We start from the raw sequence: 56,191 nt of genomic DNA, 5'->3' as shown, positions 1-56,191 counted from the left end.
CGGACGGCAAGCGCTGTACTTTCAAAGGATCCGGCGGCGGTCGAGGCGTTGCGGGACGAGCTGGTACGACGACGTGACCGGGCGGCGGGCGAACTGCGGTACGAGTTCGCGGCGAAGGTGCAGGGGGAACTCGAGGCGCTCGAGTGGATCTGTTCCGAGCAGAAGGTGGCGTGGCTGGAGCCGCGGGACGCGGACGTTTACGGGTGGGCGGACGGCGTACTCGTGCGATTCGAGTTGCGGGGCGGGCGGATGTGCACGTGGACGCAGCGCGCGGTGGGCGAGGCGACGGCGCGGGAGCGCGTGGCGGCGACGCCGGCGTTGTGGCGGACCTTCGCCCGGCGCAACGCCGAACTCGCCGCACGCCTGCTCAAGGTGACTTCCTGATTACCTAGCATGTTCTTCCATGACACAGCCCCCTGGTCCGCAAGGTCAGCCATATCCGCCAGGACCACCGCCGTACGCTCCGGTGCCGCCGAAGCGGTCGCGGGGGCCGCTGTTCATCGTCGTCGGCCTCGTCCTGCTGCTCGTCGTACTGATCGTCACCGGGGTTGTTCTGTTCGTGAACCGCGACAACGGCAAACCGACCGCGCGCGATTCCACTCCGCCGGCCAGGACCAAACCGTCCGATCCCAAGGCGGTCGAGTTCCGTCGCGTGCTCACCTCGAAGCCCGGCCACTGCGCGACACCGTCGCCGAGCGGTACGGCGTGTGACGACCAGGGCAATGTCTACACGCTGGGCAAGGTCGAGCTCGACGGCAGCAACGTGTCCGAGGTGAAGGCCGGATACGACCCGGCCAGGGGTACGTCGTGGTACGTGAACCTCAACCTCGACCCGGAGGGCACCAAGCTGTTCGGCCAGCTGACCGCCAGCCTCGCCAAGCAGCAGCCGCCCGCGAACATGCTGGCGATCGTCGTCCACGGCCAGGTGGCTGCGGCGCCGACCGTAAACTCCGCGATCCCCGGCGGCCAGATCGAGATCTCCGGCTCCTACACCCGCGACACCGCCGAGGCCCTCGCCAAGAAGATCACCGGCTAGCGCTTCAGCGGTTGGTGACCTCGAACGCGACGACTGCCGCGGCGACGGCGACGTTCAGCGACTCGACGCCGGAGTGCAGTGGGATCTGCAGGTCGGAGTCGGTCGCCACCGTGATCCCGTTGGTCTCGCCCCCGAGCACGTACACCGCGCGCGGGGCGAGCTCGGTCTTGAACAGCGAGTCCTGCGAACGCGCCGACAATCCGTACACGTGATACCCGGCGTTCCGCAGTACGTCGACCGCGGCCTTCGCCGTCGACGTGTTCACGATCGGTGCCTGGAACGCGACGCCGGCCGATGCCTTGATGACGAGCGGCCCGACGTGCGGCGTACCGGCCCGGGGCAGGATCACTCCGTCGAACCCGGCGCCGGTCGCGGTCCGCAGAATCATTCCGACGTTTCCGGGATTGGTCACGCCGTCGAGCAGGAAAACGTTGGTCGGCCGCTTTCCGCGGGCCCGCACGAACTCCTCCAGCGGCGTCATCCGGGGCGCGTCCACGTCCGCGACCACGCCCTGGTCGTGCTTGCCGTTTCCGGCCAGCCACTTCACCCGGCTGGCGGTCGCCCGCTCGACCGGCGTTCCGTACCGTTCCGCGGCCCGCAGGATCTCCTGCATCGAGCTGCCGGTCGCGTTGTCGGCGAGCACGACCTTCGCCACCGACAGGCTCGGATCGTGCAGCGCCTCCAGCACGGGCTTGCGCCCGTAGACCGTGATCCACTTGTCGCGGGGCGATTTCTTCGAATCCACCCGCCTACCGTAGCGCCGGGTTCGTCGCCTTACCGTCCAGCCAGAGTATGTTGCTCGGGTCCGAGTGCGGGCCGGTGGTGCCGACGTGCTTGTCGCTGATCTGCGCGCCGTTCTTGATCACCTGCACCAGCGCCATCCCGTGGCCGCGGCCGAGGTCGTAGTCCGCCTTCAGCCAGTCGAGGATCGTGCCGGCCTTCACCTGCGCGGCGTCGTACCCCCGGCTCTTCGCCTCGTCGACCAGCTCCCGCGGGGTCTTTCCGGTCTTTTCCTCGATCTTGTCCAAGTACGCCTGGAACGACATCGTTTTCCTCCTGTGGTCGCCTTACACAGCTGCGTCGAACGACCACGGAGGAAATCGACATGCTTGTTTCCGCTACTTCGTGATGGTCAGGTAGCAGGACTTGCTGGCGACGCCGGCGACGACGACGCGGAACTGCTGCTTTCCGAGCCGCCCGCTGGCGACGTACACGGAGTAGCTGCCCGACGACGTCACCTTCGTGGTCGCCGGGAAGTTGACCCACTTCTTGCCGTCGAGACGCTGCACCTGGACCAAGGTCGTCTTGGCGATCCCGGTGGTCTTGCCGAAGTACCGGACCTTGGCGTAGCGCGGGACGATCCAGTCGCTGGCGTCGATGCTGACCGACTTCTTGACCGTGGCAGATACGGCGACCGTGGTCGCAGCGGTGTGCTGGGTGGCGGCGTCTGCCTGCAGTGCGCCGAGGCCGACGACCGCGCCGGCGGCCAGTCCGAGACCCGTGCCCACGGCAACAATCCGGCGAACGAAAGACTTGTGCATGATGGTGATTCCCCTCCCGTGTGGCGGCTCCTGGTGAGCCCGCCGCATCAAGAGACGCGGCTATGCACGAGTTAGTTCGTCACGAATTTTCAGGACGGCCGCGGCCGAGCGATCGATGTCGTCGGGGCCGGTGGTCCAGTTGCTGACCGAGATGCGCATCGCGGCCCGGCCCTGCCAGGTGGTTCCCGACATCCAGCAGGTGCCCTCGTTCTGGACCTCGGCGACCACGCGCCGAGTGATCGCGTCGTCGTCCCCGAAGCGGACCAGGACCTGGTTGAGGACCACGTCGTTCAGCACCCGTACGTCGTTGGCGCCGAGGATGCCCGCGAACCGCTGCGCCATCGCGTGGCAGCGGTCGACGATCTCGGCGATACCGGTGCGGCCCAGCGCCCGAATCGCGGCGTACACCGGGATGCCGCGGGCTCGCCGCGAGAACTCCGGGTTGAAGTCGAGCGAGTCGCGTTCGCCGTTCTCGTCCTGGATCAGGTACGCGGCGCGGATCGACATCGCGGCGCGGTGGGCCTCGGGGTGCGCGCAGAGGACCAGGCCGGAGTCGTACGGCACGTTGAGCCACTTGTGCGCATCGGTCGCCCACGAATCGGCCCGCTCGATCCCTTTGACCAGCGCACTCAACTGTGAGCTGACCGCCGCCCAGAGGCCGAAGGCGCCGTCGACGTGCACCCAGGCCTGATGCGCGTGCGCGAGGTCGCAGATCTCGGTGAACGGGTCAGATGCCCCCGTGTTCACGTTCCCGGCCTGCGCACAGACGATCTGCGGTACGTCGTCCTCGATGGCCTCCGCCAGCGCATCGGCGCGCATCCGGCCCTGGTCGTCGACCGCGATCTGCACGATGCAACTCGTCCCCAGCCCCAGGAAGCGCAGCGCGCGGTCGATCGTGTCGTGGCGCTCCGCCCCGGCCAGCACGCGGATCGTGGGCGCACCGATCAGGCCGTCCCGTTCGACATCCCACCCAGCTCGGCGCAGTACCTCGTGCCGCGCGGCCGCCAACCCGGTGAAGTTCGCCATCTGGGCACCGGTCACGAAACCCACCGACGTACCGCGTGACAGCCCGAAGAGCTCGACCAGCCAGCCCGCGGTGATGTCCTCGACCACGGCAGCCGCCGGCGAGGCGGCGTACAGACCCGCATTCTGGTCCCACGTCGTCGTGAGCCAGTCCGCGGCCAGCGACGCCGGCGTGGCGCCGCCGAATACGAACCCGAAGAACCGGCCGCTCCCGCTCGGCAGCAGCCCGCCCTCGACCCCCTCCGCGAGCCGCGCGACAACCTCCCGCGGATCCGTCGGCCCGGTCGGCAGCGGTCCGCCGAGCACCTTGTGAAGCTCCGCGGCACTCGCCCGCGGCCCGACCCGCCGCTGCGGAAGCCCGTCCAAGTACGCCGTCGCCCGCCCGTACGCCTCCGTGAGCGGCCCCACCCAATCAACCATGCCTCTTTTCTACGCCTAGGCCGTAAAGTGCGCCCATGCAAATCCGGAGCCGGTGGTCGGCGATCGTCGGGTACTCCCTGGTCGGCGCGGCGACCCAGCTGGTCTGGCTGAACTTCGCGGGCGTCACCACCGTGGCCGCCACCCGGTACGGCGTGTCCGAGAGCGCGATCGGGTGGCTCGCGCAGGTCTTCCCGCTGCTGTACGTCGTACTCGCGATCCCGTGCGGCCTCGCGCTGGACCGCTGGTTCCGGGGCGGGCTGATCGCGGGCGCCGTACTGACTGCTCTGGGTGCCGTGGTGCGGCTGATCGGCGACGACTTCGGCTGGCTGCTCGCGGGACAGATCCTCGCGTCGATCGCGCAGCCGCTGGTCCTGAACGCCGTCACCGGCATCACCGGCCGCTACCTGGAGGAGAAGGACCGCCCGACCGGCATCGCGATCGGCACCGCCAGCATCTTCGCCGGCATGGTGATCGCGTTCCTACTCTCCGCCATCTTCACGACGTCCTCGTCGATCCCCGCCATGCTCACCGTCAGCGCCATCTTCTGCGTCCTGGCAGCGATCGTCCTGGCCGCCGCCATCCGCACCAACGGCCCCTTCGAATCCCACACACACGCCCCAGCCTCGGATCCCGTCGCCGGTTCGGCCGTGCCGGATCCCGCCGCTCCGGATCCCGCCGCTTCGCATCCAGCCGCTCCGGCCCTCGTCGGTTCGGCTCCGCGCCCCGACCGTGGTGCGTTGGCGGCCGCCTGGGGCGACCCGCTGATCCGTCGCCTGTGCGTGCTCGCGATCTTCCCGTTCGGCGTGTTCGTTGCCATGAGCACCTTCGCCCAAGCGCTCCTCGAACCCGCCGGCGTCAGCGGCGGCACCGCCAGCACAATCCTTCTGCTACAGGTGATCGCCGGCGTCGTCGGCAGCGCAACCATCCCGATCCTCGTCGTACGCCGCCGCGCCGAATCCCGCCTCCTCGTCGCCAGCCTGACCGTCACCGCCGCAGCCTGCGTCCTGCTCGCGCTCGCTCCGGGTACCCTGACCGGGTTCCTTTCGATCACCGTGATCGGCCTGCTCCTCCTACCAGCCCTCCCGATCGTGCTCGAGCTCGTCGAGCGCCGTACCGGAGAAGCCGAAGGCACCGCGGCCGGCCTGATCTGGATGGCCGGCAACCTCGGCGGCCTGGTCGTCGCGGTCGTCGTCGGTCTGCTCGTCGACCACCCGTTGGCGGCGTTCCTCGTGATGGCCGTGATCGCGCTCATCGCCGTACCGGGGGCTCGCGCTCTTCGTCGCCCGATCGCCGAACTCCGATCGCAGTCGCAACCGTAGCGATCAACCCACCGGCGCCGGCGACGACGAACGTCGTACGGGCGTCTGTGTGCTGGAGGAGCAGCCCGCCGCACACGTACGAGATCCCGGCCGCGAGCCCGATCGCGCCGTACAGATTGCCGAAGACGCGGCTGCGCAGGTGAACCGGTACGACGCGTTGCAGGTGAGTGTTGACGCCGACGTCGATGCCCGCGATCCCGAGCCCGCGGATCACCTGCAGTGCGAGGGCCGCCCAGATCGCCCACGCCAGCCCGGTGACCAGGTTGCCGACGCTGCTCACGGCGAACCCGAGGAGGATGAGGACCGGCATCTTCAGGCGGCCCGCGTACCGCGCGAGGATCGCGAAGCCGACGATCAGCCCGATGCCGACCCCGGCGTACAACGTCGCCGACGCGGAGTCGCTCCCGTGCAACTCGTCCTTCGCGAGGAACACCACCGCGACATCGTCCACCCCGTGGGTCGACCGCGTTCGCCCGAGCAGCAGTCCGTTCGAGTGCGGCGGGCAGTTGGTCGTCGTACAGCAGGAAGAGCCGGTGAGGGGACTCGAACCCCTAACCCCCGCTTTACAAGAGCGGTGCGCTGCCAGTTGCGCCACACCGGCCGGTGTGCGGGTCCATAGTAGAGGATTGTGTAGGGGGTGCTGCGGGGGTCGGGGGCGTTTCGGGCGCTTTGGGGGGCTCGGGCGGTTTCGTTCTTGGGGGACTCGCTGGGGTTGGTGGCGTTGCTGCTTTATGTGCAGGCATCGACCGGGGCCGCGTTCGCGGTGGCCCTCCTCTTGTTGGCGGGGGACTTCGTGCCGGGGTTGTTCGGGGCGTTCGCGGGGGTGGTGGGCGATCGGTTCGATCTCCGGCGGGTGATGGTGGCGTGCGATCTCGTCCAGGGCGTGCTGACGGTCGTCATGGCCCTCATCCTTCCGCCGCTGACGGTGCTGCTGGTCATGGTGGCGGTCAGGAGCGTGACGGCTCAGGTGTTTCAGGCGGCTTCGCGGAGCGCGATGCCGGCCTTGGTGCGCGACGACCAGCTCGAGGCGGCGAACTCGGCACTCGGGGCGGGAACGAATGGGCTGGAGGCGATCGGCCCGATCATCGCGGCGGGGTTGTTCCTGGTCACCGGCGTACGCGGGATCCTGCTGATCGACGCGGCGACGTTCTTCGTTTCCGCGGGCCTGCTCACCAGGCTCCCGAAGATCCCACCGTCCGAACCGACCCAGAACAATGTGCTCAAGGACGCGCGTGACGGGCTGGGATACATCATGAAAACAGCTCAGATCCGCGTCATCAGGATCGGGTTCTTCGCGATCGTCGTGTGCAACCCTCCGGCTGCCGCCGGAACTTCTGCCGGCTACCGCGGCGAGCGGCGAGCTGGCGCTCGCGGCGACTGCTTGGTCAACGCCCGCGCGCTGGCAGACCGTTGCGACGGGACACCATGCCGTCTCCGCCACCGCCCGACCAGCTGGATCAGGCCAGATTCTCAATCCGCTCGAAGATGTCTGCGCCTGTCTCTTGCTGCCAGCTAGGCAGATCGTGTGGGTGAGCTACGAATTACTGCCGACGTACGCATGCCGTCACGCATAGGAGGAATGGGGAAGAGTCAGCGGTCGCGCCAGGCGAGCGGTGATGTTTGGAGTGCTGCTTCGGCGAGCCGCTTGCCGAACGGGGTCTGGATTCGGGCGCGCGACGACTCGATCCAGCCGCCGACGCGCTTGTAGCCCGCCTCGCCGTACTCAACGGCCTGCATGAGGCATTCGAGACGATCGGCGTCCTTCGCACAGCGAGCCTCGATCGTCTCGGCGGCCTCGTACTCGGTGACAGCCTCGCGGATGCTCTTCGCGGCCGCTTCGGGCAGTACCGCGACCTGGTCTTCAGTGATGCGTTCGTTGCTCGCGACATCCATGTACGACTTCGCGCTGTGTGGGATGTCACCGATCCGAGTCTCCTGCGAGTCGTGCCACATCCCCAGGTACGCCGCCCGCGCCGGATCGCCACCCTCCTCGCTGGCGATCAGCGCCGCAAGCTGCGCAACCCTAAGGCTGTGTTCCGCGACCGACTCCGGATCGCGTACGCCGACATGCCACCACCCGGCCCGACGAAGCCGCTTGAGCACGCCCATCTCGTACGCAAAAGCGACGACTCCTACTGCGTCCCGGTCGGTAGTGTCATCCGTCACGATTGCTCCGCTTCTGTCATCGGTTGGCCAACTGCACAGCGCACCGCAGATTGTTCAACTCTACGGTGCCGCCCTCGGCTGGGAGGTTGTCCAGCGCTTCCTCGACTCGCTCGCCGGTGCGCCGCCGCAGCTCCCGGTCGTACTCGAGGAGCTCCGGACGTGCGAGCACCAGCTGCCACAGACTGTGGATGTTCAGCGGACCATTCACGTGATCGGTCAGGTGTTCTAGCACGTGGTTCGCGAGTCGCACTCCTGACCAGCTGCGGGTCGAGTTCGCGGTGAGCAGGAACGAGTCATCAGCGTGGGGTTCGTTGATCTCGCCGAGCCAGTAGGCCCAGTAGGTGAGGTTGGCGGCTGCATGTCTTTCATCGCTCAGCGTGTTGTCGATGAAGTAGCGCAGCGGATCCCCGTCGCCGTGCCTGGCCAAGGCGACTGCCGCCGAACGTGCCGCGATCCCACCGGTGACATCAACAGTCAACCCGCCGGCGAATACACGCTTGTGTTGCGCCGTGAGCCAGTCAGCAGACTGCCGGCGCTTGTCGAATCCGAGCAGGTACGTCGCCTGCCGCCGCAGGACGGGCATATCTTCTGGCGACGCCTGTTCCGCAACGCTCAGCAGTTGATCGAAGAAGTCGTGCTGTGCTGCGGCGTTGAGGACCGGGTGCGATGCGACAGGTCCGCGTCCTGGCTTCGTCGGCAACTCGCGCAGCTGTGGTGGCGTGATGCCGGTGAACGGCCAGGTCACGAGGTTCACCAGTCGCCGCCGGTGGACGGTCGAGGCCAGCGGATGCTGGTGAATGTCGGCATGGCGATGTTCGCCGGTCAGTATTTGGTTGAGCAGTTCGTCTGCCTCGACCGCATCGTGCAGGGAGACCACGCCAGAAGCCGGCGCGCCGAGTGCCGCTAGGCGTGTCTGCAGTCGGCGGAAGTCAGAGACCCGCAGCGAGGTGAGAGGTCGACGGCCGGTCTCCCAGCCCTGGATCGTGCTGACATCGACCCCGAGGCGTTCGGCGAGTGACTGCTGGGTCAGGCCGACCGAGCCGCGGAGCATTTTGAGGATGTAGCCCGAAATCACACCGTGGTGATCCCCGGCCATGGAGAAACCCGGCATGGCTGTCGGTGTTTCAGGACCGCGCACCGTGCGCCGTCCCCTCAAGCCAGGCTCGATCACCCAAGCCACCCGTACTCACTGTGAGTTCAGGATAGGTCAACGCCGCGTCATCGTTGTCGACATGCCGATGGATCTGGATCTACGGATGGTGACCGCGGAGATGCGATCAAGAGTTCCCAGAGTCTTCTTGTTGGTGCGACATGTTGATGTCTCCGGAGTGAGCGGTACGGGCGTCGTTGCCGAGGGGACCGAGTGGACAGACGGATCTGTCTCCCTCCGATGGCGAAGCGAGCACGCGTCGACGACCTTCTACGAGGCGGGTATGCGCGCCCTGCTTGCGGTGCACGGCCATCTTGGCGCGACCGAAGTCGTCTTTCTGACGCGACCGGACGGCGCACAACTGGACGTTGCCCTTCCTGCGATTGCCTCCTCAAGCCAGCGGGTGGACGTACCGGTCCCTGCACCTGCGTCCGCCCGCTGTTCCACCTGGCTTCAACAGCGCTCAAGAACCGATGCCGGCGAGCCAGGACGTGAGTGACGGATGACTGCTGGCCGAGCGACTCTTCCGTCAGATCGCCGGGTCTGTGTCTGGTTCGGTTCGCACCTCATCGCAGACCTCGTCGGCGATCCAGAGGCTGCGGTTGCTTATGAGTCGGGCATGCGTGGGCGGTTCCTCACCCTTCGCATTACTAACGAGCCGGCGATACCGCCGGCGATCGCCTCTGACCGCGACCTGTCGAACGACGGGACCTGATCTGGCGGGATCGGCAACGGTCCTCCGCAGCCGTCAGCTCGCGGAGTGACCGCCGTGAGTGCCGGTCCCGGCGCATCACGGTCCCTGTCCGAGTCCGTCCTGCGCCAGCCGCTCCACCCCACCCACTCGGCACTTCTTGGAAGTGAGGCTGACACATGTCCCAAGTCGAACAGATGAAGATGCAGTTGCGCGGCCTGGCTGACCAGCCGCGACAAGGCGCAGCCAGCCTGGCCGGATTCAAGCAGCGCTTCGAACAGTCGAACCACCAAGTCCAGGCCCTGATGCTTCATGCTCGAAACCATCGCCCGAATGTGAGCCGATCAAGAACGTGCGCCCGCAAGCCAACCGATCAAACGCTCTTCGGCCGCCGAGTGGTCCGCGATGTGGCCGCCTGGCGACCAGACCGGCTCGGCGTCTGGAATCCCCGCGACCAGCCATTCGGTGTGCTGGCGGGGAATGCCTTCGTCTTCCGTTCCAGCCATCACCCTGGTCGGAACTTTCACCTCGTCGAGTGTGAAGCCCCACGGGGCCGACAGCGAGATGAGGTCGTCGACGTAGCCACCCGGCCCGTTGACGATGCCCTCTCGAAACGCCTGCAGAAGCATGTCGTGCAGTTCCCCGGACACCTCGGGCACCGGATCAGGCTCGTCGAGCCAGGCAACCAGATCGCGAAAGTCGTGTTCGGCAAGCCATGCCGCATCGTGGGCTGCGGGCCGCTCCCATTCGCCCACGTCGGCCTCGGACATACCGGCGAAGAACTCCAGATCGGCGGCGGCGTACTCGGCGGGGCTGAGTTCGGTGACACATCGCGTGACTCGCTCAGGCAGCCGGGCAGCCACGGCGAGCGCCCGCGGGCCGCCCGCCGAGATTCCGAGTACGGCGAACTCGTCGATTCCGAGCTGGTCCGTGATCAGCGCGACGTCCTCGGCGGCGTCTACGACCCGATGGCCCGGACGACGCGTTGACAGCCCGTAGCCGGGCAGGTCATAGGCGATCGCGCGGACGTGATGTCGCTCGTAGAGACCGCCGACGTGCCGCACGTACCGACTACCGGGGCAGCCGTGCAGCAGGACCAACGGCCACCCATGGCGCACACCCCACTCGGCGTACGCAATCGTTCGTCCATCCGGTGCCGTCACCAAGGCCGTGTCCACCATCTGCCCTACCCCCAAATCTCACAATACGACGAGATCGCCGGTCATCTAAGAGGTCGTTCCTTCGATCTGAGGGGGTCCGCAGGATCCGGTGACGGGCGTTCTGGACGACTGTGGAGGTGAAGCGGCAACCCTGTGCTGGACCGGGAGCTTCGGATGCATCGTGCAGCGGACGCCTGGTTCATCCGAACCTCCCGAATGCTCGACCTCGTCATGGAGGGCCTGGCCCCGTCGGCTGGGCGGTTCAGCCGTTCGTGCAGGCTCTAGTCCAGGACTTTCCGTACGTCGCCCGAGTCGTCGCCCGAGCCGGGAAGACCCGTGGCGCGGGCGCGGAGCCGCCTGGATTCCTTGACCAGGAGGTGGATGAGTAGCGCACTTGCGAGGAGGTGACCGCTCGCGGTGTAGAGACCGGGGAAGTACCCGCCCTTGATGATCGGGAAGACGAAGTGCGAGATCGCGTTGATCAGGCCGGCGCCGAGTGCGTAGAACCACAGCAGGTAGTTGGCGATGCGGATCTGGTAGAGGGCTCCGGCCGCGGCCAGCACCCAGATCGCCCCGAAGCCGAACACGAAGGTGAGCAGGAACGACTTCTCGGTCCAGTCCCGGGAGGAGCTGAACAGCTCGACGATCTCGTGCGGGAAGCCGCCGGTGTACTCCTCGGACATGTGGACGAACTGGAAGGCGATCGCACACAGGTAGACGGCGATCACCTTGCGGGTCCTGACCGGGTAGGCGTAGGTGGTGCGTATCCAGGCGATCCAGGCGACCGCGGACGCGACGGTGAGGATGAGCGCGGCCTGGATCGGCAGGGTTGTCAGGACCCACACGGAGAAGCCGGCCGCTAGCAGGCCGATGACCACGGCGGAGACGCGTTCGGGTTTGGCCGCGGGCGCCGGAGGCGAGTCGTGGTGGGTGGTGGGCTGGACATCGGTCATGGTCTCCTCCTGGGCGGTGCGGTCGGGTGTGCTGCCGCCAGGTCCTGGCGGCTGGATGGGTGCCTGGTTCTGCGGACGAGGAGCGCCAGCAGCGGGATGGTGAGGCTGACGCCCGCCAGGGCGAGCGAGAAGGTCAGCCGGGCGTCGTCGGGGATGGTCACGAGCTTGAAGCTGTCGATCGCGGCGTGGACCACGGCAGGTGCCCACACGGTGCTCCGACCCAGCTCGTACAGGTGGGCCAGGGGGAGCGAGGTGACGGCGGCGACGAGCATCGCCGCGATGCCGACCGCGATCCCGGACGAGGCGATCACGGGGATATGGGTCGCGGCCACGAGTGGCATGGTCGCGATCACTGCTGTCCGGAAGGACCGTCCCCTGCGCAGCCGGCGGAAGGCGTAGCCGCGCCACACCAATTCCTCGGCGAGGCCGTGGAAGGCGAAGATGCCGGCCAGCAGCCACGGCCACTCGGACTTGAGGGTGAACGCGGCGCCAGTGGCTGCGCTGACTATCGGATAGACCGCCTGGACCAGCACCGCGAGACCGACGGCCAGCACCACGGTCCTGGCGTCGGGCCGGCCGAGTCCGACTCTTTGGAGTACCCCGCCAGGCCATGCACCCCCGAGCAGCCTCTCGACGACGACGGCGACGAACAGTACGACGGCGAGGAACGCGCCGCCGTACCGGCCGCTCGAATCGAACTCGGCGAGCGCGGCCAGGACGGCGTACAAAACGCTGAACCCGATGAGGAACCGGATACCTGACAGAAGAGCTTTCATGAGGCTGAAGGTCCGGCCGGACCGGGTAGCAGCGCAGCACCCATGGGCCAAGAGCACCCCGGGTGCCAGACTGCCATTGGGCGCATGGACCGGGAGGGGATGCCATGGTCGCGGATCCGCTGGACAGGCCGCTGCTGAGCGTGAAGCAGACCGTCCCGCCGGCGCGTGCCGGAGCGGTCGCGCGAAGCAGGCTGGAGAAGAGTCTCGACTCGCCGACGAAGCTGACGCTGGTCGTGGCGCCTGCGGGGTGGGGCAAGACCAGCCTGCTGAGCCGCTGGGCATCGGGTGAGGCTCATGACACGCGGATCGCGTGGGTGTCGCTCGACGAGAGCGACGACGAGCCGGTCCGGTTCTGGAGCTACGCGCTGACGGCTCTGCACGGAGTCAGCGACCAGATCACCTCGGCGTCGCTGGACGCGTTGCCGGTGTCGGGCGACGGGCCGATGGCTCACGCGTTGCCCGTGCTCCTCAACGAGTTGGCGGCGGCATCGGCACGGCACGTGCTGGTGCTGGACGATTACCACGTCATCTCGCACCAGGATGTCCACGAGAGCCTGGAATTCCTCCTGGCGTACCTGCCGCCGACGCTGCGGATCGTCATCTCGAGCCGGATGGATCCGCCGCTGCCATTGGCTCGGATGCGCGTTCGCGGGGAGCTCAACGAACTGCGCGCAGACGATCTCCGGTTCTCCCTCGACGAGTCGGCGACGCTGGTGTCCACTGTCGCGGAGGTGGAGCTGGACCCCGGCACGGCGGCCGTGCTCTGGGAGCGGACGGAGGGATGGCCGGCCGGCCTCCAGTTGGCGGCCCTGACGCTTCGTGGAAGCGGGCCGGAGGTCCTTGCGCCCGACCGCGTACTGGACGCCGATCGGCATCTGTTCGACTACTTCACCGACGAGGTGTTCCCGACCCTGGCCCCGCCGCAACGCGAGCTCATGGTCCGTTCCGCGCCGCTGGAGTTGCTGTCCGGATCGTTGTGCGACGCCGCCCTGGACGTCCAGGGATCGGCCGCGGTGCTGGCCGAACTGGAGGCGGCGGACCTGTTCATGGTCGCCCTGGACCGCAAGCGCGAGTGGTACCGCTGTCACCGATTGCTGCGGGACGCATTGCTCCGGACTCCCGACGCGCTCTCGGGTTCGGGCGATAGTGAGGTTCTGCGCCGGGCCGCGCGGTGGTTCGAGGAGCACGGACGCATCGACGACGCCGCACGCCACCTGCTCCGAGCGGGAGACTTCGCGGATGCCGATCGGCTGCTGGCCGCGCACCTCACGTGGTTTCTCGATCGTGGCTGGCACACGACCTACGTGGCACTCGGCGACCAACTGCCGGAGGCTGCGGTCCGGTACCGGCTCGCGGTGTTCCTCGGCTATGCATCCGATCTCGGTGGACGCCGGGACCGGGTGGTGCACTGGCTGGACCTTGCCGAGCGCAGAATCGAGGAGGACACCGTCCTTCCGCCCTGGCGTGATCCGCGCGCCGGGGTCCTGGCCTTAAGGGGGGTGCTGGGCACGCCCGAGTCCCAGTCCGCGCTGGTGGTGGAGTTGTGCGAGGAGGCGCTTGCGCTGGAGACGGCTGCCGGCAATGCCGGGAACCCTGGAGCGCTGGCGGCGTTGGGTCGTGCGTACGGGCTCGACGCCCGGTTCGACGACGGAGCCAGGCTCTTGGCCGATTGCTGGCGCCGACGGGACCAGTTTTCCTGGCCGACCGAGCGTGTCCTGCAGGTTGCAGGCCAGCTAAGCCTCTGCCTGCTGGCCCTGGGCCGCTGGGACGAGCTCGACCGCCTCCTGGTCGAGGCCGGAGCCATCGCTGAGGCTGCCGAACGCGAGTGGGGGAAGGCGGCGGCGGCCCACGTGGTGACGTTGATGCTCATCGTCCAGGGCCGGCGCAGCTACCTGTGTGGCGACCTCGCGAGTGCCCGGGAGCAGCTGGACCGAGGCCAGGCGCTGGCCGAGATCAGCGCCCGGCCGATGCTGGTGGTGCTGGGGCTCGTCTTCCTTGCCGACGTGGAGGTCGGTACCGGCCACCGGGCCGCGGCGAACGCTGCGCTGGTGCGCGCCCGGGAGGTCGTCGACAACGACGCTGTGGCTCCTTTCGTCCGGACTTGGCTCGCGGAGGCCGAGACCAGGATCGGCCGTCAGGCAGTGACGGAGGCCGGGGCTCGCGGAGGTCTGTTCGAGGAGCTGACCGACCGTGAGCTGTCGATCCTGCGCATGCTGCCCGGAACGGCAACGCAACGCGAGATCGGCACGGCTCTGTTCCTCTCGATCAACACTGTCAAGGCCTACAACAAGAGCCTCTACCGAAAGCTCGACGTTGCGAGCCGCGCGGACGCCGTCCGGGCGGCCAGGCGGCTGGGCATCATCTGACCCGGTCCGCCCACCGATCCCGACACCCAGGTGGATCAGTGATCCCGGTAGTCGCCACGACGGGCGACGCGGCGGCGGTCAGTCGTCCCGTCCGGTGCCGGTCGCCTCGGTCGCCTCGGTCGCGGAGCGTCATCGCGATCGCCGCCGGACCGAGCGCACCTGGTGGCCGGTGTCCCACAGAAGGTTGAGCACGGCCCGCTCGCCGGCTTGGTCGATGTCAGCGATGGTGAGGACGGTGTCGGCGCTGGGGGCGCTAACGGCGCTCACCTCAACGTAGCGTTGGTCGAGCAGGCTGAGTACTGACGCCGCAAGAGGCCCGAACAGCGTGACCTCGACCCCGGTGAGCGTAGGTTCTGGGAATTCTTGATTCATGGAGTCAAGGTCGCCTCTCGACGGGTACGCGGACACCACCCGGCGCAAAGGTCCACCCGGGGTGCCCGCCGCCCGGCCCGGCCACCCCGGGTGGTTTGCGTCGCGGGGTGGTGCGGGGTCACCCGAGCCGGGACGAGCCTGCGGGGTATGACAACCACTCACGACCAGGAACCGGTCCCTGTTGCGACCGTACGTCGAGACGGGCCGCCGCGGTGGTCGCGCCGCAGGCTGCTCCGCACGATGGGCTTGGGCGGGGCCACTGTCATGGTGGCCGGCACCGGGGCCTTCAGTTACCGCGTGTACGACACCGCGGCCCTCAACCCGGGGAGCGGGCCGGCATTCGACCCGTGGTCCCAGTGGCGCCAGCTGCCAGGTCCGCTCGGTGCGGTGGCGTGCGCCGTACTCGCCGCCAGCCCGCACAACACCCAGCCATGGTCCTTCGCACTTGGCCCCGGCAGCATCGATGTCTTCGTCGACGAGGCACGCGGGACCGGGGCGGTCGACCCGCTGCGCCGCGAGCAGTACGTCGGCCTCGGCTGTGCGGTGGAGAACTTGGTGCTCGGTGGAACGGCCCGGGGCCTGGCGCCCCAGGTCACTTGGCTGCCCGACGGCGTCGGAGCAGCTCGCGTGGCACACGTCGAGCTCGGCTCCGGACAGGCGCAGGTGGGCCCGCTGTACGACGTGATCGGCCGGCGGCATACGAACCGGGGTCCGTACACCTCGCAGGCTGTTCCCGCCCAGACTCTGGGTGAGCTGGTGGACTCCTCCGAACTTGATGGACCGACCGTGCAATGGGTCGTCGACCCCGCGCCAAAGGCGGCACTGTCCGCCCTGCTGGTCGACGCAGCCGAGGCGCTCACCCGCGACCAGCAGCAGTCCCGCGACGGGTTCGTCTGGTTCCGCAACAGCCAGGACGAGATCCAACGGCACCGCGACGGTCTGGTACTCGACGGCCAGGGACTCAGCCCGCTACTCCTCGGCCTCGCGAAACTGCTGCCCGCCTCCTCACGCAGCGATGGCGACCAGTTCTGGGTGACCCAGACGCGCACCGTGCACACCGCCACCGCCGCGGCGTACGGCGTCATCACCTCGACGTCTCCCGACGACCGGCGTACCCAACTGGAGGCCGGGCGACTGCTGCAGCGCATCCATCTCGCCGCCACCAGCCGTGGGATCGCGCTGCAGCACATGAACCAGATCACAGAGCGGATCGACCGCGAGGCGACGACCGGCGCGGTAGCCACGTTCGCCCCGCGATTCGCCGAGCTTCTGCCGGACGGGGAACGGCCACTGCTCACCTTCCGGGTCGGGTACCCGGTCCGCGAGGCGCGGCCGACGCCGCGACGTTCAGCCAGGTCGGTGACCCGATGAAGCGCCGGCGGCTCGCGACCCGGCTCGGCCTGTCAGGCGCGGCCCTCGGTATTGCCGCCGGGCTGATCCAGACGGTGGCCGGCCACGGCATCCCGGAATGGACCGGCAACAAACTCGCCACCGGCGCGCTCGGTCTGCTCACCGTGGGGCTTTCGGCGCTGGCCGGACTGGCCGCCCTGCGCCAGCGCGACCCTGGCCTGTCTGTGCTGTCCCGGGCCCTGTGCGCGGTGAGTTTGATCGGACCGGGATTGCTCTGCCTCACAACGGTGGGCCGGCTCTGGTACGGGCCGGCGCTCCTCCTGACCACTGCCGGGCTGCTGACCGTCGAACATTGGCGAGCAACGGTGGTTGCACTGTGGGACGACTGGGCTCAGGTCCTGCTGACCGCGCTGGCGGTGTGTGAGCTCCTCATGGTGGCCAGTGGCCCTGGACTGCTCATGGTGGCCGGGGCACTCGGTGGAGTCGCGCTGGCGGTCGCCGCGTGGTGGCGGTCGGTCTCACGACGTGCTGCCTTCAGCCTCGTCGCGCTGGGCACGGTTCCCTTCGCCGCATTGGGCTGGACCGCGGTGGTGCCCGTGCTGCTCGCAGTCTTTGCCGGACTGCTGGCCCTGCCGGTGCTCGCTTCTCGGCCGCACCGAGGGGTTCGCTGAGTATCAGGCGTCGGAGCCGATGCCGTCCCGTCGGCTGCTAGCGGGAAGTGGTGGTCGGGGATTCCAGCCAGCGGGCGTGGCAGATGGCCGCTTGCCGGGAGGAAATGCGGCCGCCCGAAGGGCACTGTTGGAGAGGACCGACAAGCGCGGGAGGCAATGAGGATGACGGCCGCAACTGAGGTCGACCATGGACGCAACGAGCGATCGTTCCTGCTCCAACGGGTGCAACCAGCGATGGCAGGCCTGATGGACGGCTCGCTGTCGACGCTGGCGCCGATCTTCGCCGTCGCGCTCGCCACCCATCAGCCGCACTACGCGTTCTTCGCCGGGCTGGCGTCCGCCATCGGTGCGGGCGTGAGCATGGCCTTCTCCGAAGGCCTCTCGGACACGGGCGACCTGACCGGGCGCGGCAATCCGTACCTTCGCGGCTCGATCACCGGCGCCGGAACCTTCCTTGGCGGTGTACTGCACACTCTCCCCTTCCTGATCCCGCAGCTCCGCGCCGCGCTCATCGTCGCGATCGTCGTGGTCGGGTTCGAGCTGCTCGTGCTGTCCTGGATTCGCTGGCGTTTCTTCAAGACCGGCTTCGTACGTTCGTTCGCCTCCATCACTCTCGGCGGCGCGATCATCGTCGCCATCAGCGCAGCGATCGGCGCTGCCGGTTGATGCTGCCCACACCCATGCCGCAAGCACACCGTCCCAGGTGCAGGTGGTTGAGCTGGTCTGGAGGCGTGGACGTGCGGGATTGCGATCGTCTACGTCGCTGGCATGGATCCGCTCATGCCGTCGACGTCGACCAGCTGGGTGGCCGCGATGAGCACGACCGTGCTCGAGCTCGCGGGTGTGGGTCTACAACCCGTTCAGCAGTTCGTCGTCTCGACGGATGGCGTCCGGGTTGCGCGAGGCTTGCCGGAGGACGATCGCCAGCAGGCCGCGGAGGCGGCGGGCCACGTCCTCGGCGTACGGGTCTTTACGGGCCGGCTGGTGCCGGCAGCGCCGTTGCATCTTGGATCACCTCCTCTGGGAGAGGTATCGGGATGCTGCCAGCGACCGTTACAGACGCCTCGCCAAGGGCCTCGGCCGATCCAACGCACCACTGGCGCCGGTTACCCGGGAAGTGATCGTGGTAGGCCGAAGGCTGGGAGGACGCTGTTGTCGAAGCGGGTCAGGGCCTGGATCCGGTCGTCTGTGAGGGTGAGGACGAGCAGGCCGGCACCGCGCCGGATGCCGCCGGCTGGGGATCGGAGGTAGGTCCCGAACGCCGGCTGGCCGTTCGCTCGGGTCGGAACGACGTCGTACGTGCGGTGGTGGAGGATGCTGGCGTAGAAGCGAGCAGCCGACTCGATTCCGTGGTACTCGAGGGGAATGGGCGGCATGGAGACGCGGACGTCCTCGGTGAGCAGGGCGACCAGCGCGTCGACATCGCCGGACTGGTACGCCCGGACGAACTTCGCCACCAGCGCCTGCTCCGAGGGTGAGTCAGGCGCGGGCGCTTGGTCGCCGTCCGACGGCAGGCTGTGCTGCAGGCCGGCGCGAGCGCGTTTGAGGGCACTGTTGACCGATGTGACCGTCGACTCGAGCATGCCGGCGACCTCGTCCGCGTGGAAGCCGAGGACCTCGCGCAAGATCAGCACGGCGCGCTGTCGAGCGGGCAGGAGCTGTAGTGCGGTCACGAAGGCCAGCGAGATGGCTTCGGTCTGTTCGTAGCGGGCCGCTGGGCCGAGCGGAAGGTCGAACGTCCTGTCGAGGAGGGCATCGGGATACGGCTCGAGCCAGGCGACTTCACCGAGCGCGGTCGGCTCCGGCGGTTCGATCTCCTTGATTTCCCACTCCTTGGCCGGGCGCCGCTTCGTCGAGCGGAGCATGTCAAGGCACCGATTGGTGGCGATCCGGTAGAGCCAGGTGCGGATCGAGGCGCGCCCTTCGAACCTGGCGAAGCCTCGCCAGGCGGCCAGGAGTGTGTCTTGGAGGGCGTCCTGGGCGTCGTGGAACGATCCGAGCATCCGGTAGCAATGCATGTGCAGCTCCCGATGGTGCGGCTCGGTCAGCTGTCGGAACGCCTCGCCGTCTCCGGCTCGCGCTCTTGTGATCAGGTCGGTCGTCACCACTCCACCCTCGCATCAGATCTCTCACCCTTCACGTCACACCACTGTTGACGTCGGCCGGAGCGCGAACTGGGCGGTCGGTGGGCGCCCAGTTTCTCGCGGTCATGCCGTCAACACCTCTGACAACCGAACTCCGTGAAGCAAAGGTGAAGGTATGACAGTCGTGAACAAGGCAGTTCTGGTGACCGGGGCCAATCGCGGCATCGGCCGGGCACTGGTCGAGGAAGCCTTGAACCGAGGCGCGAAGCGGGTGTACGTCGGCACCCGCCAACCGCTGGACGACCCGGACGACCGCGTCACGCCGCTGACCCTGGACGTGACCGATCCGCAGCAGATTCAGGCAGCGGCCGAGAGCATCGAGTCTCTCGACATCCTCATCAACAACGCCGGCGTGGCGCTCTACGACGACCTCAGCGATCGGGCCGTGCTCGAGCAGCAGCTTGCCGTCAATCTGTTCGGCCCCCTCGCCGTGACCCAGGCCTTCCTGCCATTGCTGACTCGTTCACAGGGCATCGTCATCAACAATCTGTCGGTGAACGCGCTCGCGCCGTTCGTGGTCGTCCCGTCGTACTCGATCTCGAAAGCGGCCGCGTTCTCCATGACGCAGTCGCTGAGGGTCCTCCTAGCTCGACAGGGCGTGCGGGTCCACGCCGTACTGACCGGTCCCGTGGACACCGACATGTCCCGAGGCGCCGACATCCCGAAGGCCTCGGCGGAGTCCGTCGCTCGAGCCATCTTCGACGGTGTGGACAAGGGCGAGGACGAGATCTTCCCCGACGCCATGACTCAGCCCTTGGCTGCGGGCTGGAACAACGGCGCGGCCAAGACACTCGAGCGCCAGTACGCGGCGCTCCTGGAAGCAGCGTCCGTCAACGAATGAGCACCGGCACCGACACACAACAACTTCGGCACCGGCGGCTCCGGTACGGCGCGCTCACGGTGACCCTCGGGCTCGCCGATGTGCCGCACAGCGGCCGCCGGCAAGACACCAATGAGCAGGCCGACGCACTTCCGGCGGTCGCTGCTGGGCCCTTGGCGACCTGCGGATCCCGCGCCCTCAGCTGTACGACGAGCCCGCCACGTAGGACTGAGCCACTGCGAGGCTGGGTGTTGTTTGTGTAATGGTTGCAGGATGGTGGATTTGCGGGCGCAGCGGACAGTCGAGGCGTTGTTGGGGGCCGCGGAGGAATTGTTTGCGGCTCGGACTGTTGCGGACGTTACGGTTGAGGAGATCGCGGCTACTGCTGGGGTTGCGGTTGGGTCGGTTTACAACCATTTCGGGTCGAAGGGCGGTTTGTACGCCGCTTTGGTGGAGCGGGCGGTTGTGGTGGATCGGCAGTTCATGGATCTCGCGTATGTCGACGGGCGTGAGCCGGTCGAGCAGTTGTACGCCGCGGCGGATGAGTATCTCGCGTTCTATTTAGCCAATCCGGAGTACTTCCGGATGCTGGCGTTTCCTGCGGAGCCTGGGAGTTATGCCGCGGGGCAGGAGCTCGCGAATCGGTTGGCGGATTCGGTGGACGAGCAGAACCGGCGAATGGTCGACGCGATCAAGCGCGGTATCAAGGCCGGCACGATCCGCAAGGTCAACGCGCAGGAGTTGGCGACGGTCCTGTGGTCCTCGTGGAACGGGATCATCAGCCTCGGCTGGCGACAGGATCGCCTGCAACGCAACCCGAGGCAGCTGAAACGCCTGCTCCGAGCGGCGACGGACGCCTTCGCCCGCGGTCTCCTGGTTGACGGAAACTGACGATCGAGCTACGCGTCCGTGGTGTCCACGCCGCTCGGCGATTGCTGGCGGCAACTGCTAGTGGGCGGTGTGGGCGTGCATGCTGGCCGACCTCGACCGGCTCGAGTACGACGGGCAGCGCTTGTACGTCGCTGCGCTGCGGCACGATGTCGCGCTCATCGACGCGCATCGTCCGGGTCCGGAGGAAGTCTGCTTCGCCGTACATGGGGCGACGATCGCGCACGGTGTCGTGATCGATGCGGGTGGAGGTGCCGCGCTCGCGGACGATGTTGCTGACGCCATCGCGGCACACTTCAATGTCGCCGTACCGCGGTCGTGGGTGCCGAGGCGCAATTGCTGCATGCGGGCACGCACCTTGACGTGGACGGGTTGCGCCGATTGGACCAGCGTTACCGAGGTGCATGCGCAAGAGCCTCGGGCTGGTTTCGCCGACCATTTCCTCGCTGTGATGCGTGACGAGTGGCAGCTCCGGAAGACGTGCCGAGCCGGGTTGCTGTGGCGCCTCGGTATGGAGCGCTCGATCCGCCGAGCCGAGAAACAGTTGCCTGACGCATCGATCGCCGTCGTCGCCACCGCCTGGAACGACCGGCATGCGTCGAGTCGTGGGTTTTGGCGGTCAGAATGCAGCCTCGATTCACGACTCGCGGTTTCGACGGGCAACCAAACGCCACGACTCGGTGTGAGGCAGCACGGTTGGCGAGGGTGCGGCAGTCGTGTGGCGAATCGCCCGCGACGACCTTTCGTCAGTACGACGGGCCGGCCGGTAACCCGGCGTACCTCGGCTGACTCCACGGCGGCCTTCTCCCTGGTTGCGTAGATGCCGAGCACGAGATCGTTCGTACGGCGAGGTCCAGTCGGAGGGGGTGGAGTCTTCGGCGGCGTGGTGCGACGATCGGCTGATGGACGTACTGCGGGTCGAGGAGTTGGCGGCTGTTCACCTGGAGCTGGCGGAGGAGAGCGGCAGTGGGCGTAGCGCGACGACGTTGTACGGCCGGGCCGGGGCTCGGTTGCGGCAGACGTTGATCGCGCTGGACGAGGGGCAGACTCTTGGCGAGCATCAGAGCCCGGGCGACGCTTCGTTGATGTGCCTGCAGGGAAACGTTGTCCTTCGGGCAGGTGAGGCCGAGGTCGAGCTGCGGGCGGGAGATCTGGTGGCGGTGCCTCCGCAGCGTCACGACGTACACGCTCGGGTTGCGTCTGTTCTGTTGCTGTCGGTTGCTTTGCATTGAGGGCCGGGGACAGAGTTCGTGGTCGGTGCGGACAAGAAAACGCTGGCCGCGGCGGATTCTGAGGATGATGGCGGTATGGCGACCTACTTCACGGCCTCTGATGATGCTGCTGCCGGTGCTCCGGAGCGGTCCGGGGGAGACGAGCAACTGTCGAGCGAGATCACTGCCAGTGGCGGCGCTTTCCGTACGCTGATCGAGCTGGTCTGGGGCAAGTCGGCGGACGACCTGCCGGACGACGAGCACCGCTGGGCGGAGACCCCAACCGAAGGGCTCGCGAGGCTGGGAGACCGGCTGGTCGACGAGATCGCGAACCGGGATCAGGACGAGCTCCAGGATCTGGCTACGCCTTGGGCGGAGTTGGTGCCGGAGCTAAAAGATGAGGATCTGGTGGATTTCCTGACCGACCTGCAGCACCTCAGCCGGCATGCGAAGGCCGACGGGCTGCACGTCTATTCGCTGCAGCTCCGTTGACCCGTCAGGAAACCGAGTCGATCCGGTGTTCCGTGGCGGCGAAGGTGAAGGTGTCGCCTGCGTGGAGGCCCTTGAGCGCGTCGTAGAGCGGCGCGTCGGTCGTCATGCCTTCGTACGTGACCCCGTCGCACTCGAACGGTGAACTGACCACTCCGACGACGTAGCTGTTGTCGTCCAGTACGACGATCGCACCCGGCCGGATCTCGCTGGTCGGGGCGAAGTCGATGCTCTCGGCGTGAGCCACCGAGCTGTGCTGCCGTTCCGCGACGTCCTCGTAGAGTCCGCCCAGGTCGCCTGCCTCGTCGGACTGGGACTGGTCGTCGACGGAGAACGAGGAGTCGGGGTCCAGCTGGGCCGCTGAATCCTGACGGCCGACGGCGGCGTCCGTCGCGCGCAGGTGTGCCTCGAGGTGCGCCACCAGAGCCTCTTGGACCCGCAGCTTCGCCTTGTCGTCCATCCCGCACCCTCTCCTTGCTGTCGCGAGCGCCGTACCGCACCCGTGTCTCGCAGCATGTCACGTTTGATCCTGGCGCCGGCAACAGAACTGATTGGCCGCAGCAACTGACACCTCGTCGCTGACAGAATGGTGATCGATTGGTTACGGGCAGGAGGGGAGCCGATGACCGAGGACAAGCCGTCCGCCGATATCGAACAGTTGGTCGGTCGGGTAGTTGTCGAAAAACGTCATGACTGGATCGAGGCAGGCCTGAGAGACGCCGTGGCCCTCGAAGCGGATCTCGGCGCGCTGGATCTGTCCGATGCGCAGATCGCGACGGTACTGCGGGAACGTGAGGTGGCTGCGGAGCAGTTGGACATCCTCACCCACGGGACAGACGGGGACGGCCCTGCCGTGGAATACCAGGAACCGTTGCGGGACTGGGACTTGACCGACCAGCGGCGCAAGCTGATCGACCGATTCTATGATCGCTTGGCAGGGCGGCGGTTCGTGTTCAGCGAGGTGGCGGAGCACGAGGTTCAAGTTCCGCTCTTCGTGCTGGCTGCGCCGGAGCCGGCCGGATGTCGTGCAGCGTTTTCCCAGGACGTCATGGCCGGCCGTGCCCTGGCGTGGAACGTCACGCTCTTCGGGAGTGGGTTCGGCGGTTCGACGAGTCTTCGGGTCACGTCGACCTGGCGGTTCGAGGCGGCGGCCGGGCACAGCAAGCAGGTATTTCTGCCGGTGACGGTGAAGGTCGCGACAGTCCGGGTCATGGCTGGGGAACGAGTCGTCACGACCACGCGACAGGTGGTCGCGTCCAAGGCGACGCCTGCCAAACAACCCGGGCTGACCCTGCTGCCGCCGGACGCCCAGGCGCCGGCAGGGCCGGTGATCTCCGAGTATCCGCTGGCCGGAGACACGAGCGGGTCGATCGCCAACTACGGGGCGACCTACGCGACGACGTCCTCGGGCCGGTTGGAGATCGGGGCCGAGGTCTTCGGTGCGGTCGCCAAACTCTCCGCCGACGTCTCGTTCGACAGCGAGATAGCTCTGAGTCTCGAGTTGCGGGGCGGCCACGACTACAGCCTGCGTCGGCTGCAGGCCGGGCAGGGGATGGCCTGGTCTGTCACGTCTGCTCGTTGACGGAAAGTTGCGGAACCAGTTCCGGAACCGGCAGGGGGTGTTGGTGGGGGGATTCCGAACCTAGAGTCGGCCTGCTTGTAAGGGCTTTCCCCTGAGGTTGGAGGGTTTGTGAGGCGGACTCTTGGGCTGGCGGTTGTGGTCGGCGTAGTCGCGGCCGGGCTGGCGGCGGGTGGTGGATCTGCGGTGGCGCAGCGCGGAGCGGTGGTCACTGGGTCGTACTCGAGCGGCGCGGCACACGCCTGGCAGCCGTTGCCGGCGACGTACGTCGGGAACGACGCCGGGACTGCGGACGCGACGGTCGTGATCGATCCGAGTGTGAGCAGGCAGAAGTACACCGGGGTGGGTTTCTCCCTGGACGAGACGAGCGTGTCGAACCTCTGGAAGCTGACACCGCAGGAGCGGGAGCGGGCGATCCGGCTGCTCGCGGATCCGAAGACCGGCGCCGGGTTCGACCGGTTCCGGCTGACGATCGGAAGTCCGGACCTGATCGAGCACCTGCCGTTCTGGTCGTACGACGAGTTGCCGACCGGTGTCTCCGAGGACCGGAACCTGAAGTACTTCTCGATCAAGCGGGACGTGGACGCGCACATCGTCGACACGGTGAAGCTGATCCAGAAGTACAACCCGCGGGCCACGTTCTTCGCGTCGGCGTGGAGTGCGCCGGCGTGGATGAAGACCAACAACCGGTTCACCGGCGAGGTCGCGCTGAAGCCGGGCAGTACGTCGTACTACCAGGTCGGCAAGCTGCGCGACGACTGCATCGACGTGTTCGCGAAGTACTACGTGAAGTACCTGCAGGCGTATGCGCAGCAGGGCATCAAGGTCGACGCGCTGACGCTGCTGAACGAGCCGGGGATCGACGTGGTGTACCCGGCGATGGACATCAGCGTCGAGCAGCAGCAGAAACTCGCCGTCGCGATCAAGCGCGAGGTGCGGCGCGCCGGGCTCGGCACGGAGCTCTACGTGCACGACTTCAACTTCTGGGACTGGCGCGACCCGAACAGCACGGAAACCAAGAACTACTACCGGATCTTCAACGATCCGGAAACCCGGAAAGCGTCGGACGCGATCGCCTTCCACCCGTACTGGGGCGACCCGACGGTGATGCGGGACGCGTACGAGGAGTTCGGAAAACCCGTGCACATGACGGAAACGAGCGACCTCAATCCGGAAACGATTCTGAACTATTTCCGCCTCGATGCGTCGTCGTACGTCCTGTGGGCGCAGACCACCGACCAGGACGGCGGCACGCTGCACTGGACACCGGCCCGGGACAACAACATCGACTGGGAAGAGGTCGGCCGGACGACGAAGTGGCCGAACCGGCTCGTGAAGGTCGACACGACGACGAAAACGTTCTCCGTGCGGGACGAGCTGTACGCGATGGGGCAGTTCGCGAAGTATCTCGGGCCGAAACACACTCGTGTCGAGTCGAGCGCGACCGCGAACGGCATCAGCAACGTGGTGTTCAAGGACCGCGGTGACAACTTCGTCGCGATCGTGGGCAACGCCAACGCCACGCCGAGCACGGTTCGGATCACGCTGGCCGGCAAGTCGTTCACCGTGACGGTGCCGGCCAACGCATACGCGACGTACCGGTGGCATGGCGACGTCCCGTCGTCCCACCACAACCGGGCACCGGAATTCGACGACGTACCGAACGTCACTGCCGATCAGTACCAGACCACGCAGTTGCAGTTGCGGGCCACGGATCGCGACCAGGATCAGCTTGCGTACTACGCGACAGATCTGCCGGGCGGGGTCAGTCTCGATGCGAGCACCGGCCTGGTGAGCATCCACCCGACTGTCGCCGGTCAGCAGGACCTGAAGTTCCGGGTGACGGACGGTGCGGCGAACGACGAGGTCACGGTGCATCTCACCGTGAATCCGCGGGGAGCGCCGGTGGGTGAGAAGGTCGAAGCGGAGTCGTACGTCGCTCAGCACGGCTGGACCGAGGGCGGCGCCAACTTCATCGAGAGCAATCCTGCGGCGAGTGGGGGTAAGAACGTCGGGTGGACTGCGGCCGGGAACTGGTTGCAGTACCGGGTCGATATCGCGCAGGCGGGAACATACGACCTTGAGCTGCGGGTCGCGAATGGTACGGGCGCAGTTGCTGCAGACGCGGTGTCGGTTCGGGACGCGTCCGGGACTGTGTTGGCGAAGGTGTCGGTGCCGGACACCGGAGGATGGGCGAGCTATCAGTCCGTTCAGACACAGGTGACGTTACCGGCCGGGGATCAGGTGATCACCGTGTACTGCGAAACGGGCGGCTTCAACCTCGACTACCTCCGCCTCACCCCCTGACCCCTCACCGACACGCATCTTTGAGCACCCACCAACCGTTTTCACGCAGCTCTGACGGTTGGTGGGTGCTCAAAGCGCAACCGGGGGTGTGATCGGGAGGCTTCGACCGCAGCGCACGCGTGGGGCGACGCCGGTGCGCTGGTAGATCAGTACAAGTAGCCGTGGCTCAGTTGGTGGGGCGGGAGCGTTTGCGGCCGCCGATCAGGCGGTCCAGGACGCGTAGCCGGCGAGCCCTAGTACTGCGACGGCTGCCAGGAAGAGCACCACAGCGACCGTGATGTTCGCCGGCCGCGCGATCAGGCCGGCGATGGCCAGGACGACGCCGATCGCTGCGAATGAAATGACCAGGCGGCGGCTCATCGGCTCGTAGATCACGCCGCCGATGCTATCCAGCCGGAGGGGCTCACCTCTTGACGACGGGCAGCTGCCTGCGGCGAGGCCAACACTGGCGCTGGCTCGGTCAAGAATCCAGACTGGCGGCATGCGTGGGGGAATGGTGGCGATGCTGTTCTCGGACATCGAAGGGTCGACGCTGCTGCTGCGCCGGTTGGGGGACCGGTACCTGGAGGCGCTGGAAGATCATCGGCGGATCCTGCGGGCGGTCTGGACGGCGTACGGAGGGACCGAGATCGGGACCGAGGGCGACAGCTTCTTCGTCGTGTTCGGGACGGCCGGCGACGCGGTCCGGGCAGCCGCCGACGGGCAGCGGAGGCTGGCGGAGCATCGATGGCCGGATGACGAGCGGCTGCGGGTCCGGATGGGGATCCACACTGGTACGCCGGGCGTGTACGACGGCGACTACTGGGGCATGGATGTCCATCTCGCGGCACGGATCGGGGCCGCCGCACATGGCGGGCAGATCGTGGTGTCGGCCGTCACGGGCGACCTGACGCAACTGCCCGACGGGGTCACGCTGCGCGATCTCGGCACGCATCACCTCAAGGACATCCCGGAGCCCGAGCACCTGCTCCAGGTCACCGTCGACGGACTAAGGGACGAGTTCCCGCCGCCACGCACTCTCGGTACGGCGACCAGCCTGCCGGCACCCGCGACACCGTTACTAGGGCGCGAACAGGATCTCGACCGCGTCACCAGTCTGCTCGAGCGACCCGACGTACGGCTCGTCACGCTGACCGGACCGGGTGGGTCGGGCAAGACTCGCCTGGCGATCGGCGTGGCCGCGGAGCTGACCACGAAGTTCCCAGGCGGCGTGTACTTCGTTCCGCTCGCCACGGTCACGTCGGTGCCCGTGCTGTGGACGACGATCGCCGAAGTTCTCGACATCCCGCCGCGGGAGCGCGGCCGCATCGTTGCCTACCTGGCGCAGCGGACCCTGCTACTCGTCCTCGACAACCTCGAGCAGCTTCCGGACGCCGGCAAGGTCGTTGCCGAGATCATCGAAGGCGCACCGCACGTGAAGCTCGTCGCCACCTCCAGACGGGCACTCGGGCTCACCGGTGAGTACCAGCACCCGGTGCTGCCACTGACAGATGCCGCCGTAGAACTGTTCGTGCAGCGAGCCCAGGCCGTCCGACCGACGTTCACCCTGACCGACGAGAACACGGCCGACGTGACCGCGATCTGTCGTCGGCTCGACGGGCTCCCGCTCGCGATCGAGCTGTGCGCGCCGCGGGTGCGGCTGCTCAGCGTCAAGGAGCTGCTCGCGCGGATCGATCAGGCGCTCGACATAGCGTCCACGAGTACGGCGACCCCGGAACGTCAGCGGACGCTGCGGGACACGATCGCCTGGTCGTACGAGCTGCTCGGCCCCGAACACCGACGTACCTTCCGCTGCCTCGCGGTCTTCTCCGGTGGCGCCGACCTCGCCGCGGTCGAGAAAGTTGCCACCGGCATCGACCCGCTCGACGCCCTGGCCGAGCTGCACGACGCGAACCTGATCACGCTGTCCGACGGACCGGACGGCACCCGCGTCGGACTGCTGGAGACCATCCGCCAGTACGCCGCGGACGAGCTGCACCGGACCGCCGAGGCCGAAGCGGTCCACCGCGACCACGCGACGTACTACGCCGACCTCGCCGACCACCTCGAGGCGATCAAGAAAACGTTGTCCGAGCCGCCTCTCGAGCGGGCCGAGGCGGACCTCGACAACTTCCGCGCCGCGCTGACCTGGGCGACGGAAAACGATGTCAGAACAGGGCTGCGCCTGTGCTCGGCGCTCGGCTGGGTCTGGCTGTTCGGCGGCTACATCGCGGAAAGCCGTGCCTGGCACGAGCAGGTGATCGCAGCGGCCGGTACGACGTCGTCGCCGAAGCTGGCCGCCTGCCTGCGCGGGTTGAGCAACCTCCTGCTCATACAGGGCGAAACGGACCGCGCCCACGAGTTGACGACCCGCAGCCTGGAGATTGCCCGGGAGTTGGGCGACCCGGCAGGGATCGCGTTCGGAATGACCGTGCTCGGATCGGTGGAACGCCAGCAGGGCGATCTCGACGCGGCGCAGGCGACGCTTACCGAGGCCGTCGAACGACTCCGCTCCCTCGACGACGACTGGCGCTTGGCGCGGGTGCTGAGCCACCTCGGCGGCATCGAGGAGGATCTCGGGAATCTGGAGCGCGCCGAGGACCTGCTCCGCGAGTCCCTCACGATCACCGAGTCGATCGGGGACGCGCACGAGATCGCCGTACAGGGGCAGAATCTCGCGTACCTGCTGATCCTCGCGGGCCGGCTCGACGAGGCGATCGAGCTCGTCCGCGAACTGTTGCCGACCGTGCTCGCGCTCGGCAGTCCGAGCCTCACGATGGCGTTCTCGAACACCGTCATGAACCTGCTGATCCGGCGCGGCGATCCGGTCGGCGCCGCACACCTGTTCGGTGCGGAGGAGGCGATGGGCGAACGGCTCGAGATCTCGAACCCCTACCTGGACGAGGAACTCGCGGAAGCCCTCGAACTCGCCGGCGACACACTGTCCCGCGAGGACTGGGAACGTCATCGTCACGCGGGCCGGACCGAACGCGTCGAGGAGCTGCTCGGCAGGCTGTCCCTCTGAACGTACGCCGCGTCCAGGATCGTGATCGCGGCGAGTACGGCGTACGCGTCTCCGAGGATGAGGTCGAAACCCAACGTCAGCACGCGTTCTCGCGACCAGCCGTCCGGGATAATCCTTGCTTACTGCAACGAATGACCCGGACCGGCCCGGAACCAATCGAACGAGTGACGTCAGCCCGCCATCGAGCTCTCGCGATCGGCTGACCGGATCATCCGTTTGAGTTTCGAGCGGTTGACCACGGACAGTGGCAACTACATACTGCTTTCACCGCCATCGGCGGGCTGTGGGGGCAGCTGGGGCGTTCATGGGGAACAAGGGGGAAGTTGTGCATGCTTTGAGGTTGATTCGTGCTGCGCTGATCACGGGGATCGTCGGGGGGACGCTCGTCGTCCCGATGACGGCATCGGCCGAGGATCCGCCGAGCACCACGGTTGCGGTCAGTTCGGTCGCGCCCAGTCCTGGGGAGACGATCACGGCTACCCAGACGGTCACCAACATCGGGGGTTTCACGCTCGTGGGCGCCCAGGCGGCCATGTACGCCTTGGACCAGTCGCTGACGGACTGGTTCGAGCTGGTCAGCTGTAGCGGGGCGACGACGAACTGCTTCGTCGCCGACGGGCAGAACTTCCGGGCCGCCCTCGGCGATCTTCCGGCCGGCGAGAGCCGAACCGTGGTCTGGACGCTGCGGGTGCGGGACGACACGAGGACCGATCCGTTCAGGATGCGCATCCAGCTCCGGGCCGACAACTATGCGTTCGACATCCTGGACGGCCCGAGGATCGACATCACCCCGGGCGCGGCCGACATCGCGGTGTCGCTGGACGCGTCGGTGCGGGCCGGGCTGGTGCCTCGGATCACGTACACGGTCACGATTAGGAACAACGGTCCAGGCATCGCGAGCGACGTACGGGTGCTCGGCACGGTCCCGAGCAAGCTCACGTACGCCGGCGGCGGGACCTGCACCCGGGTGGGGTCGACCCGGACCGCGAACTGTGATGTCGCGTCGCTGGCCAGCGGTGCGAGCACGACCAGGACGTTTGCGGGCGATGCCGGGGTGCTGACGCTCGGCTCGTTCCAGGCGACCGCGCAGCGTACGGCGAGTTCGCCGGAGGATCCGGTGGCGGCGAACGACAAGGCGACGCGGTCCTGCAGCGCGCTCACCGGGCTGATCGTGCGCTGCTGACGACACACTGAAGTTTGTACGACGGCCGGCGGCCGTGGGTTCTCGAGCCCGCGGTCGCCGGCTCTTTCTGTGTCCACGCCTTGCGTCGAGGGGTGGGACAGGTTTACGGTCCGGGTTAACGTTTAAGTGAGTGTTAGTGAGCGATTCTTCGAAACTTGGAGCAACTATGATCAGTCGGCGACGGTTCCTGCAGGTGACCGGTGCGGCGATTGCCACCTCCACGCTGGCCGCCTGCGGCGACGGTGGAGCGGCGAACGGAGGCGCTAAGGCGTCAGGCGAGCTCAAGCTTCCGACGTACAAGCCGTTCGAGGGTCTGCACCCGGACTTCCCGGGGGCCGAGTCCGGCCTCGAGCCCGGGTTCCTGAAGTTCCCGGCGGACGCGGTTTCGAGCGTGAAGGCGCCGCCGCTGAAGAGCGCGGTCACCGCGCTGACCGAGACGTTCGCGACGCCCCCGCCGCCGATGGGCAGCAACCCGATGTGGCAGGCGCTGAACTCCGCGCTCGGCGGCGAGCTCCGGCTGACGATCGGCACCGACCCGGGCTACCCGGAGAAGTTCGCGACGCTGCTGGCCAGCGACTCGCTGCCGGACCTGATGTGGCTGCCGCCGAACCAGGGCATCCCGAATATCGGCCCGATGCTCGAGGCGAAGTTCCAGGACCTGACCAAGTACCTGTCCGGCGACGCCGTCCTGGAGTACCCGAACCTGGCCGCGCTGAAGCCGGCCTCCTGGCGGACCGCCGTGGTGAACGGGAAGATCTGGGGCGCTCCGATCCCGTCGACGCCGTTCGGCCAGGTGATGATGGGCAACCCTCGCACGTGGCAGAAGGTCGGCGGGCTGCAGTGCACCACCGCCGACGAGTTCTTTGCCAAATGCAAGGAGCTCACCAACGGCACGAACTACGCGCTCGAGCCGGCGATCATCAACATGCTGCACATGTTCGGCGAGTGGTTCGGGGCCCCGAACGCCTGGCGCGTGAACCAGGACCGGTCGCTGACGCACCTGTACGAGACCGACAACTACAAGGCCGCCGTCGAGTACGCCGCCAAGCTCTGGGCCGCCAAGGTGTTCTACCCGGACCTCAACCTGGCCGACGCGACGCCGAAGACCGTGAACGGCCAGATCGCCGCGCAGGTCGTGGTCGGCCCGCGGGCGACCGCCGACTTCCGGAACCTGGACCCGACGTTGTTCGTGGACACGATGATCCCGTTCGGCCATGACGGCAAGGCGAAACCGACGTACGACATGGGTTACGGCACGGTCGGGTTCACGCCGTTCAAGAAGACCGACGAGGGCCGGATCCGCGAGCTGCTCGCGCTGATGGACTACCTGTCGGCGCCGTTCGGCACCAAGGAGTACCTGGTCAAGAACTTCGGCGTCGAGGGGCAGCAGTTCTCGCTGGATGCGCAGAAGAACCCCGTACTCACCAAGGCCGGTCAGCAGCAGGCGCCCGGTCTGGTCAGTGCGCTGCAGATCATGAACTCCCCGGAAAGCGTGATCTTCAACCCGGCGAATCCGGACGACACCCGCAAGATCTACGCGACCGAGCAGCAGTTGCTGAAGTTCGCGATGCGGAACCCGACCGCGGGCACGTACTCCGACACGTCGAGCAAGCTCGGTCCGAAGCTGACGGCGGCGTTCCGGGACACGATCGTCGATATCGTCACCGGCCGGCAGAAGATGGACGCGTACGACGCGGCGCTCAAGCGCTGGAAGTCCGGCGGCGGTGACAAGATCCGCGACGAGTTCGCGGCCGTGCTCCCGGCGAGCGTTCCGGTCACCGGGTCCTGATCGATGCTGAAATCGACCAAGCCGGTGAAGACCGGTCTGCCGATGGCAGCGAAGTGGCGCCGGGACTGGCAGATGGTGCTGCTGATGATCCCCGGCGTCGTCTTCCTGCTGGTGTTCTTCTACCTGCCGGTGATCGGAAACGTCGTCGCTTTCCAGGATTTCCAGCCGTACCTCGGCATCATGCACAGCGAGTGGAACGGCCTGCAGAACTTCGTCAACCTGTACGCGAACCCGGACTTCTGGGACGCGCTGCGGAACACGTTGTTGCTGGCTGCCGTCCAGTTGCTGCTGTTCTTCCCGGTGCCGATCGGGCTGGCGCTGATCGTCGACTCGCTGGTCAGCAACCGTTTTCGGCGCTGGTTCCAGACGATCGCGTACCTGCCGCACTTCCTGTCCTGGGTGCTGGTCGTGACGCTGTTCCAGCAGTCGCTCGGCGGGGCGGGGTTCGTCAACAACCTGCTCCGGCAGGCGGGACTCGACGCGATCCCGTTCATGACCAATCCAGACACCTTCCCGCTGCTCGTCGTCGCGCAGCTGATCTGGAAGGACGCCGGGTGGGCGATGATCATCTTCCTGGCCGCGTTGACGACCGTTGACGTGTCTCTGTACGAGGCCGCCGCGGCGGACGGCGCCGGGCGCTGGCGGCGGCTGTGGCACATCACGCTGCCGTCGCTGCGGACCGTCATCGTGCTGCTGCTGATCCTGCGGATCGGCGACATCCTCAGCGTCGGGTTCGAGCAGTTCATCCTGCAACGCGACTCGGTCGGTCCGGGCGCAGCCGAAGTACTGGACACGTTCACGTACTACGCCGGCGTGGTCGGCGGGGACTGGAGCAGCGGGGCCGCGGCCGGGCTGGCCAAGGGCGTGGTCGGTGCCTTGCTGTTGTGGGGTGCCAACTCGCTCGCTCATCGGCTCGGTGAGCCAGGAATCTTCCAGAGGCGCTCATGAGACCTGTGTGGAAAGAGAATCCGTCGCCGGGTTACCAGGCGATCAAGGCCGTCATCCTGGGCGGGTTCGCGCTGGTGATCGTCGTACCGATCCTGGTCGTCATCTCGACGTCGCTGGCCAGCGACAAGGACATCATCGACGCGGGCGGGTACGTGCTGTGGCCGTCGCATCCGACGGTGAAGGCGTACCAGACGCTGTTCAGCGGCGGCCTGATGGGCCGGGCGATCCTGGTCAGCGTGTTCGTGACGATCGTCGGTACGGCGATTGCGCTCGCCGTCACGATCGCGCTCGCGTACGCGACGTCGCGGCCGGTGCTGTTCGGGCGGCCGGTGCTGTTGATGGTGCTGTTCACGTTGTTGTTCGCGCCGGGCATCATCCCGATGTTCCTGGTGGTGAAGCAGCTCGGTCTGCTCGACAGTCTGTGGTCGCTGATCCTCCCGGGCGCGTTGGGGGCCTTCAACTTCGTTGTCCTGCGCACGTTCTTCATGAACGTGCCGGGCGAGTTGCTGGAGAGCGCCCGGATCGACGGCGCGAGTGACTTCACCATCCTGCGGCGGATCATCATGCCGTTGTCGAAGGCGGTGATCGCGGTCGTCGGGCTGTTCTACGCGGTCGGTTTCTGGAACGCGTTCTTCAACGCGTTGCTGTACCTGAACGACACCTCGAAATGGCCGGTCCAGGTGATCCTGCGGACCTACGTCCTGCAGGGCAAGTCGCTGTCCGCCGACCAGCTCGGCGTGCACCCGCCGCCGCAACCCCAATCACTGCAGATGGCCGTCGTCGTGGTCGCGCTGGTACCGATCGCCATGGTGTACCCGTTCCTCCAACGGCACTTCACCAAGGGCGTTATTACCGGTGCGGTCAAGGGTTAGTCTGCAAGAATCGACCTATGTCCTCACCTTTGGCTGAGCGGCCGACACTGCGGATGGTGGCGAAGGAGGCCGGGGTCTCGGTCGCGACCGTTTCCTACGTGTTGTCCGGACGGCACCGCAGCCACACGATCAAGGACTCGACCGCGGACCGGGTCCGCGCGGCCGCGTCGCGCCTGGGATATCGGCGCAACGACGCGGCCCGCGCGATCCGGACCGGCAAGTCCGACCTCGTGCTGCTGTCGCTGAGCGTGCTGGCGGACCCGTGGTCGCAGGCGGTCGCGGCCACGGTCAGTACGGCGGTGACCCCGCTCGGAAAGACCGCGTTGATCGTCGCGGACGGCGACTGGCGGACCGTGCTGGCCAATCGGACGCCGGACGTCATCTTCATCGACAGCATCAAACCGGAGCCGGAACAGGTCGCCGAACTGGAGGCGTTCGCGGCGCAGGGCGTGCAGATCGTCGCGTTCAGCGAAACCCTCGAGCCGGAGGGCTTCGACGTGATCCGGTCCGGCGCCGAGCCGCGCTGCCACCTGGCGGTGGAGCACCTGCTGGAACACCACGACCTGGTCGGCGCGCTCACCTCGCGGACCACAGGGTTCGCCCGCTTCGACGCCTATGTCAACACGTTGCGCGCCGCCGGCAAGCCGATCCGCAGCGACCACATCGAGGTCTTCGAGCAGCACCCGGAGGGCGCGTACCGGGCCGCGATGGCGCTGCTGTCCAAGCCCGATCGGCCGACCGCGCTCTACTGCACGACCGATTTCGCCGCGATCGCGGCCGTGCGGGCGGCGCACCGGCTGCGCATCGACGTACCGAAAGATCTGGCGATCGTCGGCGTCGGGAACACGCCCGAAGGCGAGAACCTGGACCCGTCGCTGTCCACCGTCGGACCGGTCGGGTTCAACGAGGCGCTCGCCCGGATCATCGTGAGCAGGCTGACCGACCGGGAAGGCGCACCCGGTGAGGTGTTCGACTTCCCCTGGCAACTGATCGTCCGGGAGTCTTCTTGAGCCAACCCAACGTCGTACTCATCTGTGTCGACGAATGGCGGGGCGACGCGATGTCGTGCGCCGGTCATCCGTACGTCGAGACGCCGCATCTGGACGAGCTCGCGCGGAACGGGGTGCGGTTCAGCCGCGGGTACTCCGCGACGCCGACGTGTGTGCCGGCCCGGGTGGCGTTGTTCACCGGGCAGTCGCAGGAGCGGCACGGGCGCGTCGGGTACACGGACGGCGTACCGTTCGATGCCGCGCATCCGGTGACGGTGCAGGGCGAGTTCCGGCGCGCTGGGTACCACACGCAGGCGATCGGGAAGATGCATGTGTGGCCGGAGCGGGCGCGGCTCGGATTCGACGACGTGATCCTGCACGACGGGTTCCTGCACCACTCGCGGCGTTCTTACCGGCAGCAGTTCGGGTTCTTCGACGACTACGTGCCGTGGCTGCGGCGGCAGCCGGGAGTTTCGCCGGACGCGGAGTACTTCGACCACGGGGTGAACTGCAACTCGGTGGTCGCGCGGCCGTGGGACAAGGCGGAGTCGTTGCATCCGACTCATTGGATCGGGACTTCTACGATCGACTGGCTGTATCGGCGCGATCCTTCGCGGCCGTTCTTCTTGTACTTGTCGTTCCATCGGCCGCATCCGCCGTACGACCCGCCGGCGTGGGCGTTCTCGCAGTACGACGCTTTGCCGCCGTACTCTCAGACGCTTGGTGACTGGGAGGGCGACTGGGACGAGTTCCGGCGGGACGGGGACTATCAGGCGTCGATCGGGGACCTGCCGGATCGCGTCGTGCATCGCGCGCGGGCCGGGTACTACGGGCTGATGGCGCAGATCGACCTGCAGCTCAACCGGATCCGTGAGGCGCTCGTCGATTTCGGGGTGTACGACGACACGATCATCGCGTTCACGTCCGACCACGGCGAGATGATGGGCGACCACCGGATGTTCCGGAAGTCGGTGCCGTACGAGGGATCGGCGCGAGTACCGTTCATCGTCGCGGACCGTGCTTCGGCTGGTGGTGCGGTGCGCGGCGGGGTTGTCGATCAGGTGGTCGAGTTGCGCGACGTGATGCCGACGTTGCTGGACCTTGCCGGCGTACCGATTCCGTCGTCGGTGGACGGGGTGTCGCTGGCGCCGTTCCTGCGCGGGGAATCGGTGCCGGTGCGGGAGTGGTTGCACGGTGAGCATCTGCATTTCGGGCAATCTCTGCAGTGGGTGACCGATGGGAAGGTCAAGTACGTCTGGGGTTCTTCGCTCGGCGTGGAGCAATTGTTCGATCTCGTCGAGGATCCAGGGGAGCTGCGGAACCTGGTGAAGTCCGAGCCTGAGCTTCTCGAGTTGTGGCGGGCGCGGTTGATCCAGGACCTGACCGGGCGCGAGGAAGGTTTCGTTGCCGGCGGCAAGCTGGTGACCGGACGTCCGGTGACCGCAATCCTCAACCACACAAGGGAACGCATTGCACGCGCCACCGTCTGACGACTGGATCCCCGTCGACATCGGCGAGTCCGACACGTCGGTCTACCGCCGAGGAGACGTCTTCGCCAAGTGCTGCGGCCCGTCCGGCGTTCCTGACCTGATCGCCGAACGCGACCGCATCAACTGGCTCGCGGGAACCGGGTTGCCCGCGGCAACGGTTGTGGACTGGCTCGAGCTACCGAAAGCACCCGGGCTGGCGGACGGACTCGGGCTGGCAGGCCGACCGGGGTTGCAGGGCGCAGCCGGGGCGCCGTCTGGTGGCGGGGTCGGGGATTCCTCGGGTGGTGCTTGCCTGGTGACCTCGGCGGTGCCGGGTGTTCCCGGCGACACGCTCTCGCCTGCGGCGCATGAGCGTGCCATGCGGAGCCTCGGCGTGATTCTTCGTGAGTTGCACTCGCTGACGGACTGCCCGTTCGAGCGGCCGCTGGCGGACGTGATCGCGACCGCGACCGACGTCGTACGCCGTGGTGCTGTGAACCCGGCGTTCCTCACCGACGAATGGCGCCAGCTGCAACCGACGGAGCTCCTCGGCCAAGTAGTTGCCGAGCGCCCTTATATCGAGAGCGTCCTGGAACCGGTCGTCTGCCACGGCGACGCGTGTCTGCCGAACGTGTTCTTCGACCCGGAAACTCTCGAAGTCACCGGCCTCATCGACCTCGGACGCCTCGGCATCGCCGACCGGTACGCCGACCTCGCGCTCACCACGATCCAGCTCCACGACGAGTGGTCCGCCGACCCGGCGCCGTTCCTCGAGGTGTACGGCGTACCGGACCCGGACCCGCGCCGCCTGCATTTCTTCCGCCTCCTCGACCCGCTCACCTGGGGCTGAACCATGCGAGTCGAACTCGTCGCCTTCGTCGTCTCCCGCCAGCACGCGTTCGAAGGACGAGCGCAGGACGGCCCACGCCCCGACTCCGAACCGGTCGCGCGGACCGAGATCGAGATCCGCGCCGGCCTCGGCATCGTCGGCGACCGGTACTACGCCCAAGCGATCCACAAGAACGCCGCCGTCACGCTCATCGACGCAGCCTCCCTCGACGAGGTCCAGCGCGTCCTCAACCTGGACGCGACCCTCGACCCACATCTCACCCGGCGCAACATCACCCTCCGCGGCTTCCCGATCGACGAACTCGCCGCCCGCCGGTTGGCCGACGGCACCCGTGTCGCCGGCCGCCGCTTCACACTCGGCTCCATCACCTTCCAGGCGAACCGCCCGGCCAACCCGTGCGCGTGGATGGACGAGGTCCTGGCGCCCGGCGCGATGAACGCGTTACGCGGCCACGGCGGCATCCGCGCAACCCCGCTCACTTCCGGCACCCTCCACCTCGGCCCAACCGACTTCACCGTCCTCGACTGAGCGGTTTGGTTCAGTTGGACAGGATGTGTCGTCCGGCAACCACCCACTAACACCCCCGCCCGAGCCCAAAACACCCACCACCCGCCCCGACACGCGCCACCCGCCCGACACGCGCCACCGCCCTGAAGACAACCAGCGTCCGCCCCCACATCCACCGCCCGCCTGAAGACACCCACCGCCCGACCCTGGAGACACGCGCCGGACCCGCGAGACAGGTAATTGCCTGTTCCCAGTCCCCGGCGCGCGGGCTCAGACCCCGGAGTGCGACGGCCGAGTGAGCGCACCGGCCTAGACCCGGAGTACGACGGTCGAGCAAGGGCGCCGGCCTCCGCGGGGCCGTGGGACGAGTGCGCCTGCGGCCGGTGGATGCGGTGACCGGTTGCGGGTGTGGGAACAGGCGCCGGGGGCGCGGGAGAGGTAATTGCGTGTGCCCAGTCCCCGGCGCGTGGGCTCAGGCCCCGGAGTACGACGGCCGAGCGAGTGCACCGGCCTGCGCGGGGGTCGGTTGGGCGTGTGAGGCTGCGTCGGGGTGGTGCGGTGACGGGTTGCGGGTGTGGGGACAGGGGGCGGGGGCGTGGGGCAGGTAATTGCCTGTTCCCAGGCCCCGGCGCGCGGGCTTAGGCCCCGGAGTACGACGGCCTAGCGAGCGCACCGGCCTAGACCCCGGAGTACCACGATCGAGCAAGCGCACCTGCCTGCGCGGGGGCCGGTTGGGCGTGTGGGGCTGCGCGGGGGAGGTGTGGTGGTGGGTTGCGGGTGTGGGGACAGGGGGCGGGGGCGTGGGACAGGTAATAGCCTGTTCTCAGATCCCCGCGCCTGTGCTCAGGCCCCAGCGCGTGTTCCACGGGACTCGCGCGTGTTCCACGAGTCTCGCGCGTGTTCCTGGTGCTGGTGTTGCTTGGAGAGGTGGGGTTACTTGCGGCCGAGTTTCCACCATTTGGGTTTGTTCATTTTGATTTCGTCGGGGGTCAGGGGTGGGGGGACCGGGGGGCGGGATTCTTCGGTGAGGAAGTTGCCGGATTCGGTGTCGTACGGGGTGACGCCCAAGCGGCGGCTGATTTCCATGACGATCGGGATCGACCGGGGGCCGTCGTTGAGGTAGAAGGTGATGTCGCGGACCTCGACGCCTTTGCCGATGGTCATTTCGACGTCGTAGTCCGGACTTCGCAGCGCCAGCCAGGACGGTTTGCTCGTGTCGACGTCCGGTACCACTTCCCGGACCTTGGCCACCACGTCGGTCGCCGTACCGACGGCCGGCGGCTCGTAGTCGACCGGCATGTCGTCGAGGCGCCGTACGCCTCCTGGCCCGCGCATCGCGTAAACAGCCCAGCTCATGCCCCCAGCATGCCAGGTTCTTCAGTGCTTGCGGGCGGCGAGGACGGCGAAGGTCAGGTATTGGCCGTTGTCGGCCTCGAGCATGTCGAGCGACGTGTCGCGTTCGCCGCGGTACTCCGAGACCGCGCGGGACCATCTGATCCAGTCGGACCAGCCGTTCTCCTGCAGGCGCGCAGCGGTGACGTCGACGAGTTCGGTGATCTCCCACTGGAACCGCCACCAGTCCGCGGTGTGCCAGGCGAGCGCCTCCCAGCCGACGAACTGTTTGATGTGCTCCGGGATGTGCCCGAGCTCGCGGATCTCCTGGGTCATCGCCGGTGTCGCGACGCCGAGTTGTCCGCCGGGTTTGAGGAAGGAGGTGATGTAGGGCAGGTAGTTGTCCGCGGTACCGAAGTACTCGTAGGCGTCGACGCAGACGATCGCGTCGAAGAACCCTTTCGCGAACGGCAGCGTGTGGGCCTCCACCTTCAACGTCACAACGTCCGGGGAGTCGATGTTGGCGGCTGCATCCGTTGGGTCGACCCACAGGTCGGCGGCCCAGACCTGTACGCCGTACTCCTTGGCGAGAAACACCGCGGTGGCGCCCTTGCCGGAGCCGAGGTCGAGCACGCGCATCCCCGGGCGCAGGTCAAGCTCGCGGGCGAGATCTTCCAGCAACCACAGGGGATTCGGGCCCATGTCACCGGCCAGGAGCCAGTTCGCGTCGTACTCGTTGGCTCGCGGGTAGTCGTCGTGCTTCAGGTCCGCCACCAGCACAGGGTAGCGAGATCAAAACGGGATGTGCCTGGCATTTTCGGCAGGCAGAGTGGGTGCATGACTCAACTTGATCCGGTGATTCGCTCCTTTATCGGGACCGGTACGTCGAGGACGATCGGCTGGTCGTCCGCGGGCACGGCCGGCTCGAGTTCCTGCGTACCCAGGAGTTGCTGCGGCGCTGGCTCCCGCCTGCGTCCGACGTACTGGATGTGGGTGGTGCGACCGGCGTACATGCACGATGGCTTGCGGCGGACGGGCATCGGGTGACGTTGGTCGATCCGGTTCCGGAGCATGTGGAGCAGGCCGCGTCGATCGGGACCTTCGCGGCGGAGGAGGGCGATGCTCGGGCGCTCCGGCAGGCGGATGCGAGTGTGGACGTGACGTTGCTGCTCGGTCCGCTCTACCACTTGGTTGAGGCGGCGGATCGTGCGCGGGCGCTGGCGGAAGCGGTACGGGTGACGCGGCCGGGCGGGCTGGTGGTCGCTGCGGGCATCAATCGGTACGGCGGTCTGCTCGAGGCCGGCAGCAACGGCACGCTGACCGAGGAGCGACTGCCCCTGTTCGTCGACGCGTTCGAGTCCGGCCGCATCGACGGGTCCAGCGGATTCACCGTCGCCTACTTCCATCACGCCGACGAACTCGCGACCGAACTCACCACCGCCGGCCTGGCCGACGTAGAGGTCCTCGGCATCGAAGGCCCCGCCAGCAACATCCTCGAGAACGCTGCCCCCGACACGATTGAGACACTCCTCCCGGCCGCCGCACTCCTCGCCCGCCAGGTCGAATCCGACCCCAAGCTCCAAGCAGCCAGCCCCCACTTCCTCGCCCACGGCCGCCGCTAGGCCGGAACCACCTCGATCGGAATCCCATTGGTCTGCAACAACACCCGACCCGCTAGCGGGGCAGCCAACTTCGCGATCACCAACCGCCCGACCCCCACCAGCGGGACCGCTGTGACTCCCGGGCGGATCCCACCTCCGAGGACGAGCACCACCGCTGTCCGCGACTCGTGCACCGCGTCCACCCAGATGTCCGTGTACTCCGGCGGCGACCCGTGCACCATCCAGTGCACAGTCCGCCCACCACCCGTCAGCACCGCCGGCGGCAGTCCACTCAACCCACCCCGATAGTCCGAGCTCAGCCCGTCCGGCCACCAGAGCCTGACTGCTGGATCGAGTACGTGCATCGGCGGGTATCCGATCCCTTCGGCCTTCGGGTCCGGTGCTTTCCCCGGAGGGAACTGCGGGCCTACGAACTCGATCCGGTACGCCGGAAGCGGCCGGTGTCCCCGATCGGTCCGGAACTCCGGGTACGCGCGTCGTACCGACCGCACCCGCACGGGGTCGACCTGCCAGTGCGGTGTCGGATCCGGCTGCAACGCCTCCAGCAGCCACGGAGGCATGCTCACGTCCGAGATGACCGGCGCATGCCGCAGTACCGACGTCTTGTCCTCGAGCATCGGGGCTCCGCCAGGCCCGCGGCTGAAGCTCATCAGCACGATCGGACGCGGTTGCCGGTCGACCGGGAACGCGGCCCACAACGCCAGCGCTGCCTCGGGTTCCAAGCGGTCCATCTGTCCAGAGTGCCAGCTGAGGGTGTAGTTGGGCGGATGCGTTCCGTAGCTGTCCGGTGGCGGGCGGTCGCGGAATGATGTCAATAGCTGCAATGCGGTTCTCGGGATGGCGGTCCAGGCCGTAATATCGTGCGGCGGCCGGCACTGGGGGTGTTCCGGTCTTTCTGATTTATCGGGTGGGGACCGGCGATGACCGGTACTGGGGAGAAGCGGACACTTATGGCGGACAAGCCGGCACCCAAGCCTGGTCACTTCCTGCCTGGCGGCGACGGTGACCAGACGGTCGGCAACGACAGTAAGCCGCAGGCTGACGACCGGACGCCGGGGACTTCGGCACCGTTGGCGGCACCCACGCCGCGGCTCAGCGGGGAAGCGCCGCCGACGCCGCCGCAGTTGAGCGGGTCCCGGATCGACTCTCGCCGTACGACGCTTTCCGGCAGCCGGCTCGGCCCGCCGCCGGCCGACGACCGCGCCGCTGCGGCGTACCGGGAGGTGTTCCACCCGGAGCCGTTGCCGTTCATGCCGAAGAAGCGGTCCAAGGGCCTCATCGCGCTGATGGTCGCCGCGGTGCTGCTCGTTCTCGGCGGCGGCGCGACGTTCGCGGTCAAGGTGATTTCCGGCGGCGGAATCTCCATGAACCCGATGCCGACCACGGTGCCGAGCGGCTCACCGACGACCAAGGCACCCGTCGGCAAGGGCACCCCGGACACCGACATCGTCGGAAAGAACGCGATCTACGCCGCCGGGGCGCTGGCCGCGGCGAAATGCCCGGAACCCGCGTTCCGGCCGACGTCCAAGGAAAACGTCCGCTCGTACTACCAGGCGCTGATCGCGTGCATGGACAAGGCCTGGGAGCCGGTCGTCACCAAGGCCGGGTTCGGGTTCCGGTCGCCGAACCTGATCATCTTCGACGACGGTGACGAAACCGCTTGCGGCGTACAGCAGGACCTCGCCCTGTACTGCCAGGACGAGCACGGCGGCAGTGCGACGATGCCGTGGCAGTCCATCGTCGAGGACTACCCGAAGAACAAGGCCGCGGTGCGCGCGGAAATGGCGCAGTCCTTCGGTTTCGTGTACGGCGTACACGTGCAGAACCTGACCGGGATGGCCGAGGCGTCCGACAACCTCGCCGACACCGCGGCGAGCAAGGCCGCGCAGTTGGAGATGAACCGGCGCGCCGCGCTGCAGGCGTACTGCTTCGGCGCAGTGTTCTTCGGCGCGGCCAAGGCGAGCTTCCCGCTGCGCGGCGAACTGCTGCGGCAGTGGAACGGACTGATCCAGCGTCGCGGCGACGAGTTCACCAAGGACAAGGTCCGTGACCACGGTTCCAGCAAGAGCCTCGCGCTGTGGATGAACCAGGGCCTCGCGACAATCAACCCCGGGTCCTGCAACACTTTCGTCGCAGCATCCGCCAAGGTCAGATGAGCGAGATGAGGACGATCGATGCCTGACTCCGAGGAAGGTGCGCCGGGGCCTGGGCACTTCGCGTCCGGTGAGCCGGCGGCCGGCAGCCGTCCGCTGACCCTGAAGAGCGCGCAGCCCGGACTGGGGCGGGCCCGCTCGGTGTCGCTCGACGACGCCCCCGTGCGCCGCAAGGCGCGCCCACTGCCGACTGAACCGGGTACGACGAGTGAGTACAGCGGCCCGCCCGTGGCACCGCAGACCGGCGTACCGCTCACACCGCTGACCGGCACGCGCCGCGTCGGCGGCCCCCGCCCGACCGGCTGGCACTCGAACCCGTCCCGCGCCGGCGCCCAGTTCACGTCCGAACCACCACCGGTCAGCCCGCCGCGCCAGTACTCCCGGCCGATCGTCGTCGGCCTGTCGATCGTGGTGATCCTGATGCTCACCGGCGCCACCATCGGCGGGTTCAAACTCGTCAACTCCTACGGAGTCGAGCGCCCGCTGTCCCAGCCTTCCGTCAAGAAGTCCCAGGCCCCACTCCCCGTCCCGCCCAACCCCACGGTCACCGTCACGGCCTCGGTGACCCCGGACGTCGTCCGCCTCCGCCAGAACGAGATCTACGCGGCCGGCAAGGTGGCGAGCGTCAACTGCAAGGAGCCGGCGATCAAGCCGGACTCGCAGTCGGCGATCCTCAGGTACTACCGGGCTCTGCTGCCCTGCCTGGACAAGGCATGGGCGCCGGTGCTGAAGAACGCGCATTACCCGTTCCGTTCGCCGAAGGTGGTGCTGCAGACGAACCAGGCCACCGCCGCGACCTGCACCGGTGAGAAGAACGTCGCCTACTACTGCCCGGCCGACGAGAGCATCTACGTCAGCTGGAAGGCGGACCTCAAGGACTACAAGGACGATCCGCTCTCCGCACGGGTGTGGATGATCGACACGATGGCGCACGAGTACGGCCACCACGTGCAGAACCTCACCGAGATGCTCACCGCCGCCGGATCCCGCGAGGGGTGGGCGAAGACGAAGGCCGAGGAGCTCGAGTGGAGCCGACGTACCGAGTTGCAGGCGAGCTGCTTCGGCGCTGCCTTCCTCGGCGCGAACAAGAAGGCCCTCGGCCTCAGCGGGCGCAAGCTGGAGCTGTGGGAGTGGCAGACCCAGCACAGCGGCGACGAGTACAACCCGAAGAAGATCCGCGACCACGGCTCCCGCAAGAACCACTGGCTCTGGTCCGAGCCGGCCTTCAAGGCCGCCGACCCCAAACTCTGCAACACCTTCAGCGCCCCCGCCGCCAAGGTGAGTTGAGCGTGCGCCGAGCGGCTCTGATCGGGGTCGCCGGGCTGCTCGTCGTCGTTGCCGGTGGATGTGCGCGGTCGGGCGACCCCGTCGCAGCCGCGACAACCGCGCCGTCGATCAGGGCACGAAGACGAGTTGCGGCCTCGCCGGCCGCGTGCAACACGTGGGTCGTACCAGCGAAGCGAGTGAGCTGACATGCGGCGTACGGTGGAACGAGTCGTGGCAGTGTTCGTCGCCGGGGTGCTGGCCGGCGGTTGCTCTCGACAGGTTGCCGCGCCGGAGATGACGCCTGCCCCGCGCGCGACGCCGAGTCCGAGTGCGGCACCGACGTCGAGTCCGAGTGGGACGCCGACGCCGAGTCCCAGTGTGACGCCGAGTCCGAAGCCGCGGGTGGTGCCGAGCAAGGCGCTGGCTACTCCGACGTACAGCGTGCGGGGGCAGAAGCACCTGGTGCGCAACAAGATCTACTCGGCCGGCGAGGTTCCGGCGGTGGCTTGTGTGCTGCCGGATGTTGCGTTGCGATCGCAGAAGGCTGTGCAGCAGTACTTGAGCGCGTTCCAGGACTGTCTGCAGCGAGCTTGGAAGCCAGTGGTGGTGCGTGCGGGCGTCAAGTTCCGGCCGTCGGCCGTGTACGCCGTTCGCGAGGGATCGGAGACGGCCTGCGGCACCTTCGGCAAGAAGGACCACGCGTACTACTGCCCCGAGGACTCAGGGATCTACTTCGACTGGGCCGAGCTCGTCGACTGGGAGGAGTACGGCCACGTGGCGGCGCAGGTGTACACCCTGGTCACGATGGCCCACGAGTTCGGGCACCACGTGCAGCAGCTCGTCGGGATCTCGACGTACTACGACGATCGGTGGGGCGAGATCACCGGACCGGCTCACCTCGAGCCGATGCGCCGCCACGAACTGCAGGCGTCCTGCTTCGGCTCCGCCTTCCTCGGCGCGAATCAGACCCCTCTCGACCTGTACGGCGCCAGGTACGAGCAGTACCAGTGGGAGGCGTCGTACGGTGACCACCCGCCGGCGACCGCGCGCGATCACGGATCGTCCCAAAGTAACACCGAGTGGGCCGCGGCCGCCTTCAGCGCCATGTCGCCGGCCGCCTGCAACACGTGGGTCGCACCCGCGGAACGGGTGAGCTGAGATGCGCCGCCGGTGGGTGGGGTGGTGCAGGCGCTGGCGGGCGGTGTCACCGGAGTTTGAGTTTGAAGCCCTCGTGGGTGTTGGCGAAGCCCAGGTTGGTGTAGAAGCGGTGGGCTTCGGTGCGGGACTTGTCCGAGGTGAGTTGGACGAGGGTGCAGCCGCGGGTGCGGGATTCTTCGACGGCCCAGCGGATCAGGGTGCTGCCGAGGCCGGAGCCGCGGGCGGGGGCGGCGACGCGGACGGCTTCGATCAGGCCGCGGGTGGAGCCGCGGCGGGACAGGCCGGGGATGATCGTGAGCTGGAGCGTGCCGATCACCTCGTCGTTGCGATCAGCAACTACCAGCAGTTGGTTGGGGTCGGCATCGATCTGCTCGAACGCGGCCAGGTACGGCGTCAGGTCGTCGAGCGACTCGCGGGTGGCGCCGAGCTGGTCGTCGGCGATCATTTCGACGATCGCGGCAACGTCGGAAGCGGTGGCGCGGCGGATCACGACATCGTTCATGGGTACAGGATCGCAAATGCCTGAAGCGGTTCAGTCGGCAGGGTAAGTACCGACGTACGGCATTGGTGATTGCCTTATGCAAACACTTTTCGTTGCCCGCCGCGCCTGCGAAGTTGTTTGCTCAAGGCATCTGAGGGTACGAGTCATACTGGACACCACTGCATCCGCCCGTGCCGGGGTCGGGGCAGTTATGCGCCGACAGCGGATGCGGGCCAGTCCGGAAGGAACATCTGATGTCAGCGTTAGCAATCGACTTCACCCAACCGTTCGAGGATGCGTTCAGCAAACTGCTGTCGTTCATCCCGAACCTGCTCGGCGGCCTGGTCATCCTGGTCATCGGCTATTTCGTGGCCAAGATTCTCGGCAATCTCGTCGGCCGGCTGCTCGGCCGGGTCGGCTTCGACGGCTGGATGGAACGGGCCGGCGTCTCCAGTGTTCTGCAACGGTCGGGCACGGGGCTGACCGCTTCGGCGGTGCTGGGCAAGGTCGTGTTCTGGTTCGTGTTCCTGATCAGCTTCACGATGTTCGCCTCCGCACTCGGCGTGCCGGAGATCTCGAACTTCATGAGCGACATGCTCGGCTACATCCCGCGGATCTTCGCCGCGATCGTGATCGTCTGCCTGGCGGCGCTGTTCGCCAACTTCCTGGCCGCGATCATCCGCGGTGCGACCGGCAACGAGACGCTGGCCAAGGTGGCCCGGTACGCCGTTCTCGTGTACGCCGCCTTCGCCGCGCTGACCCAGCTCGGTGTCGCGGTCCAGCTCACCGGCAACACGCTGCTGATCGTCCTCGCGGGCGCCGCTCTCGCTCTCGGTCTCGCTTTCGGCCTCGGGGGCCGCGAGATGGCCGGCCGGGCGCTGGGCAACCTGTTCGACAAGGACAAGATGGTCAAGCCGGCCGCGCAGAACGGGATGGACAACGGCACGACGGCGTACCCGCAGCAGGGCGGCTACCAGGGCGATTACCAGGGCAACTACGAGGGCGATTACCAGGGCAACTACGAGGGCGGCTACCAGCAGCCCACCCAGCCCACCCAGCCCACCCAGCCGGCCCAGCCCGAGCAGCACCCGGCGGCGCACAGCAGCGGCAACTGGTCCAACGGAACCCCGCCGAGCGGCAACTGGCCGCAGGGCCAGTAACCAGGCAGTTCCGGTTTCTCCTCACAACGGGCGGCGATCCTGATCGGATCGCCGCCCGTCTCGTGGCGCCGGCATGAGCCGAGCTGCCGCGTACCCCGCCCGGACGAACAGTGCCGAACAGATTGAGAATCTTCTGGCGCGGATCGCTGAGGTGGATCCCCTGGCGAACGCGATCTGCATCGTGAAATCCGCGCGTTCGAGCATGCCGCCGCCCTCGACGCCGAACGGCGCGGCAGGCCGGATCGGTGGGCCGCTGCACAGCCTCCGGTGCTGGTCAAGGACAACATCGACACTGCCCATCTGCCCACCACGGCCGGATCCCCCGCCTGTCGGGCTTGGCGCCAGCCCCTGGCAGGTTCACCAGTCGCGGGTTGTGTTACCCCTGGCCCCCTACACATCCCGCGATCGGACACGTAAACCGGTACGGCGCGCTAGGGTCCTGCTTCTGAAATTCGCAGCGTAAGTCGCCGGGATCCGCGGGTCGATTCGTTTCGATTGGGGAGTGCTACAGGCTGATTTGGGTGGGTTCTGCTCCCCAGATCCGGTGGTGGGGGGCTTGGCGGCACCGATGCTGGGCAACCGCCCACCATCAACTTGTGTAACGGACTTCAGGCGCAGGACACTAGCTCCGCCCGCGGACCCGTGCCAGGTGGGCACCTGTTAGGTGTTGTCTGGGCCGGCTTTGCGGACTTCTTCTACCTTTGTCATGGCTTCGCGGAGGTCGGCGAGCCAGGTTTCGCTGTGTTGGGCGACGAGTTTGACGCACCAGCCGAGGGCGTCGCTGCGGGAGCGGGCTACGCCGGCGTCGACGAGGGTGTCGAGGACCTGGCGTTCGGGCTGGCGGAGGCGGGTCATCACGGGTGCGGACAGTGAGGTGAAGACGGTCCGGGTCTCGCCGCAGCGCACACCCCACGCGACCTTCCGGCGGGTGGCGTGCTCGAGTTCGCGGGCGATCTCGATGCGGCGCTCGCGGGTGTCCTCGCGGAACTGCTTGATCCGGCCGTCCTCGGCGGCGGAGCGCTCGGCCGCGCTCACGTCCTTGTTCTGCTCAGGTGCGGGGATTCGGCCGACGATCAGGATCTCGTCCCGGTCGATCTCCAGTTCGATGTCACCGTCGAACCAGTCGCCGGGCAACCGCCCGGTCAGCCAGCCCCGCACCTTCTCCTGCTCGGTCTGCGTACTCATGTAATCATGATTACACCCGAACAGGTCGAGCTCAAGGAACTAGTGGTAGCGGACCGTGTACGCCGCGTGCGCATCACCCTGCGACAGGCCGACGTTCGACACGCCGATCACCAGCGTGTGCCGGGTGACGTCGTTCCGATAGGTCACGTACGTCGTACCGGCTGCTCCCTCGGTCGCGATCCGGGTCCAGTGCGGCCCGCCCTTCGCGGCGACCTTGTGCAGTTGCCGTACGGCGGTCGGCGTCGCGTAGTACGCCGTCCACTTCGCGTCCCCGCGGCCCCACGCGCGGACCAGGTTGTCCGACCACTGCACCGCGTTCCACGCTTTCGGTTCGCCGCTGAACTTGGCTGTGTACGCCGCATGCCAGCCGTCCGCCGCGCGCAGACCGACGTTCAGTACGCCGATCGTGAGGTTCCCGCCGCGTGCGTCGTCGTGGTACGTCACATAGATCGTCCCCGCGGCGCCCTCGGTGGAGACGCGCCGCCAGTGGATCCCGCCAGGCAGGGCCTGTCCGTAGAGCGTGCGCGCGGTGGCCGTCGACGCGTAACAGTTGGCCGTTGCGGTCGCACCGCTGCCCCACGCGCGGACGAGTCGGTCGGCGTACGACGCCGCCGAGATGTTCGTTGCCGACGCGAGCCTGCTGCAACTAGAGGTGGTGCCGGCGTTGGCCGGCGCGGCGCCGGTGAGAAGGAGCGGTGCGGTGAACGCGAGCGCCGTCGTACTGCCAAGACCAATGATCCTGCGAATCATCATCGACCTCCCGAGTGGATGTGGTCCTACTGGTGGGACGCCACACCGCACCTGGGAGTTTGCATCAGCCGCCAATGAAACAGGGCTGCAATATCCCGCTCGGGGCGGGGAGGAGGGGTCAAGCGGCCGGTGGCGGCGCGAATGCGGCACGTAACCGCTCCTGAGCGCTCGCTCCGGCGGCCGTGTGGTCAAGACCGAGCAGCGCCGCCCCGACCACCGGCGGTACGTCGACCACGCGCGGGACCGCCTTCGGGGCGACCTCGGCGAGCAGCTTCGTGACCCGGTCGAGAAGGACCGGGTGTCCTGCGGTCAGCACGCCGCCGCCGAGGACCACGGTGACCCGCTCGCCGAGCAGGTCGAGGCGCCGCAACGCGCTCGAGGCCATCGCGACGATCTCCTCGGCCTGCTGCTGAATGATGCCCAGGGCAACAAGATCGCCGGCGGCTGCGACCTGGAACAGCACCGGCGCCGCCTCCAACTGCCGCTCGGCCGGCAGCTCACCGAAATGGAACGCCTCGATCACCGCGGTCAGCGACGGCAGCCCGTAGTGCATCGGCAGTGCAGTGAGCAGTGCGGTGGCCGGCCCGCGACCGTCGTCTGCTCGCGCCGCCGACCAGAACGCCTCTTCGGCCAACTGCGCTCCGCCACCCCAGTCGCCAGTCAGCTTCCCTAGCGCCGGGAACCGTGCGGTCCGCCCGTCCGGCAGCATTCCGGAGCAGTTGATGCCCGCGCCACACACGACGGCGACACCGCGCGGCTCGTCCACCCCGGAGCGCAGTAGCGCGAAGGTGTCGTTGGTGACGTACACCGACTCGGCCCAGCCGCGTTCCTCGAACGCAGCGGTCAGCTGCTCGACCTCGACGGGCAGGTCGGCGTTGGCCAGGCACGCCGAGATCTGCTGCACCAGCGGTACGTCGCCAACGCGCAGCCCGGCCGCGGCCGCCGCAGCCAGGACCAGTGGCTCCAGTTCGTCCACTGCGGCCGCGGCTCCGATCCGCTGCGGCTCGAACCCGCCGCCACGCGCCGTACCGAGTACTGTGCCGTCGGCCGCGACCAGGGCGACGTCGGTCTTGCTGTTGCCGGCGTCGAAGGCGAGAACACCGCCTGGGACTAGCGCGCCCACGGGAGGTAGTCCTTGTTGTGCGCCAGCAGCTTGTCCGTCAGCTCCTGTGCGATGGAGATCTGCCCGACCAGTGGATGCGCCAGCAGAGCTTGGAACACACGCACGGATCCGCCCTTCACGGCAGCCTCCAGCGCCAGGTCCTCGTACGCCGTCACGTGGGCGACCAGTCCGGCGTACAAGGTCTCCAGTGGGGACACCGGCTCCGGCTTCGCGCCCTGTGCGTTGACCGTGGCCGGTACTTCAATGACAGCGTCATCAGGCAGGAACGGGAAGGTGCCGTTGTTGAGAGTGTTGACGACCTGCACATCGCCGGTGTCGTTCAGCAGGGACGAGGCGAGTGCGACAGCTGCCTCCGAGTAGTACGCGCCGCCGCGCTTCTCGAGCAGTGCGGGCTTCTCGTCGAGCTGCGGGTCGGCGTACAGGTCCAGCAGCTCTTTCTCGAGTGCAGCGACCTCAGCGGCGCGGGACGGCTTTGTCAGCAGCTCCTGCACCACTGCGTCGTGTGCGTAGTAGTAGCGCAAGTAGTACGACGGCACGACGCCCAGCTGTCGCACCAGGTCCGGCGGAAGGTGCAGGTCGTCCGACAGCTCGCCCAGGTGCTTGGAGAGCAGTTGCGGCAGCACATTCTCGCCGTTGACGTGGACCGCGCGCTCCCAGGTGAGATGGTTGAGTCCGACGTGGTCGAGCGACACCTCCTCCGGTGTGACCCCCAGCATCGCGGCGAACCGGCGCTGGAACCCGATCGCCACGTTGCACAGCCCGACTGCCTTGTGCCCGTGTGACAGCAGGGCCCGCGTCACGATCCCGACCGGGTTGGTGAAGTCGATGATCCACGCGTCCGGGTTGGTACGCCGTACGCGCTCGGCAATGTCCAGCACGACAGGTACCGTCCGCAACGCCTTCGCGAGGCCGCCGGCACCTGTGGTCTCCTGGCCGACACAACCGCACTCCAACGGCCACGTCTCGTCCTCGTTGCGCGCAGCCTGCCCACCGACCCGCAACTGCAGCAGTACCGCGTCAGCGCCGTCGATACCCGCGTCCAGGTCGGATGTGGTGATCACCCGGCCGGCATGTCCTTGTTTGGCGAAGATGCGCCGCGCCAGCCCGCCAACCAGCTCGAGCCGGTCAGCAGCCGGGTCGACAAGCACCAGCTCGGACACCGGCAACGTGTCCCGCAACCGCGCGAACCCGTCGACCAGTTCGGGCGTGTAGGTGGACCCGCCACCAACAACTGTGAGTTTCACGCTGCAGGCTCCTACTAGGTAATCGGTGGTCCCGCGGTATCGAAGACCTCGTCGCGGGTGGTGCTCAGTGCGGATTGCAGTGCTCCGGAGAGCACGGGGTCGGTGCTGATCGCGGTCATCAACAGCTGCGGCCGCGGTACGGCGAGATCGGCGAGCTCGTCCTGGACCAGGCCACGCAGGCGTTCGCCGCCCGCGGTGATCACGCCGCCGGCCAGCACGATCAGCTCCGGGTCGACGACCGCGACGATCGCGGCCAGACCGACCGCGAGCCGGTGCGCGAACTCGCTCAGTACGGCGTCGCCCGCGCCCTCGGTCTGCAGCGCGACCGCGATCGCGGCCTCCGGCGTACGAGCTTTCAGGCCGTGCTCACGCGCGAGCTCCAGGACCGGTTCGCCGCCGGCGAGTTCCTGGAAACCGCCGGCGTTGTTGCGGCCGACGTTGCGAACCAACGGCGTACCCGGAAGCGGCAGGAAGGCCACCTCGCCGGCGCCGCCGGTCGCGCCGCGGTGCAGGCGACCGTTGATGACGATCGCGGCGCCGATACCTTCCTCGCCCCAGAGCAGCACGAAGTTGTCGTGCTCCCGGGCGTGGCCGACGCGCTGCTCCGCGATCGCGGCCAGGTTGACGTCGTTCTCGACCTCCAGCGGTACGGCGATCGCCGCGGCCAGCTCCTCGAGCAGATGCGGGGCATGCCACCCGGGCAGGTGGGTCGCGTACCGCAGCCGGCCGGTCGTCGGGTCGAACCCGCCGGGCGTGCCGATCGTGACCCGGTGCAGGCGCTCACGGCTCAGGCCCGCCTCGCCGGCCGCGCCCTCGATCGCCTTGAGGACACGGTCCACCGTGCCCTTCGCGCTGCGGCCCGGGGTGGCCAGCTCGTAGTGGCCGACCACGTTGCCGGCCAGGTCGGCCACGGCGGCACGGATCCGGGTCGGCGTGACGTCCAGCCCACCGACGTACGCGATGCCGCCGTTGATCTCGTACAGCTGCGCGTTCGGGCCGGGGCGGCCGGCGGTGGTACCGCTCGGGCGGACCAGCCGAGCAGCCTCCAGCCGCGCGAGCAGCTGGGATGCGGTCGGCTTGGACAGTCCGGTCAGGTTGCCCAGCGTGGTGCGGGAGAGCGGGCCCTGGCTGAGCAGCAGGTCCAGGGCGGCGCGGTCGTTCATCGCGCGCAGCAGGCGCGGCGTTCCGGGTGTTGTTGCCATGAGCCAACCCTGCCTCCCTTCGCCGCCCGCGGGTACACGCCGCGCTGACAATTCAGACTGTTAGGAAAGTTTCCTATTAGCCCGAAACCGTACGGCGGAGGAGCTCAGGTGTCAATCAGTGTGCGTTAGCTGGACTGGTACGGCTATGCCTGGTCGGCCAGGAGGGCGAACGACACCAGCCAGTGCGTCGACATGAAGTCCCCGTCGGTGACCGTCGGCAGTACCGCGTCGACCTGACGGTCCGCACCAGCTCGCAGTACGTCGGCAACGTCCGGCAGCGCCGGCGCGATCGTCCGCAGCTGCCACGCCCGTGACAAGGCCAGCCCGGACAGGTGCGCCAACTGCCCGTCACCAGAGTCATCCGTCACCGGCACCTCAAGCAGGTGCTGATGCGCATCCTTACCCAGCCCCGGCAGGAAGTTCGTCAGCCAGCCCGCGAATTCGACGGCAGGCAGCGCCCGGCTCATCAGCTCGGCCTCGGAAAGTGCCGGTGACAGGAAGTCCGTCCCGGACGGCTCGAAGCGGGTGTCGTACGCCGTGTCGTCGCCGAACCACTCCAGGGCGCGGCTCCGGATCGCGTCGACGACATCGTCCCGGCCGAGGTCGCCGTACGCCTCGAGCAGTCGCGCCAGCCCGAACGCGCTGTTCAGGTGGACGCCGTGCCGGACGGGGTACGCCTGCCGGGGCAGCCAGCCGAGGACGTGGTCGGCGATCACCTCGGTCAACGGAGTCAGCGCGTCCGCCCACTTCTTTGCCTCAGGCAACTTGTGGGCGGCGGCGACCAGCATCGCCGCCCAGGCCCAGCCGTACGGGCGTTCGTACGACGGGCGCTCGCGCAGGTACGCGACCTCGGTGGCGATCGCGTCGGGCGTCAGGCGCTGGTCGAGCACCTCGATCGGACGGCGGCCGACCTGGTCCGGCGCCAGCGTCAGCAACCGGACCAGGGACCACTGCATGTGTGCACTGGAGTGCCAGTCGTACGACCCGTGGAACGCCGGGTGCAGACGATCCGGGGTCACATCGACGTCGTCCGGGCCCGTCGACGCGTGGGCCGTGCCGTACGGGTACGGGGTCTCGAGCACCTCGCAGGCGATGTCTGCCCAGGCGGCGGCGTACTTCATGGAACTCCCTGTTGGTTGCGTCCGAAGAAGTGGAGGGATGTCTCGCCACTTCTTCGGACGTTAGAAAGCGAAGGCGTACATGATGGCGATGTTGCAGGCGAGCAAGGGGATTGCGGTCGGGATCTGCGCCTTGATCGGCCCGTACTGGTCCTTCATCTGCAACAGCGCGGCCGGCACCAGGTTGAAGTTGGCCGCCATCGGCGTACACAACGTGCCGCAGAAGCCGGCCAGCATGCCGACCGCGAACACGACCGCCGGGGTGCCGTCGAACTGCTGCACCAGCAGCGGCCAGCCGACCGCGGCCGTCATCACCGGGAACGCGGCGAACGCGTTGCCCATGATGATCGTGAAGATCGCCATCCCGATGCAGTACAGGGCGACCGCGGCGATCAGCGAGCCCTTCGGGATCAGGTGATCGGTGACGCGTCCGACCGCCTTGCCGACACCGGAGGCGTTGAACAGCAGGCCGAGCGTGGCCAGCATCTGCGGCAGGATCGCCGTCCAGCCGATGTGCTCGAGCAGGCGACGTCCCTCGTGCAGCGGTACGGCGGGCGACTTCGGCCGGAGCAGCACCGTGCCGAGGATCAGCGCGAGGATCGACGCGACGCCGAGGCCGATGATCGTGGCGGATCCGGTCTGCAGCAGCAGCTTGCCGTCGCCGAGTTTCACCTTCGCGAGCCAGGCGCCGAAGATCGCCGCGACCACCGGGATCACGAGCGCCGGCAGGAACAACTTGTTGCCGAACCGGTCGGCGAAGTGCACGCGTTCGGCGGGGGTCGTCGTACGTTCCTCGCCCTTGCCCGGGAAGCCCGAGCCGGCCAGGACCGCCAGGCCGATCACCGCGATACCGAGCAGCCAGGACGGCGCCTCCTTGTTCACCACGAACGTGCCGTAGCCGAACGAGACCCCGAGGATGCCCCAGAACGCCGCGCTGCCGACCCGCTTCGGGTTGCTGCGGTCGTTGAGCACCTGCAGCGCGATCAGGACGAAGAAGATGCCGCACAGCCAGTAGAACCACTCGACCTTGATCATCGCGCGGCCTCCTTCGTCGCGGCCTCGTCCTCGGCCGCGAGCTTGTCCAGTTGGCGATCGAGGAGCAGTAGCCGGGTGCCGTGGATGAGCAGCGCGCAGATCCCGGTCGGGATCGCCCAGAGCGCGATGTCGATCGCCTCCAGGTGCAGGCCGTACGTCGTGTCGACGAAGCCGGTGATCAGCAGGATCGAGCCGATCGCGACGAAGATGTCCTCACCGAAGAACAACCCGATCGTGTCGGCGCTGGCCGCGAAGCCCTTGATCTTCTCCTGCATCTTCTCCGGGAGCCTGCCGTACCGGCGTTCCGCGGCGCCGGCGGCCATCGGATGGATGAGCGGCCGGACCGCCTGCGCGGGACCGCCGATGCTGGTCAGGCCGAGGGCCGCGGTGCCTTGCCGGATCAGCAGGTAGATGGCCAGCAACCGGCCGGTGGTGACGACCTTGAGCTTGCTGATCAGCTTGCGGGCCTGGTGTTGCAGGCCGTAGCGCTCGATCAGCCCGATGACGGGCAGCGTGACGATGAAGACGGTGACGGACCGGCTGCCGGCGAAGCCGTCGCCGAACGCGTTCAGGATCTTGACCGGAGACAGGCCGCCGATCAGGCCGGCCACGATCCCGGCCGCTGTGACGACCAGCATCGAGTTGATCCGGAGCGCGAACCCGACGACTACCACCGCGATGGCGAGCAGAACCCACATGGTTCCTCCCGGGAGGGACAGGGCGATTCCGCTCACCATAGGAGATTGTTGAACGATCCTGCAATGCATCATTCGAACAAATCTTCCGCAAACACGACAACGCGCCGTGACCACGAGGTCCCGGCGCGTCGCCGTACGGCTGGAAAAGGGGCGCTTGTGACGCATGTATGGGTGGTTGGGCTGGGTTGGCTGACCGGAGCGCGGCGGCAAGGGGGAATCTGGTGGCCTGAGACAGGAACTCGTGGCGTGAGACCTGAAATACCAGGTCCCCACCCGCCACAACCTGTCCCAACCCATCGCCTGGGCGAACCCCACACGCGAAGGGATATTTGCTCGTTTTCTGGTCGTCGTCCGGCTCGCCGGCCAAGAGGCGCGATCGGCGCGGGTCAGGAGACTGGGGACAGGAAATGGCGGCAGCGGACAGGCAATACCAGGTCCCCACCCGCCACTACCTGTCTCACGACCCGGATGGGGGGAACCATCACCCGCACATCGGACAGAAGAGCCGAACGAGGGGGGTTAGGGGCAACGTCGTTCGGTTAGGCGGCGGAGTGTGTGGTCAAGTCGGTGTTTCGGCTGGTGATAGGGGTGCAGCCCTTGTAGATGTGGTCCGGTCCTCCA

56 protein-coding genes, 1 tRNA gene and 1 pseudogene (1 of these 58 cut by a window edge) are annotated in these 56,191 nt (G+C 67.6%); 29 read left to right on the top strand and 29 right to left on the bottom strand.

Annotated elements, in window-relative coordinates; all coding sequences use genetic code 11:
• Together ACWF0M_RS17830 and ACWF0M_RS17825 are read left to right on the top strand one after the other, a co-directional pair.
• On the top strand, positions 1-384 hold the 3' portion of the coding sequence (locus ACWF0M_RS17830; protein ID WP_452236762.1) for a GIY-YIG nuclease family protein. The gene continues 516 nt to the left of window position 1, outside the view; the window shows 384 of its 900 coding nt (coding positions 517-900); its start codon lies beyond the left edge, outside the window; it ends in the stop codon at positions 382-384.
• An 82-nt stretch (positions 385-466) separates the two neighbouring features.
• Positions 467-1,036 (top strand): SecDF P1 head subdomain-containing protein, encoded by a 570-nt coding sequence (locus ACWF0M_RS17825; protein ID WP_452236761.1) that lies wholly within the window; start codon positions 467-469, stop codon positions 1,034-1,036.
• Positions 1,037-1,040: 4 nt separating this feature from the next.
• Here ACWF0M_RS17825 and ACWF0M_RS17820 read toward each other — a convergent pair whose 3' ends face one another.
• The 4 genes from ACWF0M_RS17820 to ACWF0M_RS17805 form a co-directional block, all read right to left on the bottom strand.
• Positions 1,041-1,781: a TrmH family RNA methyltransferase gene (locus ACWF0M_RS17820; RefSeq protein ID WP_452236760.1), complete on the bottom strand. Its 741-nt coding sequence runs from the start codon at positions 1,779-1,781 to the stop codon at positions 1,041-1,043.
• Between the two features lie 4 nt (positions 1,782-1,785).
• Entirely contained in the window at positions 1,786-2,082 is a 297-nt protein-coding gene (locus ACWF0M_RS17815; protein ID WP_452236759.1) for a DUF4287 domain-containing protein, read from the bottom strand.
• Positions 2,083-2,154: 72 nt separating this feature from the next.
• Complete coding sequence (locus ACWF0M_RS17810; protein ID WP_452236758.1) at positions 2,155-2,577, bottom strand: hypothetical protein; 423 nt, start codon at positions 2,575-2,577, stop codon at positions 2,155-2,157.
• Between the two features lie 60 nt (positions 2,578-2,637).
• Complete coding sequence (locus ACWF0M_RS17805) at positions 2,638-4,020, bottom strand: pyridoxal phosphate-dependent decarboxylase family protein (protein ID WP_452236757.1); 1,383 nt, start codon at positions 4,018-4,020, stop codon at positions 2,638-2,640.
• A 35-nt stretch (positions 4,021-4,055) separates the two neighbouring features.
• Here ACWF0M_RS17805 and ACWF0M_RS17800 point away from each other — a divergent pair, with 35 nt between their 5' ends.
• Positions 4,056-5,339, top strand: coding sequence for an MFS transporter (locus tag ACWF0M_RS17800; protein ID WP_452236756.1), 1,284 nt, complete (start codon positions 4,056-4,058; stop codon positions 5,337-5,339).
• Here ACWF0M_RS17800 and ACWF0M_RS17795 read toward each other — a convergent pair.
• Together ACWF0M_RS17795 and ACWF0M_RS17790 are read right to left on the bottom strand one after the other, a co-directional pair.
• A complete protein-coding gene (locus ACWF0M_RS17795; protein ID WP_452236755.1) occupies positions 5,269-5,790 on the bottom strand; it encodes an MFS transporter in 522 nt (173 codons plus the stop codon). The two genes, ACWF0M_RS17800 and ACWF0M_RS17795, sit on opposite strands and share 71 nt — an antisense overlap.
• A gap of 77 nt (positions 5,791-5,867) precedes the next feature.
• Positions 5,868-5,940, bottom strand: a tRNA-Thr gene (locus ACWF0M_RS17790).
• A 36-nt stretch (positions 5,941-5,976) separates the two neighbouring features.
• On the opposite strand from ACWF0M_RS17790, the gene ACWF0M_RS17785 reads away from it, so the two are divergent.
• Positions 5,977-6,855 (top strand): MFS transporter, encoded by an 879-nt coding sequence (locus tag ACWF0M_RS17785; protein ID WP_452236754.1) that lies wholly within the window; start codon positions 5,977-5,979, stop codon positions 6,853-6,855.
• 74 nt (positions 6,856-6,929) lie between these two features.
• On the opposite strand, the gene ACWF0M_RS17780 is transcribed toward ACWF0M_RS17785, so the two are convergent.
• The 5 genes from ACWF0M_RS17780 to ACWF0M_RS17760 form a co-directional block, all read right to left on the bottom strand.
• Complete coding sequence (locus ACWF0M_RS17780) at positions 6,930-7,505, bottom strand: HD domain-containing protein (protein ID WP_452236753.1); 576 nt, start codon at positions 7,503-7,505, stop codon at positions 6,930-6,932.
• A 16-nt stretch (positions 7,506-7,521) separates the two neighbouring features.
• The gene (locus tag ACWF0M_RS17775) at positions 7,522-8,601 is read right to left on the bottom strand and encodes a helix-turn-helix domain-containing protein (protein ID WP_452236752.1); all 1,080 of its coding nucleotides are present in this window, start codon (positions 8,599-8,601) and stop codon (positions 7,522-7,524) included.
• 1,089 nt (positions 8,602-9,690) lie between these two features.
• Positions 9,691-10,527 (bottom strand): alpha/beta fold hydrolase, encoded by an 837-nt coding sequence (locus ACWF0M_RS17770; RefSeq protein ID WP_452236751.1) that lies wholly within the window; start codon positions 10,525-10,527, stop codon positions 9,691-9,693.
• Positions 10,528-10,787: 260 nt separating this feature from the next.
• Entirely contained in the window at positions 10,788-11,459 is a 672-nt protein-coding gene (locus tag ACWF0M_RS17765) for an HXXEE domain-containing protein (protein WP_452236750.1), read from the bottom strand.
• Entirely contained in the window at positions 11,456-12,235 is a 780-nt protein-coding gene (locus ACWF0M_RS17760) for a CPBP family intramembrane glutamic endopeptidase (protein ID WP_452236749.1), read from the bottom strand. Before ACWF0M_RS17760 ends, ACWF0M_RS17765 begins: the two co-directional genes overlap by 4 nt.
• Positions 12,236-12,339: 104 nt before the next feature.
• Between ACWF0M_RS17760 and ACWF0M_RS17755 the strand changes: the two genes are divergently transcribed.
• A complete protein-coding gene (locus ACWF0M_RS17755) occupies positions 12,340-14,601 on the top strand; it encodes a LuxR C-terminal-related transcriptional regulator (RefSeq protein WP_452236748.1) in 2,262 nt (753 codons plus the stop codon).
• Between the two features lie 129 nt (positions 14,602-14,730).
• Here ACWF0M_RS17755 and ACWF0M_RS17750 read toward each other — a convergent pair whose 3' ends face one another.
• Positions 14,731-14,973: a hypothetical protein gene (locus ACWF0M_RS17750; RefSeq protein ID WP_452236747.1), complete on the bottom strand. Its 243-nt coding sequence runs from the start codon at positions 14,971-14,973 to the stop codon at positions 14,731-14,733.
• Between the two features lie 147 nt (positions 14,974-15,120).
• Here ACWF0M_RS17750 and ACWF0M_RS17745 point away from each other — a divergent pair, with 147 nt between their 5' ends.
• The 3 genes from ACWF0M_RS17745 (at position 15,121) to ACWF0M_RS17735 (ending at position 17,660) form a co-directional block, all read left to right on the top strand.
• Entirely contained in the window at positions 15,121-16,344 is a 1,224-nt protein-coding gene (locus tag ACWF0M_RS17745) for an Acg family FMN-binding oxidoreductase (RefSeq protein WP_452236746.1), read from the top strand.
• Positions 16,341-16,994 (top strand): hypothetical protein, encoded by a 654-nt coding sequence (locus ACWF0M_RS17740; protein WP_452236745.1) that lies wholly within the window; start codon positions 16,341-16,343, stop codon positions 16,992-16,994. The genes ACWF0M_RS17745 and ACWF0M_RS17740 overlap by 4 nt, the downstream gene beginning before the upstream one ends.
• 162 nt (positions 16,995-17,156) lie before the next feature.
• On the top strand, positions 17,157-17,660 hold the full coding sequence (locus ACWF0M_RS17735) for a hypothetical protein (protein ID WP_452236744.1): 504 nt from the start codon (positions 17,157-17,159) through the stop codon (positions 17,658-17,660).
• A gap of 183 nt (positions 17,661-17,843) precedes the next feature.
• On the opposite strand, the gene ACWF0M_RS17730 is transcribed toward ACWF0M_RS17735, so the two are convergent.
• Together ACWF0M_RS17730 and ACWF0M_RS17725 are read right to left on the bottom strand one after the other, a co-directional pair.
• Positions 17,844-17,999: a hypothetical protein gene (locus tag ACWF0M_RS17730; RefSeq protein WP_452236743.1), complete on the bottom strand. Its 156-nt coding sequence runs from the start codon at positions 17,997-17,999 to the stop codon at positions 17,844-17,846.
• 101 nt (positions 18,000-18,100) lie between these two features.
• Positions 18,101-19,099 (bottom strand): sigma-70 family RNA polymerase sigma factor, encoded by a 999-nt coding sequence (locus tag ACWF0M_RS17725; protein ID WP_452236742.1) that lies wholly within the window; start codon positions 19,097-19,099, stop codon positions 18,101-18,103.
• Positions 19,100-19,253: 154 nt separating this feature from the next.
• Between ACWF0M_RS17725 and ACWF0M_RS17720 the strand changes: the two genes are divergently transcribed.
• The 5 genes and pseudogenes from ACWF0M_RS17720 to ACWF0M_RS17700 all read left to right on the top strand — a co-directional run bounded on the left by ACWF0M_RS17720 (position 19,254) and on the right by ACWF0M_RS17700 (position 22,549).
• A complete protein-coding gene (locus ACWF0M_RS17720) occupies positions 19,254-19,979 on the top strand; it encodes an SDR family NAD(P)-dependent oxidoreductase (protein WP_452236741.1) in 726 nt (241 codons plus the stop codon).
• A 78-nt stretch (positions 19,980-20,057) separates the two neighbouring features.
• A pseudogene (locus tag ACWF0M_RS17715) lies at positions 20,058-20,396 on the top strand (TetR/AcrR family transcriptional regulator); the annotation flags it as partial.
• Positions 20,397-20,408: 12 nt separating this feature from the next.
• Positions 20,409-20,849, top strand: coding sequence for a TetR-like C-terminal domain-containing protein (locus tag ACWF0M_RS17710; RefSeq protein ID WP_452236959.1), 441 nt, complete (start codon positions 20,409-20,411; stop codon positions 20,847-20,849).
• A gap of 863 nt (positions 20,850-21,712) precedes the next feature.
• Positions 21,713-22,078, top strand: coding sequence for a cupin domain-containing protein (locus ACWF0M_RS17705; RefSeq protein ID WP_452236740.1), 366 nt, complete (start codon positions 21,713-21,715; stop codon positions 22,076-22,078).
• A gap of 18 nt (positions 22,079-22,096) precedes the next feature.
• Positions 22,097-22,549 carry a hypothetical protein gene (locus ACWF0M_RS17700; protein WP_452236739.1) on the top strand — a complete coding sequence of 151 codons (453 nt, stop codon included), beginning with the start codon at positions 22,097-22,099 and terminating at the stop codon, positions 22,547-22,549.
• A 4-nt stretch (positions 22,550-22,553) separates the two neighbouring features.
• On the opposite strand, the gene ACWF0M_RS17695 is transcribed toward ACWF0M_RS17700, so the two are convergent.
• A complete protein-coding gene (locus ACWF0M_RS17695) occupies positions 22,554-23,006 on the bottom strand; it encodes a hypothetical protein (RefSeq protein ID WP_452236738.1) in 453 nt (150 codons plus the stop codon).
• Positions 23,007-23,168: 162 nt separating this feature from the next.
• On the opposite strand from ACWF0M_RS17695, the gene ACWF0M_RS17690 reads away from it, so the two are divergent.
• Both ACWF0M_RS17690 and ACWF0M_RS17685 read left to right on the top strand, forming a co-directional pair.
• Entirely contained in the window at positions 23,169-24,128 is a 960-nt protein-coding gene (locus ACWF0M_RS17690) for a hypothetical protein (RefSeq protein ID WP_452236737.1), read from the top strand.
• A 108-nt stretch (positions 24,129-24,236) separates the two neighbouring features.
• Positions 24,237-26,432 carry a carbohydrate-binding protein gene (locus ACWF0M_RS17685; protein WP_452236736.1) on the top strand — a complete coding sequence of 732 codons (2,196 nt, stop codon included), beginning with the start codon at positions 24,237-24,239 and terminating at the stop codon, positions 26,430-26,432.
• Positions 26,433-26,633: 201 nt separating this feature from the next.
• Here the strand turns inward: ACWF0M_RS17685 and ACWF0M_RS17680 are convergent, their stop codons facing one another.
• Positions 26,634-26,807: a hypothetical protein gene (locus tag ACWF0M_RS17680; RefSeq protein ID WP_452236735.1), complete on the bottom strand. Its 174-nt coding sequence runs from the start codon at positions 26,805-26,807 to the stop codon at positions 26,634-26,636.
• Positions 26,808-26,913: 106 nt separating this feature from the next.
• On the opposite strand from ACWF0M_RS17680, the gene ACWF0M_RS17675 reads away from it, so the two are divergent.
• From ACWF0M_RS17675 to ACWF0M_RS17635, 9 genes are all read left to right on the top strand, one after another.
• Entirely contained in the window at positions 26,914-29,436 is a 2,523-nt protein-coding gene (locus ACWF0M_RS17675) for an ATP-binding protein (protein ID WP_452236734.1), read from the top strand.
• Positions 29,437-29,776: 340 nt separating this feature from the next.
• Entirely contained in the window at positions 29,777-30,619 is an 843-nt protein-coding gene (locus ACWF0M_RS17670; RefSeq protein WP_452236733.1) for a hypothetical protein, read from the top strand.
• A 166-nt stretch (positions 30,620-30,785) separates the two neighbouring features.
• Positions 30,786-32,408 (top strand): sugar ABC transporter substrate-binding protein, encoded by a 1,623-nt coding sequence (locus ACWF0M_RS17665; RefSeq protein WP_452236732.1) that lies wholly within the window; start codon positions 30,786-30,788, stop codon positions 32,406-32,408.
• A 3-nt stretch (positions 32,409-32,411) separates the two neighbouring features.
• Positions 32,412-33,356 carry an ABC transporter permease gene (locus tag ACWF0M_RS17660; protein WP_452236731.1) on the top strand — a complete coding sequence of 315 codons (945 nt, stop codon included), beginning with the start codon at positions 32,412-32,414 and terminating at the stop codon, positions 33,354-33,356.
• Positions 33,353-34,228: a carbohydrate ABC transporter permease gene (locus ACWF0M_RS17655; protein WP_134130737.1), complete on the top strand. Its 876-nt coding sequence runs from the start codon at positions 33,353-33,355 to the stop codon at positions 34,226-34,228. The genes ACWF0M_RS17660 and ACWF0M_RS17655 overlap by 4 nt, the downstream gene beginning before the upstream one ends.
• Before the next feature lie 17 nt (positions 34,229-34,245).
• Complete coding sequence (locus ACWF0M_RS17650) at positions 34,246-35,238, top strand: LacI family DNA-binding transcriptional regulator (protein ID WP_452236730.1); 993 nt, start codon at positions 34,246-34,248, stop codon at positions 35,236-35,238.
• A complete protein-coding gene (locus tag ACWF0M_RS17645) occupies positions 35,235-36,707 on the top strand; it encodes an arylsulfatase (RefSeq protein ID WP_452236729.1) in 1,473 nt (490 codons plus the stop codon). The genes ACWF0M_RS17650 and ACWF0M_RS17645 overlap by 4 nt, the downstream gene beginning before the upstream one ends.
• Positions 36,688-37,536, top strand: a complete 849-nt coding sequence (locus ACWF0M_RS17640) for a phosphotransferase (protein WP_452236728.1) — start codon at positions 36,688-36,690, stop codon at positions 37,534-37,536. Before ACWF0M_RS17645 ends, ACWF0M_RS17640 begins: the two co-directional genes overlap by 20 nt.
• Positions 37,537-37,539: 3 nt before the next feature.
• A complete protein-coding gene (locus ACWF0M_RS17635) occupies positions 37,540-38,064 on the top strand; it encodes an MOSC domain-containing protein (protein ID WP_452236727.1) in 525 nt (174 codons plus the stop codon).
• Between the two features lie 912 nt (positions 38,065-38,976).
• Here the strand turns inward: ACWF0M_RS17635 and ACWF0M_RS17630 are convergent.
• Both ACWF0M_RS17630 and ACWF0M_RS17625 read right to left on the bottom strand, forming a co-directional pair.
• A complete protein-coding gene (locus ACWF0M_RS17630) occupies positions 38,977-39,399 on the bottom strand; it encodes a hypothetical protein (RefSeq protein WP_452236726.1) in 423 nt (140 codons plus the stop codon).
• A 21-nt stretch (positions 39,400-39,420) separates the two neighbouring features.
• Complete coding sequence (locus ACWF0M_RS17625; protein WP_452236725.1) at positions 39,421-40,149, bottom strand: SAM-dependent methyltransferase; 729 nt, start codon at positions 40,147-40,149, stop codon at positions 39,421-39,423.
• Positions 40,150-40,322: 173 nt separating this feature from the next.
• Between ACWF0M_RS17625 and ACWF0M_RS17620 the strand changes: the two genes are divergently transcribed.
• Complete coding sequence (locus tag ACWF0M_RS17620; RefSeq protein ID WP_452236724.1) at positions 40,323-40,997, top strand: class I SAM-dependent methyltransferase; 675 nt, start codon at positions 40,323-40,325, stop codon at positions 40,995-40,997.
• Here ACWF0M_RS17620 and ACWF0M_RS17615 read toward each other — a convergent pair.
• Positions 40,994-41,728 carry a hypothetical protein gene (locus tag ACWF0M_RS17615; RefSeq protein WP_452236723.1) on the bottom strand — a complete coding sequence of 245 codons (735 nt, stop codon included), beginning with the start codon at positions 41,726-41,728 and terminating at the stop codon, positions 40,994-40,996. The two genes, ACWF0M_RS17620 and ACWF0M_RS17615, sit on opposite strands and share 4 nt — an antisense overlap.
• A gap of 189 nt (positions 41,729-41,917) precedes the next feature.
• Here ACWF0M_RS17615 and ACWF0M_RS17610 point away from each other — a divergent pair, with 189 nt between their 5' ends.
• From ACWF0M_RS17610 to ACWF0M_RS17600, 3 genes are all read left to right on the top strand, one after another.
• Positions 41,918-43,153, top strand: coding sequence for a neutral zinc metallopeptidase (locus ACWF0M_RS17610; protein WP_452236722.1), 1,236 nt, complete (start codon positions 41,918-41,920; stop codon positions 43,151-43,153).
• 18 nt (positions 43,154-43,171) lie between these two features.
• On the top strand, positions 43,172-44,437 hold the full coding sequence (locus tag ACWF0M_RS17605; RefSeq protein WP_452236721.1) for a neutral zinc metallopeptidase: 1,266 nt from the start codon (positions 43,172-43,174) through the stop codon (positions 44,435-44,437).
• Between the two features lie 186 nt (positions 44,438-44,623).
• Positions 44,624-45,574, top strand: a complete 951-nt coding sequence (locus ACWF0M_RS17600) for a neutral zinc metallopeptidase (protein ID WP_452236720.1) — start codon at positions 44,624-44,626, stop codon at positions 45,572-45,574.
• A 46-nt stretch (positions 45,575-45,620) separates the two neighbouring features.
• On the opposite strand, the gene ACWF0M_RS17595 is transcribed toward ACWF0M_RS17600, so the two are convergent.
• Positions 45,621-46,076 carry an N-acetyltransferase family protein gene (locus tag ACWF0M_RS17595; protein ID WP_452236719.1) on the bottom strand — a complete coding sequence of 152 codons (456 nt, stop codon included), beginning with the start codon at positions 46,074-46,076 and terminating at the stop codon, positions 45,621-45,623.
• Positions 46,077-46,309: 233 nt separating this feature from the next.
• Here ACWF0M_RS17595 and ACWF0M_RS17590 point away from each other — a divergent pair, with 233 nt between their 5' ends.
• Complete coding sequence (locus ACWF0M_RS17590) at positions 46,310-47,215, top strand: membrane protein (RefSeq protein ID WP_452236718.1); 906 nt, start codon at positions 46,310-46,312, stop codon at positions 47,213-47,215.
• A gap of 21 nt (positions 47,216-47,236) precedes the next feature.
• Here ACWF0M_RS17590 and ACWF0M_RS17585 read toward each other — a convergent pair whose 3' ends face one another.
• The 9 genes from ACWF0M_RS17585 to ACWF0M_RS17545 form a co-directional block, all read right to left on the bottom strand.
• Positions 47,237-47,515 (bottom strand): hypothetical protein, encoded by a 279-nt coding sequence (locus ACWF0M_RS17585; protein WP_452236717.1) that lies wholly within the window; start codon positions 47,513-47,515, stop codon positions 47,237-47,239.
• 360 nt (positions 47,516-47,875) lie between these two features.
• A complete protein-coding gene (locus ACWF0M_RS17580; protein ID WP_452236716.1) occupies positions 47,876-48,400 on the bottom strand; it encodes a hypothetical protein in 525 nt (174 codons plus the stop codon).
• A 39-nt stretch (positions 48,401-48,439) separates the two neighbouring features.
• Positions 48,440-49,153 (bottom strand): hypothetical protein, encoded by a 714-nt coding sequence (locus ACWF0M_RS17575; protein WP_452236715.1) that lies wholly within the window; start codon positions 49,151-49,153, stop codon positions 48,440-48,442.
• A gap of 115 nt (positions 49,154-49,268) precedes the next feature.
• Positions 49,269-50,273 (bottom strand): N-acetylglucosamine kinase, encoded by a 1,005-nt coding sequence (locus tag ACWF0M_RS17570; protein WP_452236714.1) that lies wholly within the window; start codon positions 50,271-50,273, stop codon positions 49,269-49,271.
• Positions 50,261-51,517, bottom strand: a complete 1,257-nt coding sequence (locus ACWF0M_RS17565) for a 6-phospho-beta-glucosidase (protein ID WP_452236713.1) — start codon at positions 51,515-51,517, stop codon at positions 50,261-50,263. Before ACWF0M_RS17565 ends, ACWF0M_RS17570 begins: the two co-directional genes overlap by 13 nt.
• A 14-nt stretch (positions 51,518-51,531) precedes the next feature.
• Complete coding sequence (locus ACWF0M_RS17560) at positions 51,532-52,719, bottom strand: ROK family protein (RefSeq protein WP_452236712.1); 1,188 nt, start codon at positions 52,717-52,719, stop codon at positions 51,532-51,534.
• Between the two features lie 143 nt (positions 52,720-52,862).
• The gene (locus tag ACWF0M_RS17555; RefSeq protein WP_452236711.1) at positions 52,863-53,840 is read right to left on the bottom strand and encodes a DUF2891 domain-containing protein; all 978 of its coding nucleotides are present in this window, start codon (positions 53,838-53,840) and stop codon (positions 52,863-52,865) included.
• 60 nt (positions 53,841-53,900) lie between these two features.
• Positions 53,901-54,872 carry a DUF979 domain-containing protein gene (locus tag ACWF0M_RS17550; RefSeq protein WP_452236710.1) on the bottom strand — a complete coding sequence of 324 codons (972 nt, stop codon included), beginning with the start codon at positions 54,870-54,872 and terminating at the stop codon, positions 53,901-53,903.
• The gene (locus tag ACWF0M_RS17545) at positions 54,869-55,570 is read right to left on the bottom strand and encodes a DUF969 domain-containing protein (protein ID WP_452236709.1); all 702 of its coding nucleotides are present in this window, start codon (positions 55,568-55,570) and stop codon (positions 54,869-54,871) included. Before ACWF0M_RS17545 ends, ACWF0M_RS17550 begins: the two co-directional genes overlap by 4 nt.
• Positions 55,571-56,191 lie beyond the last annotated feature (621 nt).

The organism is Kribbella sp. NPDC055110 (genome assembly GCF_053607525.1).
Note: the sequence above shows the minus strand (reverse complement) of the source record. Positions and strands in the feature narration are given on the sequence as shown.

Bases quoted from the DNA above. Each gene is read 5' to 3' on its own strand.
- ACWF0M_RS17735 (WP_452236744.1), top strand. From the start codon at position 17,157: ATGACGGCCGCAACTGAGGTCGACCATGGACGCAACGAGCGATCGTTC.
- ACWF0M_RS17595 (WP_452236719.1), bottom strand. From the start codon at position 46,076: ATGAACGATGTCGTGATCCGCCGCGCCACCGCTTCCGACGTTGCCGCG.
- ACWF0M_RS17560 (WP_452236712.1), bottom strand. From the start codon at position 52,719: ATGGCAACAACACCCGGAACGCCGCGCCTGCTGCGCGCGATGAACGAC.
- ACWF0M_RS17550 (WP_452236710.1), bottom strand. From the start codon at position 54,872: ATGATCAAGGTCGAGTGGTTCTACTGGCTGTGCGGCATCTTCTTCGTC.
- ACWF0M_RS17720 (WP_452236741.1), top strand. From the start codon at position 19,254: ATGACAGTCGTGAACAAGGCAGTTCTGGTGACCGGGGCCAATCGCGGC.
- ACWF0M_RS17815 (WP_452236759.1), bottom strand. From the start codon at position 2,082: ATGTCGTTCCAGGCGTACTTGGACAAGATCGAGGAAAAGACCGGAAAG.
- ACWF0M_RS17690 (WP_452236737.1), top strand. From the start codon at position 23,169: ATGACCGAGGACAAGCCGTCCGCCGATATCGAACAGTTGGTCGGTCGG.
- ACWF0M_RS17605 (WP_452236721.1), top strand. From the start codon at position 43,172: ATGCCTGACTCCGAGGAAGGTGCGCCGGGGCCTGGGCACTTCGCGTCC.
- ACWF0M_RS17580 (WP_452236716.1), bottom strand. From the start codon at position 48,400: ATGAGTACGCAGACCGAGCAGGAGAAGGTGCGGGGCTGGCTGACCGGG.
- ACWF0M_RS17555 (WP_452236711.1), bottom strand. From the start codon at position 53,840: ATGAAGTACGCCGCCGCCTGGGCAGACATCGCCTGCGAGGTGCTCGAG.
- ACWF0M_RS17675 (WP_452236734.1), top strand. From the start codon at position 26,914: ATGCGTGGGGGAATGGTGGCGATGCTGTTCTCGGACATCGAAGGGTCG.
- ACWF0M_RS17695 (WP_452236738.1), bottom strand. From the start codon at position 23,006: ATGGACGACAAGGCGAAGCTGCGGGTCCAAGAGGCTCTGGTGGCGCAC.
- ACWF0M_RS17615 (WP_452236723.1), bottom strand. From the start codon at position 41,728: ATGGACCGCTTGGAACCCGAGGCAGCGCTGGCGTTGTGGGCCGCGTTC.
- ACWF0M_RS17650 (WP_452236730.1), top strand. From the start codon at position 34,246: ATGTCCTCACCTTTGGCTGAGCGGCCGACACTGCGGATGGTGGCGAAG.
- ACWF0M_RS17665 (WP_452236732.1), top strand. From the start codon at position 30,786: ATGATCAGTCGGCGACGGTTCCTGCAGGTGACCGGTGCGGCGATTGCC.
- ACWF0M_RS17600 (WP_452236720.1), top strand. From the start codon at position 44,624: ATGCGGCGTACGGTGGAACGAGTCGTGGCAGTGTTCGTCGCCGGGGTG.
- ACWF0M_RS17800 (WP_452236756.1), top strand. From the start codon at position 4,056: ATGCAAATCCGGAGCCGGTGGTCGGCGATCGTCGGGTACTCCCTGGTC.
- ACWF0M_RS17745 (WP_452236746.1), top strand. From the start codon at position 15,121: ATGACAACCACTCACGACCAGGAACCGGTCCCTGTTGCGACCGTACGT.
- ACWF0M_RS17730 (WP_452236743.1), bottom strand. From the start codon at position 17,999: ATGCAACGGCGCTGCCGGCACCAGCCGGCCCGTAAAGACCCGTACGCC.
- ACWF0M_RS17805 (WP_452236757.1), bottom strand. From the start codon at position 4,020: ATGGTTGATTGGGTGGGGCCGCTCACGGAGGCGTACGGGCGGGCGACG.
- ACWF0M_RS17750 (WP_452236747.1), bottom strand. From the start codon at position 14,973: ATGAATCAAGAATTCCCAGAACCTACGCTCACCGGGGTCGAGGTCACG.
- ACWF0M_RS17755 (WP_452236748.1), top strand. From the start codon at position 12,340: ATGGTCGCGGATCCGCTGGACAGGCCGCTGCTGAGCGTGAAGCAGACC.
- ACWF0M_RS17545 (WP_452236709.1), bottom strand. From the start codon at position 55,570: ATGTGGGTTCTGCTCGCCATCGCGGTGGTAGTCGTCGGGTTCGCGCTC.
- ACWF0M_RS17590 (WP_452236718.1), top strand. From the start codon at position 46,310: ATGTCAGCGTTAGCAATCGACTTCACCCAACCGTTCGAGGATGCGTTC.
- ACWF0M_RS17635 (WP_452236727.1), top strand. From the start codon at position 37,540: ATGCGAGTCGAACTCGTCGCCTTCGTCGTCTCCCGCCAGCACGCGTTC.
- ACWF0M_RS17585 (WP_452236717.1), bottom strand. From the start codon at position 47,515: ATGGGCAGTGTCGATGTTGTCCTTGACCAGCACCGGAGGCTGTGCAGC.
- ACWF0M_RS17740 (WP_452236745.1), top strand. From the start codon at position 16,341: ATGAAGCGCCGGCGGCTCGCGACCCGGCTCGGCCTGTCAGGCGCGGCC.
- ACWF0M_RS17810 (WP_452236758.1), bottom strand. From the start codon at position 2,577: ATGCACAAGTCTTTCGTTCGCCGGATTGTTGCCGTGGGCACGGGTCTC.
- ACWF0M_RS17655 (WP_134130737.1), top strand. From the start codon at position 33,353: ATGAGACCTGTGTGGAAAGAGAATCCGTCGCCGGGTTACCAGGCGATC.
- ACWF0M_RS17765 (WP_452236750.1), bottom strand. From the start codon at position 11,459: ATGACCGATGTCCAGCCCACCACCCACCACGACTCGCCTCCGGCGCCC.
- ACWF0M_RS17775 (WP_452236752.1), bottom strand. From the start codon at position 8,601: ATGGCCGGGGATCACCACGGTGTGATTTCGGGCTACATCCTCAAAATG.
- ACWF0M_RS17610 (WP_452236722.1), top strand. From the start codon at position 41,918: ATGACCGGTACTGGGGAGAAGCGGACACTTATGGCGGACAAGCCGGCA.
- ACWF0M_RS17575 (WP_452236715.1), bottom strand. From the start codon at position 49,153: ATGATGATTCGCAGGATCATTGGTCTTGGCAGTACGACGGCGCTCGCG.
- ACWF0M_RS17630 (WP_452236726.1), bottom strand. From the start codon at position 39,399: ATGAGCTGGGCTGTTTACGCGATGCGCGGGCCAGGAGGCGTACGGCGC.
- ACWF0M_RS17760 (WP_452236749.1), bottom strand. From the start codon at position 12,235: ATGAAAGCTCTTCTGTCAGGTATCCGGTTCCTCATCGGGTTCAGCGTT.
- ACWF0M_RS17770 (WP_452236751.1), bottom strand. From the start codon at position 10,527: ATGGTGGACACGGCCTTGGTGACGGCACCGGATGGACGAACGATTGCG.
- ACWF0M_RS17660 (WP_452236731.1), top strand. From the start codon at position 32,412: ATGCTGAAATCGACCAAGCCGGTGAAGACCGGTCTGCCGATGGCAGCG.